The following is a 57671-nucleotide window of genomic DNA, read 5'->3' as shown; positions in this document are numbered from 1 at the left end:
GAAGTGAAGAAGATGAACCTTCTAGTTGCGGATATGCTGGAATTGGCAAAATATGAATCCGGTACGTATAGAATGCAGATGGATTCGTTCCGAATTGATGTGGTACTGGAGCAAATCTGCGTAAAGTTGGCACCGGACCTCTCCGGCAAGCAGTTGCAGTTGCACAACCGTTTCGCCCCAGTCGAAGTCATCGCCAATCAGCATCGAATCGAGCAGGTGATCGTGAATTTCCTGACAAACGCCATACGCTACACGCCGGAGCAAGAGGACATTGTCATTTCGACAGTTGAAGGGGAGGATACCGTCAAGATTTGCATCGAAAATAAAGGCGTCCATATTCCGGTCGAGCAATTGGAGAAGATATGGGATCGTTTCTACCGCGGCGAGCACTCCCGTAACCGTGCGACCGGAGGAACCGGATTGGGCCTGGCGATCTCCAAGCAGATATTAGAACTGCATGGGTCGTTCTATGGGGCAATGAATACGGAGGAAGGAGTCTTGTTCTATTTTGAATTAAAGAAAAAGAAAGTGTAGAACCTTGGTTCTGCACTTTTTTTATTGCATTTCTACCCAATCTGCACACGATCTGCATCTGATCTTGATCTCCGACGATTACTCTTTACCTTGTTCAAGAAGAAAGGGGAAAGATGAAAGTGCAAAAGAAAATGATGGGTATTACACTGATCGCAATGGTCGCCTTATCGGTTGCGGCATGCGGCACCAATGGACAACCACCTGCTTCCGAGATGACTAGGCAGGCCGTAGACATCTCCACTCCGGAGCAAACCTCATATGCATCACAGTATCAAACAAGCGTTTTTCTCGGAGATTCGATTACGGAGGGATTGTCTTACCATGATGTGCTGAAAGACAAGAACGTGCTGGCAGGTGCAGGGAAAACGGCTGAATTCGCGCTGCAAGATGTGGACGAATTGGTCAAGCGCAAGCCCGAGCATATTTTTATCCAGCTAGGTTCGGATGACATTTTATGGCCGACCGACAATCCCAAGGAATATTCGTTGTCGTATTACGGCCAATTGATCGATCGCATCAAAGTAAAGCTTCCAGAGGCGTCCATCACGATATTATCCGTTACCCCGGTTACGGCAGAGGCAGAAAAAGCGGAGCCCCGTTATCGAAATATCGGCGACTACAATAAGGGACTGAAGGAGCTGGCAAGCAAGGTACAAGTCGGATTCATCGATGTGTCGTCAATCGTGTCCGCTCATCCTGACATGTACGATGCGGACGGCATTCATTTCCAAGCCGAGTTTTACCCGATCCTGCTCGATTACGTAAAAGATGAGCTGGGTCGTCAGAAGAACGCAAAATAGCGGCGCGGGAGGAAGCGAACGTTGGTATTCAGCAGTCTGATATTCCTATTTCAATTTCTTCCCGCCGTGCTGCTCGTTTATTATGTGTCGCCCAAGAAGCTGAGAAATGCTGTTCTGTTCGCAGCGAGCCTCATCTTTTATGCATGGGGCGAACCAGTTTATATCATCATCATGATTTTTACAACCGTATTTGATTATATCAACGGGCTTGTGATCGACAAGTACAGTCACCGTAAGCCGATCGCCAGAGCAGTGTTGTTCGGCTCTATCTGCGGCAGTCTGGCGATTCTCAGTTTCTTCAAATATGCCGGGTTTGTCGTTTCGAATGTGAATGATCTATTCGGTCTGCATATACAAGTGGCTGATCTGCCACTGCCCGTCGGTATTTCCTTCTATACGTTCCAAACGATGTCCTATGTAGTGGATGTATACCACGGTAAAGTGCCGGCACAACGAAATATCATCGCTTTCGGCACTTACGTCACGATGTTTCCCCAACTGGTCGCAGGTCCGATCGTCAAATATGGGGATATCGCGGAGCAACTGGTCTTTCGTAAAGTGACGCTGGAGCAGTTCGGAGAAGGGGCGGAATGGTTTATCCGGGGATTGGCCAAAAAAGTGCTGCTAGCCAACAATATCGGACTGCTATGGACCAACGTGAAGTCGACGCCGATGGAGGACTTGACTGTCCTCTCCGCGTGGCTCGGCATCCTGGCGTTTACGTTTCAAATCTATTTCGATTTCAGCGGGTATTCAGATATGGCGCGCGGGCTCGGCAAAATGTTCGGTTTCGACCTCCCAGAAAACTTCAAGCATCCGTATATTTCAAGAAGCGTTTCGGAATTTTGGCGCAGATGGCATATTTCCCTCGGTTCTTGGTTCCGGGAGTATGTCTATATTCCGCTCGGCGGCAACCGGGTGGGCTTGGGAAAGCAGTTCCGTAACCTCTTGATCGTATGGTTCTTAACCGGTCTGTGGCATGGGGCGAGCTGGAACTTTATCGTATGGGGCTTGTATTTCGGCTGTTTTGTTGCGTTTGAGAAGCTGTTTTTGCTGAAGTGGCTGAATCGTTGGCCGAACTGGGCAGGACATCTCTACACGCTGACGATTGTCGTTGTCGGGTGGGTCCTTTTTGAATTTGAACATTTGCCTTCCGCGTGGATGTTCATCCGTGCGATGTTTGGTTTCGGGGGTCACGAATGGGTGGATCATCAGGCGCTCTACGACCTGACGACGTATGGCGGATTGCTCGTTCTGTTGGCCTTGTGCGCGACACCGTTGCCCCGGAAAGGATTGGAGCAGATGAAAGCCCGATGGAATTCGGTAGGCATGATCGCTGCTTTGGCACTTTCTATCATCAGTTTGGTTTTGTCGTCCGCTTATTTGGTCTTTGAGGATTTCAATCCATTCTTATATTTTCGGTTTTGAGGGGAGGGAGCAGTTTGACCAGATATGACAAACGCACGCGAGCCGTGACGGGCTTGTTGTTCTTGCTGTTTATCCTCATGGTGGCTGTTTTGAACATACTGACCCCTGATCAGGCATTTTCGGAATCGGAAAACAGGATGCTCGAGAGCAGGCCGCCTTTTTCACTGCGATCACTACTGGCGGGGAAGTTCACATCAGATTACGAGACCTATATCACCGATCAATTTGCTTTCCGAGACGTTTGGATCGGACTAAAAACGGATGCGGATCGTGTTATGGGCAAAAAGGACAGCAACGGTGTTTATCTGGGTAAGGATGGGTACCTGATTCAACATTTCTCATCGCCGCAAGACGCCGAGGTGAATGACAGAATTCAGGCCATCCATTCGATTCACCAGAAAACGCCCGACCTCCGCAAGTACATCATGCTGGTACCGACCGCCACCGCGTTGCTTCGGGATGAACTGCCCGCCTACGCACCAATTGGTGACGAACATGCCGCTCTGAATCGAGTACGGCAATCGCTTCAACCTGATATTCGCTTCGTTGATGTCTATACCGCGCTGTATGCCGGACGCGAAGAAGCCATTTTTTATAAAACGGATCATCATTGGACGAGCAAAGGCGCTTATTATGCTTATCGGGTGTTGTGCAAGCAGATGGGGATTGTTCCAAAAGACGAAGCTGCGTTCAACATCCGACAGGTGACGGATGCATTCTACGGATCGCTCTATTCGAAGAGCGGATTCCGCCATTTACAGCCTGATCGTATCAATCTTTATTTGCCGAAAGAGGAAAGCAAAAAGAAAGTGGAGTACGTGGACGAAGGCCGTACCGCGGATTCCTTGTACCAAATGGACAATCTGTCCAAAAAGGATAAGTATGCGCTATTCCTCAACGGCAACCATGCACTGGTCCGAATCACAACGGAGCATCCGGACGGGAAGAAGCTGCTGATCGTGAAAGATTCGTACGCCAATAGTCTGATTCCCTTTTTGGCCGAACACTTCACAGAGATCGATGTCGTTGACCTTCGCTATTATGAGGAATCCGTAACAAAGCTCATACAAGATCGGCAGTTTCATGACATGCTATTCCTTTACAACGTCAAAACGTTTTTTGAAGACACCTCTATTCTGAACATTATGGAGTGAATGGAATGAAGCGATTTTTGTCTGTACTGCTTATGTTTGCTATCGGAATGGGCATATTGGCCGGATGCTCCAGTGGCGGCGGGACTTCCGAAGAACTTTCGGCCGCAGAAGTGGGAGAAAGAATTCAACAAACAGTAAGTTTTCAGGATATGAAGCAAGGGGATCTGGAGAAACTGCAAAAGTTGTATCAGATCGAGGCAGGAAAAGTAGAGGATTTCATCCTGTACACGGCTTCATCCAATGTGAAAGCGGATGAACTGGCTGTGATCAAAGTCAACGATGCGAGCGACACCGAGTATATAAAAGAGAAAATACAACAACGGATCGAGGCACAAACAATTAAATTGAAAGACTATCGCCCAGAGGAGTATTTTCTCATCGAAAAACATGTTTTGAAGACGAAAGGGACGTTTGTTTTATTCGCGGTGTCGAAAGAGGTTGATCAAATAGAATCTGTGTTTGACGAAGCTCTGAGGTAAAGTCACGATGACAAATCCTTTTGCATGGGATGTAAATGAGTGTAGCTACACAGAGACTCTTAACGATAAAGGGACCTATCCTGATTCTGACAGGGTGGGTCCTTTTCCTGACAAACCGCCCTCATGCGTAGTATTTTGTAACAAAAGAAAACGGTAACCCTATTAGCTACCGTTTTCATACGGACCCATTTATCTTACTCGGATAAACACCAAAACATTATCTCTTGATAACACACGTTGGAACCCGTTATTCAAAAGACAACGTGCAGCAGGACCCACACGTCTACCAATCATTAAAAATCGGTTACATGGTGCGGCACTTCCAATGATGCTAACGTCTCGAATAATTCGCCTCCGTACGCCATTCACTCTGATACGTCTAAATAGTATTACTACCACGTCAGTCATAGTAATCACCTCGCTTCTCTCTGCATGGTATAGAGCATGCAAATGGGGGAAGTTTGGCAACTGATACGAGCCTTTAGTATATGAAAATGTGCGAATTGATACGGCAATTTACAAGAAAGTGTTAGTCAACTATTCTTCTTCTCCATTCTTATGTTTTAATGAGAAAAGAAATGGCAGTCGAGTAGCTATGGAAGAGGGATAACATGAAGCGTCTAACGATCGGCTTGTTTGCCCATGTGGATGCGGGCAAGACTACTTTCGCCGAACAGTTGCTATATCATACGAACAGCATCCGGTCACGGGGCCGGGTGGATCATCAAGATGCCTTTTTGGACAGCCACGATATCGAGAGGAAAAGAGGCATTACCGTGTTCGCCGATCAGGCGGTTATGCACCATAAGGGCGACGTTTATTATTTGATCGACACGCCTGGACACGTCGATTTTTCTTCCGAGATGGAGCGGGCGATTGGGGTAATGGATTACGCTATCGTGATTGTCAGTGCGGTAGAAGGTGTCCAGGGTCATACCGAGACAGTCTGGCAGTTGTTGCGCAAACATCGGATACCGACATTTTTCTTCATCAATAAAACAGATCGCATAGGCGCGGATGCCAGCAGGACGGAAGAGGAGATACGCAGTCAGTTGACAAGGGATGTCTGTTCCGTCAAGGACAACTTCGCCAACGGTTTCGTCGGTGAGGGGCTACGGGAGATGATGACGGAGCGGAACGAGTCATTGCTAGAAGCGTTCATAGAGGAAAGGGACGATCAAGCTTTTTGGCTGGGTGCCTTGCAGGAGATGATACGAGATGGGAGTCTTTTCCCCTGCACCTGCGGCTCGGCACTGCAGGATGATGGCGTTGTTGAGTTCCTGAATCAACTGTCCTTGTTGACGACTGCGACTTATGACGAGACGGCTCCGTTCGGGGGGCGCATTTATAAAATTCAACACGCTGCAAACGGGTTGAAGCTAACGTTTGTCAAAGCGCTGAGCGGCAAGCTGAAGGTACGGGAGCTGCTTAGCTATGAGAGCGGTGGACTGCGATACGAAGAGAAGATCACACAAATCTTCATGTTTAATGGTAGGAAATCACACTCAGTTGAACAAGTAGCTGCAGGCGATTTGTTTGCGGTCGTCGGCTTGTCCAAGGCCGAAGCTGGACAAGGGGTGGGGCTCTACTCAGACAAGTTTGCTTATGAGACTGAGCCGACACTACAGTCGAAAGTACAGTTTGGCGGTTCGCTTCACGTGCAGCAAGTGCTCGGTGCGTTTCGCATTCTGAATGCGGAGGACCCGTCGCTGAATGTGGTTTGGGAAGAGAGTTTGCAAGAGATTCACATTCGCGTCATGGGTTTGATCCAATTAGAAGTGCTGGAGCAGGTTGTGAAGGAACGCTTCGGTTTCGTGGTCTCTTTCGGACAACCAGAAATCTTGTATAAAGAAACGATACAGTCTGCTGTGACGGGATATGGACACTTCGAGCCGCTCAGGCATTACGCGGAGGTGCACATCCTGCTTGAACCGGGAGAGCGAGGCAGCGGAATCCACGTCAATAGTGTATGTCATCCTGATGAACTGAGTTTTAACTACCAGAATCTGGTTCGGTCTCATCTCTACGAACGGGAGCATCATGGGCTATTGACAGGCATGCCAGTCACCGACATGAAAATTACGCTCCTAAGAGGCCGTGCGCATAACGAACATACGCATGGGGGCGATTTTCGTGAGGCCACCTTCCGCGCGCTGCGGCAGGGGTTGGAGAAAGCGGAGAATATGCTGTTAGAACCCTATTATGACTTCAAAATAAAGGTGGGAATGAACGAGATGGGGAGGGTACTTTCGGATATTCAGCGTGCCTCAGGTTCGTTCGAGCCACCGCAGATGTCGGATACGCATGCGGTGATTACGGGAAGGGTGCCCGTAGCAACATTCATGAATTACAGTACCGAATTCGCTTCTTTCACCCATGGACGCGGCAGCATCCGCTGTGTATTTGGCGGATACGATCGCTGCCATAACGCGGAGGAAGTGATGGAAAGGAAAAGCTATGAAAAGGATGCAGATCCGGTTTATACATCCTCCTCGATCTTTTGTGCCAAGGGGGCAGGCTACTCGGTACCGTGGGACGAGGCAGAAGCCAAGATGCATCTGCTCTAAGCAGAACTGAACAGGGCTGTATCAAGATTTTCAACGGTTATTTTCAATGCGGAGGGGCGAGCCTGATTAGGCTTCGCCCTATTTACATTGGATGCGAGAATAAATCCCACGCAGTCCCTCTACATCCACAACTCGAATGGCACTCCGCTCAGATAGCTCAATCAAGCCTTGCTGTCGCCATTTCTGCAAAGTCTTGTTCACCGTAATGCGAGACGTATCAATATAGCGTGCAAAAGACGTCTGATCGATAGGGATATGATTAGTTCCGTGCACAGCTATCAGTTTGAGCAGATAATTAGCCATCTGTAGCTCAATTGGACTGTCAGTGAATGCGATGATTTCAGCTAGGAGACGGAGCTTATAGATTTGTGAATTGGTGAAGATCACTGCCGACTGTGGGTAGTCTTGGCATATGCGCGATAAGACCTCGTCGGAGAAAAAGTAAATGACGGAAGGAGAAGTGGTTATGGCTGATGTCAGGTATGAGCCGTTATAGGCGCCGTGCTCCCCGAACAACCCACCTGTGGGAATGTAATCGATAGTCCGCTCATGCCCGTTCTCAGATAAGAGAGTGATCTTTACGCTCCCTTTGTCTAGATAATAAAATCCAGTTCCCACATCGCCTTGATGGTAGATCGTTGTATGTTTTCCCATTTCGATCTTCTTGCCATACATGAGGTACGGGGTCCACTGATAGCGGAGACAGGCCATTGTGACCACCTTTCACACTTAATGGATGTTACGGCGCTTCTCGATAGAAGGGAAGGGAGTTGCTGTGAGTTGTGGAGGCTTCAGCATATCTGGGCGTTTGACGACAAAGGATCGGTTATTGATTTCAATGATGCCTTGTTCCTTCCATGCCTTCAGGATCTTGTAGACAGTGATACGGGTGAGGCCAGCACATTCAGCTAGCTCTTGTTGAGTGAGGGGAACCTCGTGGTTTTTAAAGTCTTCGCAAATGTTGAGCAGGAGACGAGCGATTTGCTCTTCTGAAGTCAGTGCCTTCATGTTGATGGCAGTTAGAAGAATCCGCATTTTTTGATTGATGGTTTGGGTGAAAAGAGACAAGAGTTCAGGGCGTACCTTCAGCATTTCGAGGAATTGCGAACAGGAGAAATGGTAGACGACTGCATTCTTTACAGCAATAGCCGTGGTGAAATGAGGTTGTTGATCCATGGTTTGAAGTCCCATGATTTGACCAGGGACTACGATGTTCACCAGGCGATCTTTCCCCTTGAAGGTAGAGGTCACAATCTTGACTAATCCCTTATGTAGATAATAAAAACCTTCTCCCATCGTCTCTTGCTTATAGATAGCTGTTTTTCCTTTCACAAATTGACGGGTGCCGTATGCTAAAAGGGTTTCCCATTTCAAATCCGTTTCAAAAGGAGATACCATCATCACCGCTCCTTTCCTCATCAATGATCTTGCCTCTTCCAATCATCCACTCAATGTTAAGTCTTAATTTTCTGAACTTATCACTTTTGATTATATGAAAATAAAAAGCTCTTTACCAATTATTTCAACGTGAAAATGACGAGCAGTCGAAAGAAAAACAGAATGGATGTTAATTCGTTTACATATCCTCCGTTGCCCACGAATCAGGTGAGCGGCCTTTTATATTTTTCAGCCGTGATGTTAAGCGGGTTACATTTTTCAGAAAAGCCAGACACTATAATGCGGTTTAAGAACAAAATCGACTCAACCAACCAAAACCAACAGGGAGGAATTGTGGTGGGGATCCGCACAGGTGACCAATACATTCGGGGCTTGAAATCACGGCAACCGGAGATTTGGCTGCAAGGAAGAAAGGTGACAAAGGTATGTGAGGAAGCTGTTTTTCGACAGCCGATTCATGAAATAGCGAAACTGTATGACATGCAGCATGACGAGAAGTATCAAGAGAAGATTACCCATATTTGTCAGGAGACTGGTGAGCGTGTGAACAACGCCTTTCTCGTTGCAAAGACCCCTGAGGAATTGCAGGCGAAACGAGCCATATACGAAGCTTATGCGGAAGCCACTTTTGGTTTGATGGGAAGAACACCGGATTTTCTCAATATCGTCTTGACGTCGCTATACAGCAATGCGTCTTTCTTGGAAAAGTACAATCCGCAGTGGGCGGAAAACGTGAAGAATTATTACAAGTATGTTCGCGACCAAGACCTATTTTTAACGCATGCGATTATCAATCCGCAAAATGACCGCAGCAAGTCCTCGCACGAACAAAACGATGTGTACACCCATTTGGGGGCAGTAGAGGAGACGCCGGAAGGACTGATTGTCAGAGGAGCGAAAATGCTCGCGACACTGGCACCGATCACGGACGAAGTCATCATTTATTCGTTCCCTGGGTTCAAGCCTGGCGATGAGCGTTATGCCCTGGCATTTGCCATTCCAATTGACACGCCTGGCTTGCGCATCATTTGCAGGGAGCCCATGCAAGATGGAAATCGTTCGGTCTATGACCATCCTTTGGCATCGCGCTTCGAGGAAATGGATGCTGTTCTCGTCTTCAATGATGTACTCGTGCCTTGGGAGCGATTATTCCTGTACAACAATGTAGAAGCAGCCAACCTGCTCTATCCAAAGACAGGCATCGGACAGCAGCCGGCGCATCAGACAGGGGTGAGAGGACTGTTGAAGCTCCAATTTGCTACGGAAGTTGCCATGCGGCTGGCAGACTCCATCGGGGTAGACGTCTATCCGAATGTCCAAAACATTCTCGGGGAGCTAGCGCAATCGCTGGAATCCGTCAGAGCCCTCCTGAGGACAGCTGAACTGGAATACGAGACCTTGCCGTCGGGCGAGCTCATGCCGGGTTACGTACAGCTCGAAACCATTCGCGGACTGCTTCCGAAGCTGTACCCACGGGCGATTGAAGTCATCCAAATTATTGGAGCAGGCGGTTTGCTCATGTCCCCGACAGACAGTGACATGGAGCATTCCGAGCTTGCGGCGGACATGGAAAAGTATTATGCGGGACGTGACGGTATTTCCGGTACAGATCGGGTTCGCCTGTTTAAGCTCGCTTGGGACCTGTGCGGGGAAGCCTTCGGACAGCGTTTGCTGCAATACGAGCGATACTATACCGGTGATCCGGTGCGCAAATTAGCGATTTTTTACAACAATTATAAGAAGTCTCATGCATGTACGATGGTCGATGACGCGCTCAGTGTTTTTGCTGCCAAATCGGCATCGCAGAGGGAACAAGTTCTTTAAACAAGTCCAGACGAAAGGGAAGGGAAAACCATGAAACTACTGGGCATAGCAGGCACAGTAATTGGGGCGAAAACAAGCATCGTCGTGCAAAGCGTACTGGATGAAGTGAAAAAAACGGCACCGGAAATCGAAGTGGAGCTACTCGACCTGCGCGAGCACCGGATGTCTCTGTGTGATGGACGAGATCCGGCGACATACACGGATGATACAAAAAAGGTGATCGACAAGGTATCATCCGCTGACTTTTATCTGATTGGTACACCTATTTTCCAAGGCTCGATGACAGGGGCGCTGAAAAATTTGTTTGATCATATTCAGCCTCAGGTTCTTCGACATAAAGTAATGGGCTTCGTGGCAAATGGTGGGACGTATCAGCATTACCTCGTGATCGAAAACCAGCTGAAACCAATTGCGGGCTTCTTTCGCGCTTACGTAGCACCAGGATCGGTGTATGTACACGCCGATCATTTCAACTCACAAAACGAAATTTCAGACGAAGATGTTTTGCGCAGAATCAACGAATTGGCACGAGAGCTGGTTCATATGCAAAAGGCATTGAAACCAGCAGGAGAAACGATCTCACATAATCGTTAGGAGTTAAAAAAACAAAGGAGGGAATAGAACATGCATACATTGGCACCTATCCATTTGTGGAAGTTTATCGAGGATCACATCGATCAGCTCAAGCCACCGGTGAATAACAAGGTGATTTGGAAAGATGCAGAACTAATGGTCATGGTAGTGGGAGGGCCGAATAAACGGCGGGATTTTCACATTGATCCATCCGAGGAAGTCTTTTACCAGCTCAAGGGTGATTGCTTTGTTGAGATCATGAACCAGGATGGGAAGCGTGAGATCATTACGGTCAGAGAAGGCGAAATGTTCCTTCTTCCTGCGAATGTTCCTCATTCCCCACACCGGATCGCGGATACGATCGGACTCGTGATTGAGCGCAACAGATCTGAGGGAGAACTGGAGGACTTTGCTTGGTTCTGCGAAAACTGCGACCACGAAATGCATCGCGTACGGATTCAACTGACCAACATAGAGGTGCAGGTAAAAGAGGCGATCGAAGGATTCAACAGCAATCTGGAGCTGCGGACATGCCAAAAATGCGGGCACGTCATGTCTCCGGAAGCGAGTGAGTGGAAATGCGAGTAGACTTCCATACCCACATTATTCCAGAGGATGTTCCCAACCTGGCTGAGCGATTTCATGGTGAGCGCTGGCCAGTTCTGCACCGCACTTGCACATGCGGGGCAAATATCATGGTCGGGGGAAAAGTATTTCGCGAAGTAACGAATCAGGTGTGGGATCCCCAAAAACGGATTCATGACATGCAGCGAGAAGGCGTGGATATGCAGGTGCTGTCACCCATTCCGGTTACGTTTTCCTACTGGGCCCCGGCAGCCGAAGCGGAAGTGATGGCGCGGATTCAAAATGATTTTATCGCAGAGACGGTTAACCAGCATCCGAATCATTTCATCGGATTGGGTACTGTTCCCTTGCAAGACACCGAGGTAGCCATCCGGGAAATGGATCGCTGCATGCACGAGCTTGGCCTGAGAGGAATCGAAATCGGTACTAACGTAAATGGCAACAATCTGGACGATCCGGGACTGATTCCTTTTTTTGAAATGTGTCAGACATGGGATGTGCCACTCTTCGTACATCCATGGGAGACGCTGGGCAGAGAACGGATGCCGCGGCACAACCTGATGTACACCGTCGGGATGCCAAGCGAGACAGCGCTTGCCGCAGCAAGTCTTATCTTGGGAGGCGTGATCGAGAAGTTTCCGCGCCTGAAAATCTGCTTTGCCCATGGCGGCGGCTCTTTTCCTTATATCCTTCCCAGACTGGACCAAGGCTGGAAGGTATGGCCGCATTTGCGTCTGACCGATCAACCACCTAGTGTGTACGCGAAACAATTCTACTTTGATTCCTTGACGTACGACCCATTGAACATCTCATACATGATGAAGCGCTTAGGCGAAGATAGAATCATGATGGGCTCGGATTATCCCTTCCTGCTTCGTGAAATACCTCCCGGGGATGTCATCGATCATACTTTGGAGCTAACGGACGGGCAGAAGCGGGCGTTACTGGGTGAAAACGCGCTACGCTTCCTGAACATAAAGGAGATGAACGGACTGTGAAGCATCAGACTGAAACGCCGGAACAACGTCTACAGGCAATGGGCCTTGACCTGCCAGTACCGAGACAGCCGGCCGGTAATTATGTCGGTTGTGTCCAAGCGGGCAATCTCCTCTTTCTGGCAGGCCAAGGGACAAACGAATATCGCGGGAAGCTGGGACAGGATGTCACGATAGAGGAAGGCTACCTAGCTGCCAGGCAGTGCATGCTCAATCTGCTAGCTGTTGCCAAACATGAGCTAGGGGAACTGGGGAGAGTCAAACGAGTAGTCAAAATACTCGGATTCGTTAACAGCGATCCAGCTTTCATAGATCAGCCTAAAGTCATGAATGGGGCATCCGATTTGTTGGTGGAACTATTCGGCGAGAAAGGCAGGCATGGGCGGTCCGCTGTAGGGATGGCCCAGCTCCCGCTAAATAACGCCGTAGAAGTAGAGATGATCTTGGAAATCGCGAATTAGGAGGATTCCCATGAGTCAGACTGCCAAGGAAAACCGGGTACGAAAAGACGCCAAGCTATTCATAGACGGAGATTACGTGGACGCTGTTTCCGGTGAAACCTTTGATACGATCAACCCAGCGACAAATCTCAAGCTGGCTTCTGTAGCTAATGCAAGTGAGCAGGATGTAAAAAAGGCGATCGACGTGGCGCAGCGTACGTTTGAGTCAGGCGTTTGGAGTGAGATGTCTGTAGATGAGCGCGCCAAGATTCTCTGCAAAATGGCTGACCTGGTGATGGAACGCGTGGACGAACTGGCTTTGGTGGAGACGCTCGATGTCGGCAAGCCGATCAAAGAAAGCCGGGGCTTTGATATTCCGAGAGCGGCGGCCAATTTGCGATTCTTTGCCGAAATGGCCAAGTACATGGTTCATGAGCATTATGAAATGCGTCATTTTATGTCCTACGTCAAATATGCTCCGGCAGGTGTGACAAGTCTGATCATTCCATGGAATCTGCCCTTCATGCAGATGACCTGGAAAGCATCGGCGGCTTTAGCGGCAGGAAATACCGTCGTTGTAAAGCCAGCCTCGTACACGCCTCTCTCTGCGGTGATGCTCGGAGAGATTGCCAATGAAGCAGGTCTTCCTCCTGGCGTGCTCAACATCATCACTGGTCCAGGCGGGACTGTCGGGGCTGCGATGACGACGCATCCCCATGTGCGCCGGATATCTTTTGTGGGAGAATCTAACACCGGCAAGACCGTCATGCAAAATGCCGCTTCGCAATTGATTCCGGTATCGCTCGAATTGGGAGGCAAATCAGCCAATATCGTATTTGAAGATGCCGATCTTGATGAAGCGGTAATAGGGTCGATCGAGGCAATATTCCGCAACCAGGGTGAGATTTGTCTGGCGGGATCGCGTTTATTGGTACAAGAAAGCGTATATGATCAGTTTCTGGACAAATTTGTGGCGGCTGTTCAAAGGATCAAGGTGGGAAATCCTCTGGAACCAGACACGGATATGGGAGCATTGGTGTCCCGCAGTCACATGGAGTCGGTGGAGCACTACATTCAGCTCGGACTGGAAGAAGGAGCCAAGCTCGGTTACGGCGGAAAACGGATCAGCGGGCTGGGTGACGGCAATTTCCTAGAGCCAACCGTTCTCTATGATGTAGACAACAAAATGAGGGTGGCCCAGGAAGAAATTTTCGGTCCTGTCATCGTGATCATTCCATTCCGTACAGAAGAGGACGCTATTCGGATCGCCAATGATTCGGCTTACGGCTTGGCAGGAGTGGTTTGGACCAACGACCTGCGGCGCGCGCATCGCGTGGCTGATCGAGTGAAGTCAGGTCTTTTATGGATCAATTGCTGGTATGTCCGTGACTTGCGAACTCCGTTTGGCGGTGCCAAGGACAGCGGGATTGGCCGCGAAGGCGGGCGTCACAGCTTCGAATTCTACTCCGAGGTCAAGACAGTCACCATGAAATTATAGCGAGAAGGACAAGGACAGCAAATCAGGGAGGGACCCGTGTGGACAAAGAAAAGATCACGCGATTCGCCGATCATTTAGCGGCGGCGAGTCGTGAAGGGGTGGGAGTAGCGCCACTCACTTTACTGGATCCGCAATTCAGCGAGATAGAGGCATATCACGTTCAGTTGAAGACGATTGAGCGAAAAGTGAAAGATGGCGCGAGGATTACAGGGAAGAAAATCGGCCTGACCTCTCGTGCCATGCAGACACTACTTGGCGTGGATCAGCCAGACTATGGACATCTATTGGACGACATGGTCGTGGAAAACAACGGAGAACTACCTTTCGAGTATGTCCTTTCGCCAAAGGTAGAAGCAGAAATTGCCTTCCTGCTGAAGCGCGATCTGGAAGGGCCTGTAACCATCTATGACGTCATGATGGCAACGGAATATGTAGTGCCTGCTTTAGAAATCGTGGACAGCCGGATAGCCAACTGGCAAATCAAACTAGAAGATACAGTTGCGGACAATGCCTCTTCGGGCTTCTATGTGCTGGGTGGGCATCCCGTGAAACCGCAAGATCTGGATCTTCCCCTAGTAGGAATGGCGTTTTATAAAAATCAGGAGCTGGTCAATACCGGTGTGGGTGCCGCCGCATTGGGCAATCCCGCATCCTGTGTGGCGTGGTTGGCGAACAAGCTGTATGAATTAGGGATTACACTCAAAGCAGGAGAAATCATCTTGTCTGGTGCGTTATCAGCAGCGGTTGAAGCTAAGCCTGGCGATGTATTTCACACACGGATTGCTGGACTTGGTTCAGTAGGAGTCAGGTTTGGCAGATAAAAAATAGGAAAGGAGTGCATGCATGAAGAAAGTAAAAGTAGCAATACTGGGCTCGGGGAACATCGGGACAGACCTGATGATCAAGCTAGGAAGGTCGCCAGTTCTTGAACTGACGTCCATGATTGGAATCGATCCTGATTCGGATGGTCTGCGTAGAGCAAAAGCAGCTGGATACTACGTATTTAACGACGGATTGAAACCGTTTTTGGAAAGCGATGCGGATCTTGCGGATATCGTCTTTGACGCTACTTCTGCCAAAGCACATATTGGTCATGCCAAGGCGCTCAAGGAGGCAGGAAAGCTCGCCATCGATCTGACGCCTGCTGCTGTAGGCCCCTATGTAGTACCATCTGTGAATCTCGGTGCGCATTTGAATGAAAAGAACATTAACCTGATCACATGCGGCGGCCAGGCTACTATTCCGATCGTTCATGCAATAGGGAGTGTGAGTCCGGTCAGCTACGCAGAGATCGTGGCCACTATTTCCAGCAAAAGCGCGGGTCCTGGCACACGTTCCAACATCGACGAATTTACGGAGACGACCGCACGTGGTATCGAAGCGATCGGCGGAGCGAAGAAAGGCAAGGCGATCATCATCCTGAATCCGGCGGAGCCGCCGATCCTGATGAGAGATACGGTCTATGCAATAGTGGAGGAAGAGGCGGACCGACAGGAGATCGTGAAGGCTATTCACCAGACCGTTGCCTATATTCAATCTTTCGTTCCTGGTTACCATCTGCGCTCAGAACCGATCTTTGATGAAAACAAAATCACCGTTTTTTTGGAAGTGGAAGGCGCGGGTGACTACCTCCCTACGTATTCAGGCAATCTGGATATCATGACGGCGTCAGCGGTGAAAGTAGCAGAGGAATATGCCAAGCATGCTGTCGGCACCGGCACGGGTATATAGCCACGGATGAAAGGAGGAACCGCATATGAGTCGTGATATTGTGCTCACCGAGGTAGCGCTTCGAGATGGGAGCCATGCGATCAATCACCAGTTTACTGTGGAGCAAGTAGTCGAGGTAGCGCGAGGATTAGATGAAGCGAACGTACCGCATATCGAAGTCTCCCATGGAGATGGATTGGCCGGATCGTCCCTGCAATATGGGCTGTCCAGGACCCATGAACTGGAGCTGATCGAGGCTGCCGTTTCCGTTTGTAAACAAGCGAAAGTGGGCGTGCTCTTGCTGCCGGGAATCGGCACGATCAAAGATTTGAATACGGCAGCAGGGCTAGGCGTAGGCATGGCACGAATCGCCACACATGCGACCGAAGCGGACGTCTCCGCTCAGCATATTTATCGGGCGAAAGAGCTTGGCTTGACAACAGTTGGCTTTTTGATGATGTCGCATATGGCTGCTCCGGAAAAACTGGCAGAGCAAGCTGGACTCATGCAAAGCTATGGAGCCGATGTCGTGTACATCGTCGATTCTGCTGGCGCTCTGCTGCCTGATCAAGCAGGGGAACGAGTCCGGGCATTGAAGCAATGTCTGAATATTCCCATCGGCTTCCATGCACACAACAATTTGTCTTTAGCCATGGCCAATACACTCGTCGCCATTCAAGAGGGTGCCACCTGGATTGACAGCAGTGTTCGGTGCTTGGGTGCAGGTGCGGGCAATACACAAACCGAGGTTCTCCTTGCTGTACTGGATCGAATGGGCATTCAGACGGGCGTCGATCTGTACAAAATGATGGACCTGGCAGAGGAAATCGTATCGCCGATTCTTCAAGTACCACAAGAAATTACCAGAGACGCTCTCGTTCTCGGATACGCGGGTGTCTATTCCAGCTTCCGGCTTCATGCCGAGCGTGCAGCCAGGAAGTTCGGCATCGACTCCCGGGACATTTTGATCGAGCTGGGAAGACGAAAGGCCGTGGGGGGACAAGAAGACATGATCGTGGATGTCGCAGCGGAAATTGCCCAATTGAATAGCTCTACCAAAATCAGATAGGGGGTGATCAGCGTGCAATCGGAGCTATTGTACAAAAGGTTGGCTCAGAAACTGGTGGATGCGGAGTTGAATAGGGAAGAGGTCGTGAAACTGACAGCTGAATACCCTGAGCTGAAAGTGGAAGATGGATATCGTATTCAAAATGAACTGGTCTCCCTCAAGCTTGAGCAGGGACATCGAATCTTTGCCTCTAAAATGGGTTTGACCAGTCAGGCAAAAATGAAGCAGATGAATGTGCATGAACCGATTCGGGGCTACATTTTTGACTATATGAATATCGAGGACGGCATTCTGCTGATCAATGAATTGATTCATCCCAAGGTGGAAGCGGAAATCGCCTTTGTTTTGAGTGAGGATTTGGAAGGTCCCGGCATCACTGAGGCTCATGTCCTGACATCCACTGACTATGTAGTTCCCGCACTGGAGATTATCGACAGCAGGTATGCGCAGTTCCAGTTTACCTTGCCTGATGTCATTGCCGACAATGCTTCGTCTTCCCGTGTGTTTATCGGATCGACGTGGAGAAAGCCTGATGAACTTGAACTCGATTTGGTAGGTGTTACTCTTTCGATCAATGGCGAGCTCAAAGACTTGGGGGCTGGTGCGGCAGTTCTCGGTCATCCAGCGCACTCGGTCGCGATGCTGGCGAACATGCTGGCTCGCGAAGGACGCAAGCTGCACAAGGGAGATTTGATTTTGTCCGGGGGCATTACCGGTTCCCACCAGCTACGGGAAGGGGATGTCGTAAGCGCTAAATGGGGTGGCCTCGGAAGCATTGAGTTTGTGGTGAAAACGGATAGGCAGTAAGGCGAAAAGCCGAGAAGAATGCAGGGAGTTATTCCGTATTCTCTCGGCTTCTTTTTATGTTGGGAAGCGAATAAAACAACCACACATAGGGGATAGGCAAATCCCCTAATGAATCATCTTGACAATCAGCGAAAGCAGGCGATATTATCTAACTAACGTTAGGTAGAAAATGGTGATGAAATGAATAAAAGCGAAGCAACACGACAAAAAATTCTTGAAACGACCACATGGTTGATCGGACAGTATGGAATTGAAAAAGCTTCACTTTCCATGATTGCTCATTCTGTAGGCATACAGAAGCCATCCATCTATTATTATTACTCTTCGAAAGAACAACTAGTAGACGCTGTATTCGCTTGGATTTTAGAAGGATATAGTTTTGAAAAATATTTTCAGATTAATGAGTATACGAAAAATAATTTTGTAGAGAAGATGATTAGTGACGGCTTGCAATTGTTGGGTGAAGAGACTACAGATACACAAATGCTTGTTGTACAGGTATTAAATGAGTTTCTTTTATATGGAAACCGAGAATCTTCCCATAATAAAGAGTACAGATTAAAAATTAAGGGCGTACAAGAAGGCTTTATTGACGGTTTTTTAAGACTACTACAAAAAGGTGAAGAATTTGGTCACACTGATTCAAAAGGCTTACGTGAAAAAGCATGTGTATTAGCGTTAACACTTGATAACTTATCAAATTATCCGATGATTGGCATTGAACTTGATGTTTCAGCTGTATGGAGAGAAACCATTACAAGTGTATTATCTAAAAAAGGAGACTTTAAATGAGTGAGAATCATACATTATTAAATTTTTCAAAAACGGACAAGGTTATCTTGTGGCTTGGTTTCCCTCTTATCGGCTTAGTGTTCGGCTGGTTTCTTCCGAGTATTGCTAAATGGGGCAGTTCTTTGCCTTGGATACCTTTCCAGGGGCCCTTAAAGCTCATTGCATCCTATAGTGGAGCATGGGTAGGCATTGTTACAATGATCCTTGGCTTGATTGCGGGCATTGCCTTGACTCTACTCTCTTTTCATGAAAGCTTAGAAACGTCTGTATACGATGATAAAGTTACCTGTAAACTTAGAGATGATGAAATTCTTTTCAAAAAGAAAGATATCTCCCTTGTATTTATGGATAAAAAGCAATTGGTGTTTTTAGGTAATGATGAAAAAGAACTATTTCGTTCTAAGCAAGAGCTTACTAAAAGCACAGTAGGTGCTGCATTTAGAAAACATGATTATGTTTGGAGCGATACCGATCCATTTCAACATGATTTTAAGTTATGGGTTGTGGATTCTCCTGACCTATCTCCTGCTGCGAATGCTCTATTAAAAGCAAGGGGAATAGCCATTGAAAAAGGAAATGATAAAGAAGCTTTTCAATTGGCTCAAGAACTTTGGAAACTAAGAGTATCAGTAAAAGAAAAGGACAAAAGGCAATATTATCGATAAAAATCAACAAGTATTAACGAGTAACATGATCAAGGTTATTCTAACAAGGAGTTCAGCTTAGTATGACGAATTCAGCTTGGAAAAAGTACTTGGGAGGTAAAGTTGTTTTGAATGACTATATAGGAACAATGAGAAAATACATTGGTCATGAAACTCTATTAACCGTTGGCTGTGGGGCAATAATTGAAGACGACTCTGGACGAATTCTACTACAACAAAAAAGAGATATTTGGGGTCTTCCTGGTGGCCTTCTGGAAATTGGGGAAACATTCGAAGAGACTGTTAGAAGGGAAGTTTTAGAGGAAACGAATCTTCAAATTAGTCAAATAAAGTTGTTTGGAATATACTCCGGAAAGAATGGCTTTGCTCAATATGCAAATGGAGACAAAGTTTTTAGTGTACAGATCATTTTTCACGTGACGAAATACGAAGGTACAGTTCAAGGAAATGAGGAAAGTACACGACTTCAATTCATACATAAAAAGGATATGCCAAGTAACCTAAACCCTCATCAAGCCCCATTTATTTTAGACTGGTTACATGGAATACAGCCACCAATAATTAAGTGAGTTTTTACTTTTATCTGAGGCAGCTTTAAAGGCTGCCTTTTTCAGACGCTAAATAAGCAAAGTGTTCATATTATTAATAATATTTCTGACGAAATGCTATCCAAAACTTTGTAACATAGGAAATAATCAATGTAAAAATTACGAAAGAAGGAAAATGCATTGAGAACTAAAGTATACGTTATATCTGCTTTCACTAAAAACGGAGAAGGGGGAAACCCTGCGGGAGTAGTTCTAGATACAAAAGATCTCACAGAGAAAGATATGCAAGTTATCGCAAGTACATTAGGTTTTTCAGAGACTGCTTTTATATTCCCTTCTATAAATTCCGATTATAAAATTAGGTATTTTACACCGAATGAAGAAGTAGATGTATGTGGGCATGCCACGGTTGCAACTTTTTCCTTACTAGCTCAAAGCAGAATCGTACATCCAGGAATTTATACCACGGAAACAAAAGCGGGGGTACTACATGTACAAATTTATGACAATCAGATGATTTTCTTACAGCAAAACCTCCCGAGTTTTTTAGAAATACTTCCTTCTAAAGAGATAATAGGATCATTACGTATAAATGAGGACCAATTAATGCCTAATATGCCTATCCAAATTGTTTCTACAGGCTTACGCGACATCATTGTACCTGTAAAAAGTCTTAAAGACTTATTAGAAATAGACCCTGATATGGAAGACATCACTAAAATAAGTAAAAAATATAATGTAACGGGGTATCATTTATTTACACTAGAAACCCTACATGATTCCACAGCTCATTGTAGGAACTTTGCACCTTTATACGATATTCCTGAAGAAAGTGCTACTGGTACATCAAATGCTGCTTTAGCTTGTTACTTAGTAAAATATAATGACAAGAAAAAAAGCAGAGAAAGAACCTTTGATTTTGAACAAGGGTATACAATGAACAGCTCCTCAGAAATTACTGTAAATGTATCTGTTCACTTAGGTGATGTTATATCTGTTCAGGTGGGAGGTTCTGCTTCTACATTCCAAGAAAAATGGATTGATATTTAAGTAAATATCTGAAGGCTATAGTGGGAATGACGGGATCGCGAAGATTCCGTCCCTACAGCCCTCTTTGATTGATCATCTCGGCAAAAGCGGCAAAGGCCTTGCTGGAGAAGCGGTCCTTACGGCGTACGAGTCTTTTGGTCGCCATGCCGTACTCCTCTGAAATGGGATGAGCCGCCAGGGTTTGATATTCTCCCGAAAGTATGGTCGCCGGAAGCAGCGTCGCCGCCAGCCCGGATTTGACACAGCTCAGGAGCGTTTCTAGCGAGCTGATTTCAATAATGTTTTCAAAAGGAATCTCTCTACTCGTGAGCCATGCTTCCAACGCTTTGCGGTATGGACATCCCTTTGGATGAACCGCCCATTTCACCTTATTCATATCGAAAGGATCGGTCCCCGCTTCTTTGCTCAGCAAGACCAGTTCATCCTGTATGACGTACTCAGTTGTCAACATAGGTGACTCTACATCACCTGTTATGAAGGCCCCGTCCAGTTGATGATTCAGCACCATGGACGCAAGCTCCTGCGATACGCCGGTTACAATGGAGAGAGACACATCCGGATAGCGGTTTTGAAACTCGGACAGTGTGTTCATAAAATTTCCGCAGGTGACTGTCTCTATCATCCCGATCGCGAGGTGGCCGCTCGGGTAGGACTTTTCTTGCACCACTTTCACCGATTCATCGGCTAAATTTACGATGGAGAGCGCGTAATCCCGGAAGACGGTTCCTTTATCGGTCAACTTCACCCCTTTGGGATGACGGTGAAACAGCGGAACGCCAAGCTCCGCTTCCAACTTGCGAATCCGGGTCGTCACATTCGATTGGACGTATTCCAGTTTTGTTGCTGCCCCGGATACGCTGCCTTCCGCCGCAACGGCCAAAAACACTTTAAGATCCGTTAATTCCATCTGCATTTCCATCCCTTCGCACAAGGTATCAAAAAAAATGATGTATACATCGATATCAATCATTATACGTTATGCGATGGCTGATTTACACTGTTGGTAAGAAATCGACAACAACAGGGGGAAGAAAGGCTTGCAAAAAGAGTGGATGTTTCTGCTGCTAGCTGGAATTTTCGAGGTGGTATGGGTATATGGGTTGAAGCATGCAACCACGTGGTGCGAATGGATTATTACCATCGCGGCGATTTTGTACAGCTTCAAGGTTCTGATCGACGCGGCGAAAAAACTACCCGTCGGCACGGTTTACGCGGTTTTTACAGGACTGGGTACAGGGGGAACCGTGATGACGGAAATCCTCCTCCTCAATGAGCCGGTCCATCCGCTTAAGCTCGTGTTCATTGCGACGCTTTTGGCAGGTGTGATCGGGCTCAAGCTGGTGACCCAGAGTGAGGAAAGCAATAAGAGGGGGAATAAAAATGGAGTGGATGGCGCTGTTGACCGCCGGTCTGTGTGAAGTGCTTGGGGTTCTTGCGATCAAACATGTTGCGAAGCGCAGCGGTTGGGGATCTTGGTTGCTTTTGGTCGTAGCGTTCACAGCCAGCTTTTCGTTGTTGATGTTCGCAATGACGCGGATTTCCATGGGCACAGCCTACGCCGTATGGACAGGTATTGGGACAGTGGGGAGTACGATTCTGGGGATGTTCGCTTTCGGAGAACCGAAGGAGTGGATACGCATCTTATTCATCAGCCTAGTTCTTGTGTCCGCGATCGGCCTGAAATGGATATCATAAACTCAGGGACCGTCGGTGGACCAAAAAAGGAGCTGCGGATGCGGCTCCTCTTTCTGTTACACCAGTTAGGTTCATCAAATAATGTCATCCTGATTTTTTACGGACACTTCACCATTCGGATAACGATGCTTCAGATAGTCTCCGCCCCAATTACATAGGACTTTTAAAACTTCTTTTAATGATTCACCATATTCAGTCAGGGCATATTCAACTCTTGGCGGCACTTGATCGTATGTTCTTCTGGTGATCAAGCCGTCTCTTTCAAGCTCTTTTAATTGTACCGTGAGCATTTTTTGTGAAATCCCCGTTACTAATCGTTTTAATTCTCCTGTTCGAATAGGTCCCCTTGTTAAGTGATATAAAATATGAGCCTTCCACTTTCCACCAATTACCTCTAAAACGACTTCCAGTCTGTTGTTGTACTGTTTCATTTCCTTTAACTCCTTTATAAATATATAGGTACGTCGACGTACCTATAGCACGTTTGCGTTCCTATAGTACGTAAAAGTGCGTACTTTGCAATATTTCCTTTTCCTTGCATAATAGGGTCGTCACCAAGTTATGAGGGATAGGGACTATAACCATTATACCCATAGAAGTATCATGCAAAAAATATGTAGGAGGTACTGTTATGATGAAAACAGCAAATCGCACAGCAAATTTTTATGACGTAATTCGTGATCGTCGTTCTGTTCGGACTTTTGATCCTTCTTATACAATCTCAGAGGAAGAAATCAAAGAACTCATTGGAGAGGCAATGCTCGCTCCGAGTGGTACAAATCTGAATCCTTGGCGTTTTATGGTTTTTACAGAAAAGGCGCTCAAGGAAAAGTTGCTTCCTATGGCATTGGGACAACGTCAAGTAGTTGATGCATCCGCAGTCATTGTGGTGCTAGGAGATATGAACGCTTATACCGTGGAAAATGCAGACAAAATCAATCAAAGAGCAGTAGAAGCCGGTCTTATGCCAGAGGAAGTGAAAAACAGAATTAATGAAAGTGTGGAAGGGTACTACGGTACAGTGAGTGAACAAGTATGGAGAGAGTGGCAGCACCTTGATGGAGGTCTTGTTGCGATGCAATTGATGCTCGCGGCAAAGGCAAGAGGATACGACACTGTACCGATGCTTGGTTACAACACGGAAGAGTTCCGAAAAGCATTTGACGTTCCAGATAACTGGGTGAACATTCTTATGATTCCTGTAGGCAAAGCAACACAACCAGGGTTCCCGACTGTAAGGTTGGGTGTTGACGAAGTGACGTACTGGAATGGCAAGTAACGATCACAGATAAATTGGAAGTACCGCCACATCTCATCACATGCATGGTCATGTGGCGGTTTCCCTGAAAGGAGTAGCTTGGTTTGCCTATCGGGCCTTTTCGATAAATACATGATTTGTCGTCATTTTATAAAACAAAATTACGGATATTAAATGTCCTCATTAACTACGAAAGAAGGTCTTACTATGAAATTGAGTGTCTTGGATCAAACACCTACAGCGAACGGACAAACTTCTGCCCAAACGTTTCAAAATACGATTGAGCTGGCGAGGCTCGTGGATGATTTGGGCTACAACAGAATTTGGTACTCGGAGCATCATGGGGCTGTAAACTTGGCAAGCGCCTCACCTGAGATCATGATTGCACACATTGCTTCCGTGACAAACAACATTCGCGTTGGTTCGGGTGGAATTATGCTCATGCACTACTCTCCATTAAAAATGGCTGAAGTTTTTAAAACGTTAGCAACGCTTTATCCCAACCGTATTGATTTCGGTGTGGGTCGTGCTCCAGGGGGAGACCGGTTCTCCACGCTTGCCCTGCACGAAGGAAGACAATCCAATTTGCTTAACCAGTACGATAAGCTGATGGAAACGATGATGTTTATGACGGACACGATGCCTGAAGACCATGTGTATAGTCGCACATTGGCTGCACCAGTCGATGCACCAGTTCCAGAGGTGTGGCTGTTGGGATCGAGTGGAAGCAGTGCTGCACAGGCAGGAAGATTCGGGATTGGTTACTCTTTTGCCCAGTTTATCAGTGGACAATTAGAGTCTCCCATGCTTGAAGCGTATCGCACGAACTTCACGCCCTCAGCGTTTATGGAGACACCCAAAATCAATGTTGGCTATTTTGTGATGGCGGCAGAAACAACAGAGGAAGCTGAATATCACGCAGTGAGCCTGGATCTGAACTTGCTGTTTCTGGATAAAGGCATGCCGTTTCAAATCTTCTCACCGGAAGAAGCATTGAATTATTCCTATACCGAAATGGACAAAATGCAGATTGAGCACAACCGCAAGCGATTCCTGGTAGGAAGTGCAAAAGATGTTGCCAATACGCTGCGTGAACACGATGAAAAATACGGGGTTACAGAAGCGGTGCTTGGGACAATCAGTCATAGTCACGAGGCGAGATTGCAGTCGTACCGGTTGCTTGCAAAGGAACTTCTATAAATTGAAAGGTGGAAAAAGTGATGATCCCGATTTTAAAACGAATAAATAGCCTAGCGAAAAAACAACGCGAAGATGGTTTAACCCAAAAAGAAAAAGAAGAACAACAACAACTCCGTCAAGAATATCTGAAAATCATCCGAGGCCAAGTCTTGCACACATTTTCTGGGCTAACTATATTAGACCCGTTGGGTAATGATGTGACACCAGAAAAATTGAAAATCGCTCAACAAAAACAGATGTTCAACACAAATGATGAATCATGAATATGAAGTCTGGCGTCGAACAGGCCGTATATGCTCTTCTAGTGCTAACTCGACTACCTAGACAGGCGATGTTATCTGGTGAAGCCCTAAGTCAACAGCTCCACGTCTCTCCAACTTATTTGCAAAAGTTAATGAGAAGACTTGTACAGGCCGGGATTGTTTTATCCGTCCCTGGAGCAAAAGGCGGCTTTCGACTGCAAGCTTCACCAGAAGACATCACCATTTATGATGTGTTCATGGCAATAGAAGGCGTGAAATCTCTCTATCGTTCGACAGGAATTTTAGAAGGGATGTTGCAGTTAAATGAAAACAGCACCTGCTTGCTATCCGATGTGATGGACGAAGCGGAGGATGCTTGGCAGACTGTATTAAAACGTCAAACGATCGCTTCTTTACACAGAGAATTAAACGCAAACTGTTCCACTGATGATTTGATGAAGTTGGATTCGTGGTTAAAAGGTGCAATTCGTTAAAAGCGAATGATTTTAGAACAAGGAGGAAAGAAGATGTATGTTCGAGTGGTAACGATCAGCAGCAAAACGGGAATGGAGGAAAAACTGCGCCAAATAGGACGAAATGTTCTTGTTCCTATCAACAAAGTTTCAACGAACAAAAAGAGGTAAACAAAAGAGGAAACCACGTAACGATCACTTGGTTTCCTCTTTTGTTTATTTACTGTAGAAGTGAGGTTGGCTGATTGGCTGGTGCAGAAAGTTGATTTGGATCTGCCATACCGAGTTTTACTCTCATGTCTGCATTGAGCTTATCCATCTCTTGGATGAAGTTTTTACTAGAATTGATAATTCTCCGATTTGAATCTTCGGTAATTTGGATTGCACTATACACATCATTAAATGCCTGCTGTAGTTTATTGATTGCGATACTTGGTTGCTCCAGCATCGAGGTGATTTCTTGTGTATTCTGTTTTAAGCTTTGAGCATTGGCTACCAGCATATCCTCAATGGCTTGATTGGTACCTTGTACAGCTTCGATTACCTTCTTCTGATTATTCAAGGCCAACTGAATTGCAGCGGAAACCGTGACAACGTTTTGCGTCATCGTAATCGCGTTAAAGACAGCTTCATCCAACTTTTCGTTATTGTCCGCAATAACATCAACAGAAGCGATGGATTGTTGTAAAATGTTGATCATTTGACTCATATTTTTTACTCTTGTTACGACTTTGACCATCGCTTTTTCAAATTCGGGTTTGCGAAGTTGATTTTCAGGCTTATTGCTTTCGACTTCAAGCATCTCAAGCAACTTGTTGCCGAAGTAAATCCGTTTTTCTAATTCATAAATATTTTCACCGGATTTTTTCTTAATGTATTTCAAGTTAATGACATCTTCTTTTAACTTGTCACTGCCATTAAGCAAGGAGGCAATGATGTTATCAATTTGTGTTCTAACGGATTCATATTTTCGAATATAGGTGGAAATTGGGTTTTTCCCTAAGATTCTGTTGAAAAGATTGCTGATCCCACCGCTTTGAAAGATTTTATTAGGATTCAATTCTTCTGTGCAAGTACGAAGCTTTAAGAGTGTATTGGGAATATCATTGTTTTTCCCATCCATCAGATCTTTCACAGGTCGTTTTAGAATTTCAAGAGATTCAGCGGCATTTCGTTGGGTGCTTTCACCCAAATTACCCAGCTGCTCAAAAATTGAATCCATCTGGCTTTGATTATCAGTTTGCAGCTGGCGTACCACATTTTCTGCTTCAGATTGGATCTTGATGATGTCTTCTTGTTTAACTAATTGGATAGCCTGTGTCGTCATTGCTATAACACGCTCCTTAACAGTAATTAATAAATTTCTTTGGCATTATATTTTTCGGTAATAAGATTAAGCTTTCTCTCCAACTCATAGATGTCGTGTTGTTCAATGGATGTAGAGATCACTTTCAGCTTTAGGTTAATGTCACGGAGACCGTCTAATAATTTACGCCTATTATTCAACTTGTTTTCAACACTCAGCCTCAAGAAGGGGTTGATGACACTATTCAAGTCTTTCATAACGAGCATTTTAATATCATGCTTCGTTTGCGCACTACCGAGCGTTTCTATGTAGGGGAGGAGAGTATCGATCTTAGAACAAAGGTTTGTTGTCTTTTCGGAAATTTCATCATCGAGGTTGCGCTTGTCATTTTCGTTAACAACAATTTCCTTAATAATTTGAAGATACTCTCGAATTTCTGAGGAGTAGGTAGATTCCGGTTCCCTTTTCGTTTGTTCACTCTCCGCTTCAGTAGAAGTAATTCTCTGGTCCGGTTCTGGTACCGTGAATCTACTTAATTGCTGCTCTTTCTTTTCAGCAAAGACAAACCCTATGGCTGTTGTTAGCAAAGGTATGGCTAACATAATAAAAGTCGGAAGTATCGTGGATGCAAGTAAAGCTATGAAATATCCCGCTACAGCACCAAGGAATGCATATCTTTTTTGGTATCTAACTCTTTTTTTCATCTTTTATCCTCTCTTTCTTACTTGTTTATCGGAAACCTTGTAAACCATAATCAATTGGGGAGGAACAATGAGTTGGGTATGCGATTTGACCCATCCTAGTTGGGTTCCCTATATATTCTTGATTTTAGCATTTTATGTCACATTTTGTTTAATAGATTCTACATATTTCTATGGACCAACTAAAAGTGTGTATTGCATGTAGAACAAAAAAAACAAGAAAACGCTAGTGTGATAATGATTTTGCGATATATGGCACGCTTTGTATGGTCGAATCACAGCTTTCTATCGAGCAGCTTGCGCTTGGTGTGAAGTTTGATGATAATCGCTCGATTGACATCTTTCTGTTTGGCAAAAATGATTACGAAGGAGGAGAACTCTCTGAAAGGGATTTCTTCAACTTCGTCAATAATCACATTGTCAGGAAATATCAACTTGAGGGGATGAGCTGCATGGGACACTAAGTTGGAATGGATGCGGCCACACAGGCATAGTTGCCTTGTTGAAAAGGTTACTGACCGCACCATCTAAAGGGTGGAGGATCATGACTGAATAACTAGTTCAATTAAGTAGTCATGGAGAGGAGGATTGGTGAGAAAAGGAAACAGAGGTTGAATGAAAAAATCAATTTTTTCATCACAAATTGAAAATTGAATCACAGTAAAATTTATTTATTTCGTTATAATGACTTTCAGTTCATAAAATCGATATTTCATGAACTGAAATGAAAACGGATCATTCACTAGTAGAGGAACAAGTACATAGAGAGTCTATTCTCGAATAATTACCTTATAAATAATATAAAGAATGCTAAGTACTTTAATGTGCCTTGAATGAGTATGGATATTAATGAAGCTCAATTGGTTTAATCGGGCTATCAATGGGTATCAACGAGTAGAATTTTCAGTTGAAAGTAAGCAGTATAATCAGTTGGATCGCTTAAGACATGCTGTTAACTATTACCGTGAAAGGGAAGACAATGGCGAGGATACATACGTTTCTACAGACATTCCTTCGATATCTAGGGTCTTTATCATCACTGGAATTGAACATGCCATGCTTCAGGGGTTCTTACCATTTGCCAAAGCATTTTTCCATCATTTGCAAAAACACATGCAACAGCTTTCACCTTATGCTCAATCTTTCAAGAAAACTTACGCTTATCTGCATGTATCTGAACAAAAGGCGATATACGATTTGTATGCTATGACCCAAGAGTACGTGGAAGATGAACACTTGAAACACATGCAACAAAATTATGTGTTCTCTGAAGCAGAGCTCATCCGCTTTTTCATTATGTATGGAAGCAATGAGTTGAATAACAAAGCTGTAAAGGAAGCCTCGCGCTTATTGTCGGTACACTCCATTTAGCAAGTAACGGGACATCGGACATCGGACACTGTCCATGAGATCAGGTTGAAAAGGGGGCGGTTTTGATGGTAAAAAGAGTGGGGGAGAGGGCACAAAGGAAGGATAAGAAGAAGCAGTTACGACCTTGGTTACCAGGTACACATTCTGCTGAAATTCGCTCTCTAACGAAATTCAGATACAGTTCATGTATGTATTTTGTTTATTACTATCTACGGAAATACCGCGAGATAGCCCCTTTCCAAGAGGCTATCTCGTTTTTGATTTAAGGAGTTGCGTTGTATTTTATGCACTGAGGAAAAATTGTACTTACAAAATAAGAGGTCATGATATCACTGATAACGCCTTAGAATGCATCAGTTGAGAATCGTATTTGGTGAGTCAATCTGTAAAGGTTATGGTATAATCTACCTGCTACTTTATCGGGAGGGCAGAAAACATGTCAATTAAATTGAAACGAAGTTTACTTTTGGGGTCAGTTATTGTTATTTGCTTATCCATATGGGCGATTGTTTTCCAGAGCATGACTGGGAGTAAGTCGTTATCATCAAATTCAAATTCGAATGCTCAGAACCAAAATACCGCAGCGGATAAAGCGCCTAATCTGAAAAAGGAAATCAATCCAAACCCTGACGTTCCAACTCAAGACGGAACGCCAAGCTTAAGTAAAGCTAAAGATGAAGTATCTAATCAAGTGGCCAAGTCCGGAAATGATAAATCTAATCAACCTGAAGTATCGATGAATCTCGATTATGATCAAGTAATTAGACTTACAAAGGGTGATAAGATAGTTGCCATTGCAGATGATCAACTGGCTTCAGAAGAAGCAAGGCAGGCAAGACAAGAAATAGATGATTCTTGGAGTCGGTTTGACGCCTTAACTTTTAATGCTTCATCTCTGGATAATAAGATAGACAAGGTGAAGTTATATTTGAAAGCTGGAATGGACCCAAATGCATACATAGAAGGGGAGGTAGGAAGGAAGAGTCGTCCCATTCATGCCGCAGCTAGTAATGGCCATTTGGAAATGGCTAAACTCCTCCTTGAACATGGAGCAAATCCAAATCACCTGGAAGGAAAATACTCAGTGATCACTTTGGCAATTGACAACTATGACATGTTGGCCGAGTTACTAAAGTATGGTGCGGAGCCTGATTTAAATTATCAGAACCATCGATCACCACTAATGAGAGTAGTACAGGATGATAGAGTAGACATAGCAAAGTTGTTATTGGATCACGGAGCAAATCCGAATCTTTCGACTCCTTACGGCCCAGATTATCCATCCACCTTTATGACTCCGTTGGAGGAAGCAAGAAGGAGGGGAAATCAAGAAATGATTGCTTTGCTTGAGGCATATGTCCGCAACTAGAACTTGCGATAAATTTAAAGCCGAATTACCCTACGGTAATCCGGCTTTTTTGCTTATTTAACTTTAGAGTTGAAAAATTACATTTCTCATAGGATACCCCACTTAATTAGGTTTACGTCTGTCCTTCCACTCGTCAACGTCTCGTGGATCGATGTTGAGGACTTCGCAAATGTGAAGCGCAATCGTAACCGTTGGTATCGTGATGCCATATTCGATGTTTTGGTAGTGTTTAAGTGATACATTTATGATCCGACTTACTTTCTCCTGTGATAGTCCTTTTTGTTTCCTTGCGTCAGATAGATTCAAGTTGAGAAGCTCCTTAGTCCATTTACTCTTATGTTAGTCCGTTCGTGAATTTTTAATCATCCATTATACTTGGTGAATTATAATTTACGTATTATAATTATCAAGATTCCAGTAATTTACAAATGGTGGTATTCTTCGTTTTGCAAATAAAAGTAAACTAAAAGAGAGTATGATTAACTGTTTTAATGGCGCAAATTACTGGACAATAATGAACCTTTTTAGGGAATAGAGGAGTGTTTGTATATGAGGCTGCAAGAGACATTGCAACGGTCGTTGCGGTCGGAGATTGATAGGCTTCAGAAGCAAAACGGTTATACGCTAAGCAAGCTCGGAGAACTGTCTGGTATTAATCATGGACACCTTAGTGATATTGTACGGAGCAAACGATCTATTACGATAGGACAACTAGACGCACTGGCTAAGGTTTTTGGTCAGCCTTCTGGATGGCTATATGATTTGTATACAAGCGAGTGCTTCACAAAAGAAAAGGTATCAAGACCACGATTGATACCATACCTTATTCGATGTGCGGAAATTGGCCTACATGATAGCATTCAGCAGGTAGTCTCTAAGTTACTGGATGACCGTAAGAATGTGGGTATCCTCTTTTCAGTGGCAGAGCAGCTCTTTGCGAATGGAAAGCTAATTCAGTCTGTCCCGTTCTATCAACACGTAGTTGATAATGAGAAGGACAGTCACTCGGACCGCTTTGTTATCAGTCAGTATCGATTATTTCGAGCAACAGTCCAGGGAACGAATGCTGAAGAAAATTGGGAGGCGGTAATCAGATTTAAACCTTACCGAAACCGCTTACCTGAGAATTACCAATTAGATGGGCTGCTTCAGTTATCGACTGTGTGCTTCGAGTTGCAAAGATGGGGTGATATGGAAATCTACGCTGACGAATTACGCTCTTTATCTTTTAAAGTCTATGATAATGAGTTGCGTAAAAGGAAAAACAACAAGGTATGCGAACCGTTAAAAACGGACCGTCATTTAGTTGTGTATTATGGACAAGGTTATCTCTTAAAAGGTGTCGCATTACAAATGCAAGGATTGTACAGTGAAGCGAGTGAGTTTGTTCAAGGCTATGCAGATCTTGCATGGTTTGAACTCGTGGATGAAGTGGGGTTAAAAGAAATTGAGAAGTTCAGAATCTGGGCAAGAGCTAATTTATACACGTATAGTTTGCTGATGGGGGAAACCGCTATTTTACCTGATTATCTGGAGTTTCTATCAAAATATCCAGTTGAAATCCAAGCGGGACTTTTAACTATTATGGAGGCAGCTAGTAAATACGACATTGATATTGATGATAAACTGGATCGGTATTCTGAAGAAATAAAGCGTTTCTCTGATTACAAAGGTTCGGTTAATATTGGCAGACATTACAATTTCAGGTATTATAAAGTCGAATATAAATTGAAGAAAGGGCGCATTAATAAAGCGCTCGATGAGATTCTATGTTGCTTAGACTTAGCTGACCAGTTGAATAATCAACAAGCATTTAAGCGCAATACAGCACTGTTTTGGGCGTACCGTCAGCACGCGTCAGAGCAACACGAACGTAATTATCAAGAAATAATAGGGAGGTTCACAGTATGAAGCTGAAGACGTACTCGTTATCGCTTTTGCTAGTTTTTGGCCTGTGCATCGGTATCGCAAATACTGAAACATCATCTAATACCAAAAGCACAGTACAGATGTACACACATGGAGTAGGCGGTTAAATAGAGTAGACAAAGGTCAGTACCTACAAAAGGTACTGGCTTTTTTTATGTTTCCTTATTTTTGCAATACCGAGTTTTTAGGAGAGTCTAGTATAGTGAAAATGTCCTTAACATACATAAAAAGGAAGGAATGGTAGTCTGTAGCTGTGAAAAAATTGGATTCTTTGGAATGTATCGTCGTCTCTCCTATAGACCAATTAGATGTAGAACCCCTTTCCCCTAAACCCAGATGTATGACACTGCTGGAAAAGAATCAGGAGGATTTAGAGAAAGAAATGGAAGATTTACGAGGACAGCTAATAGATCTTGCGAATGTAAAAGGTTTTTCCAATATAGAAGTTGTGGAGTTGAGCCAGCTCCTGGACGAATATATTGTGCAGATCCAAAGTATGGTGCAAAAAAGAACTAAATGATTGTGAACAGACACATGTCACAGGAAAATAGTATTTTTACTCGATCTTACTTAGTGAACAACCATTTAGTACATACGGAATGCTAACGAGATAGGCGCCTGTTATATAAAGTGTCTATCTCGTTATAATTGACCATAACATAAATAAAGGAGAGGTTTAGGAGAAGCTGTTTAAATCCGATCTATCTTAACTTGATTTGTTTAATGTAGCCCTTTTCATGTAAAGCTGATGGGAGCGGCTGCTTTTTTGCATAGTTTGTACATATACTTAACAACCGTCTATAGTCTCCTGACTATAGTACACTCTTCCTAACCAGGAGGTAAAACGCGATCGAGAAGGCTAAACTCGGTAAAAATACGGGAGAATTTTCGCTAATTCCCTGCTTTAATCAATACGCTGCGTATCTGGCCTGCTGCATTGTCCGTGGCTCCCGGTAGTTCATCTGCCGCTTTCATAGTAGCAGGCAATACACTTTGGTACAATGAAATTTCTTGCAGTAAAGCCAATTGTTCTCTGTAAAACTCTTGAAGATCCTACTTATTTTCCTCAATTAATTACATAATGCAAGTCATTTCTACTCAAATCACTTATCTCAAATGCTGGGACCAATTGTTCATATTACACGCTCAAAGACTATTTGCAATTAGGTTATGAAGAATATTGTTTTTAATTAAGTGATAGACTAAATCCCCGATTGTGCAACATGGAAAATATGACATTATACTCATTTTGTATATTAGCAAGTAATGATATCATTTTTACTCGTAATAAAATATGGAAAGTGAGGTAGTAATTGTGAACAGAATCGTATTTGATTAACAACAATAGTGATCTCTGTGTTTCTAGTCATTAGTCAGTGCTGCTCAAGTCGGGTAGACAGTAGATTCAATTGTATCAAAAGGCCTAATGAGTTGATTTGGTAAGAGGGTACATTACAGCGAAATTACATATTCGAGTAGGTGAATTTGATTATTGATCGTGGAGCTATCATTTTTCAGTTTGGGTTTATTAAATTTCGAAGTATTTTACTGAGATAGTGACTCTTTCTACTGAATGTATATTGAACAAAACTCCATTTTCTTAAGCGCTGTTCTCGAATGTCAAACTAGTAGAAACCTAACCAATGAGGAGAGCAAAGTGAACATTAACATGAAAAGATATTTGTCCGTGCTTCTAGTGCTGAGTGTGCTATTGAATATGGTAGTACCTCTTTCATATGCATCTACGAATCCAGATATTCAAATGAACACAGCGGAATCAAATGAAAATACATCTTCAGAAGGTGTAACGAGTACAACAGAAATAGAAGGCGAAGGGTCTATAGATAGTAAGTTACCCTTAGGCGAGAGAAAGCAAGAAAACGAGGAAGAATTAGAAGCAGAAAACGAAATAGTAGCGTTATCGATCCTTCCAGACGAAATTCAAATGGGAGTAGATGACTCTGTTGTTTTACTTGTTAAGGCATTGTGGGCAGATAAGGTTGTTGAAGATGTAACCCAATCTGTCACGTGGGAAATCGAGCACAAAGAATTGATTCGTATCGAAGAAGGCAAGGTCATTGCTCAAGCTCCGGGCAAAACCACGCTCACTGCTACTTACAAAGACAAAGTGACGAATGTAAATGTTGAAGTGGTAGATGCTTCTTCAGAAGAGCCTGCTGTAGATGAATTAACCGATGAATCACAAACTGACGAAATAGAAGAGGAAATCCCCAAGCTGATGAGCCGAGTTGCGGGGGAAACATTCGAGCTAACCATTTCCGAAGGTGAGACTTATGTTTTTGAAAATAGTAATCCTAAATCAAGTTCTTCGTTGAAGGCCGATACTTCGAGAAGTGATGGTAGGACGTATGACTATGCTGCGTACAATGCAGAGGGAGAGGGCGTCGCTCATGACCTAGACTCCATTGCTACTTCAAGGTCGATCCCGCTAGATGGAAGGCTTGTTGTTACGGTTACTGGATTTCCTGTAACGTTTACGGGAGATGTAGAAAAGACAACCTATTATTCTGCATCAGAACCCGCTTTATTTAAAAAAACGTTGAGTAAAGATGAAACGTTTATTGCAGTAAATACAAGCTCACAAAGTGAGTCCATTCAATACACTGGTGGTACGAAAAAGAAATTCAGTTACCATATATTCAACAATGATGGTTCGATCTATAAACAGGCTGTCGATACGTCAACAGTTTCCTATTCCGTTCCAGCAGGTGGAAAGTTTGTAGCCACTTCGACATCTGATGATCCTGTAACATTTGGTGGTTATTATGACATCTTCAAAGAAGAGGACACCTCCGATGGAACTGTCATCAGTCACAAACTGAATCAAGGCGAGTCCTATCGTTTTGTCAATAATAGTGAAAAGACATTAAGGTTAGATACCGATGCTGCGTATTCGACAGATACGAGATTTGATTTTGCTATTTACAAAAGCGATGGCACAGTACATTCCCAGGCTGCTAATTCATATGCAAGATCGAATGCTGTCTCCGCGGGTGGAGAGATAGTCGTAACGGTTAAGTCTAGTACGCCGATCACGTTCCAAGTATATGATCCTATCTTTGTCGGAACCCCAAGTGTTGATCCTGCTCTTTGGGAAAGAACGGTTACCAAAAATGAAACAGTCAGTGTGAGAAATACAAGCTCATTCGACCTTAAAGCGCTAACAGATGCTGGCCCAAATAAAGTATTTACTTACCAAGTTACAAGTCGTGATGGGTCTATCGTGAGCCAACAGGACAATTCCTCCTTAAGAAGCATACCTGTTCCAGCTGGTGCGACGTTGACTGCAACAGTAACCAAAGATAATCCGGTAACATTCCACGGATATTTTGATCATTTTAAAGAAGAACAGGTAGAAGATCTTCTATTCAAACAAGAAGTCAAACAAGGCGAATCTTATATCTTTACGAATGTTAGTGGAAAGATTCAAGAGATTGAAACAAATGCTTCTTCTTCAAAAGGAAATCGATTTGAATACACCGTCTATAATAGCGACGGCACTGGCAATTCGTATGCCCTGGATACAACTTTGAGATCGAAGTATATTCCAGTCGGTGGAAAAATGGTCGTCACGGTCACGTCTTCCATACCTGTGACCTTCCAAGGATTTGAGAAAGGTGTAAAAAGAAGCCCCAGCGCAAATCCCGCACTTTTTAAGCACCAAGTGTTTAATAGTGAGACGGTAAGCTTTTTAAACACAAGCACGAAAGAATTGAAGATTGAAACGAATGCGTCAAGTAGGAATAAATACAGTTATCAGATTGCCTCTAATACTGGTTCTGTTGTCAAACAACAAAACGATGCAACTGCGACAAGCTTGGAGATACCAGCAGGTGGAAAGCTGACGGTTACCATTTCCTCCGATCAGAGCGTTACCTTTTATGGATATTATGACCTCTTTAAAGAGGATGGTTCTAGTTCGATACGCTTTAAACTTCAACTGAATCAAGGCGAGTCTTATGTATTCACAAACACGAGTACGAGCAAATACCAGAATCTAGATACAGATGCTTATTCCTCCCAGGATAAGAAATACGATTATACCTTGTACTATCAAGGAGCGCCAACACGTCAGTCTGCAAGTGATAATGGAAGACAAATTTCAATGCCTCCGGGCAGTAGAGTAGTGGTCACCGTCATATCTTTAAAACCTGTGACATTCCAAGGTTTTAAAGATGGATTGGAAGCAAGAGTGAGTCCTACCCCTGCTCTTTTCAAACGAACAGCGGTTAAAAACGAAACAATTGGGATTCGGAATACAAGTCAAGATACCGTACAAGTTCTAACAGATGCGGCCTACAACAAAAATCAATTTACTTATCAAGTGATGAAGAGTGACGGTTCTATTGCTATGGAGGCCAACGACACTTCCCAACTCCAAGTATCCGTACCTCCAGGGGGGAAGCTGACAGCAACAGTGACCACTGAACTGCCGGTTACGTTCGCAGGTTACTATGACATCTTAAAAGAAGAGTCAGCGGTTTCTTTAACATTTAACCAACAAGTACAACAAGGTCAATCTTATGTTTTTGTAAACAAAAGTGCTGTAACACGAGAAATAAAGACGAATGTTACATATGAGTCTGGGAATAAATTTGATTATGCCATGTACGAAGTAGATGGAACCAGTCATAGTCTAGAACGTGATTTCTCTAAAGATTTACTTGAAATTCCCGCAGGTGGAAAGGTAGTTGTAACTGTTACTTCGGCTTCTCCAGTGACGTTCAGCGGATTTGAAAGCACTATAGCAAGAAGTGAAAGTTTGCAACCCGCCTTGTTAAAACGAACTCTTTTAAAGAATGAAAGTGTAAGCATTCTAAATCAGAGTAAAAAAAGTTCGAAAATCAAAACAACTGCTACACGTTACGATACCTATCGTTTTGAAGTCAAGAGTCCAGACGGTAAGATCACAGATATTGATAAAAAAAGCACCTCAAAGAGTGAAGCAATTAGGGCTGGCCATACCTTTACCGCCACAGTCATCAATGATAATCCCATTACTTTTTATGGGGCCTATGAGCATTTTGTCGTAACTTCAGATCCAGTCCCGATCATTGAGAATGTAGCGGTTAACACTTTCGTCGATGTGACGAAGAATACAAAAGAGGTCATCTATCAGTTCACCACAGAAAAAGAGGGATTGCATCGCTTGTTTACATCTCCGTATCAAGAGAACGGTGGAGAGGTAGACACGGTTCTTACCTTGTACAGCGATTCTGCCATGCAGAATGTGATTGTGCAAAATGATGATCATGATGGCCCTTTCGGTTCGCTATTCTCCATGGTGGAAGCTAAGCTTGCGCCGAATACGACGTATTATGTAAAGCTTACCGCAAAGGCAAATGCAAATTTATTGACCAGAATGACAGTAGAGTCAGATTTCGACAGTTCTCGTGAAACAGTTACCGTAGCGGAATGGGACGGGATTTATTCCGACCGTTTGTCTTCACCATACGATGTTGATTATTTCAAGCTTACGCTGGATGAGATTGCCGATATGAATTTATATGTCGACAACAACATTCTAACGTTGGAAGATAAAGACGGAAATGAGCTCCAGACGTTTTATGCGAATCAGGAAGACGTGTTATTTATTCCAGGCGACATAGGCGTATTTTATGCGAAAGTATGGAAGCAAAATCCAAGGAAAGAGAAAAGAGCGGCTCTACGCTCGTTACAGACTGCTCCAACTCCCATCTACCATACAAAGTTTCATAAAGTAGTACGGGATACGGGGTATATGGCTATAGATCCAGCCTTAAACATTGTCGGAACGATTTCATGGAAATACTACGAAGATCATCAGGAAACGGTCATTACCGTAGTACCTAAAGATAATCCAACTCATGTAGTTTACCTAGAAACGAGAAGGTTTTTGGCGAAGAATGTGAAGCATACCTTTACGTGGGATGGTTCCATCAATATGCCGACTACCCAGCCAACTTTAAAAAATGGAACTTACATTGTAAAAATTCGAGCAAAAGACGTTGCAGAAAGGTATACAATTGATTCATGGTTTAGACTGGTCAGTGCAAAAGATACAGAAACTCTTAATATTGATGAGCTAGTTAAGACATACAATCAGGAAGTATCTACCGAAGACATTAAAACGATGCAAAGAACGCTTAAAAACATGAAAATGTATCATGGCAAACAAACAGGCTCTTACGATAAAGATTTACTGATGTCCGTAATTATGTATGAGGTAGTTACCAACAGATGGAGCGGACTAGTTGCCCAACAAGAAATAGATGCAAAAAATAAAGGAACATACTATGAACCTATTACTGAAAGAGGAAAAATAACGAAGAGATTGGTTAGCAATTCTATTAAAGACGAACACCGAGACTTCTCGGGGGGAAGAATTGAGTTTATGCTGCAAGGCGATGCAATCATCTTTTCGCTTGCAGGGGGGGCGGCCACACGTGTCATGCGTGTCGGGTCTACTATCACTGTCAAAGTAAGTAAAACAATTAAGGAATTAATTGACGAAATTAATGATGTCTATGATTGTAATTGTTTTACTGCTGGAACAAAGGTTCTTACAGACGAAGGGGAGAAACCTATTGAGGAAATCGAGGTAGGGGATAAGGTTCTTTCAAAAGATGAAGAGACTGGTGAGGTAGCTTATAAAGAAGTTGTAGGGCTGTTCCAAAAACAAGCTGATGAAATTTATAAAATTTATATCGGCGACGAGATCATTGAAGCTACTGCTGAACATCCAATTTGGTTGAATGGTAAAGGATGGACGCTTGTAAAAGATCTTAAAGTTAATGATTTGCTTGTTTCAAGCGACGGTAATACACTCGCAATAGATAAGATTGAGAATGAGAAGCGCGAAGCTACAGTTTATAATTTTGAAGTAGCGAATTTTCATTCTTACTTTGTATCTAATCTTGGTATATGGGTGCATAATTGTGCTATTAATAGAGTTACTAGACTTTTAGAAAAAATGCCCGAATTTACTGGTTCTACTAGAGAAAAATTGTTATCTGCTGTTGAAAATATAGAATTAAGAAATATAGTAAATGAACTTTATAGACCAGGTGCAACAGAAGGGGATGGCGGAACTGCTTATATACTAACAAAGGAGTTTTACGAAGGTTCTTCAAAGCATCTACAAAAAGCAAAGGACCGGGTAAAGCAGTTAAATGAACTAGGGAAATCCGGGAAACTTGGTCTTAATGACTTAGATATACTTGATGCTTTAACGGATGATTTAGAGGATGCAATAAGACTGTTTAAATAGAGGAGTTGGTGGTTATGAATAAAAAATCGGAAGAATTCTTGAAAGTAATGTTAGATTTCTTACCGTCAGCTGATGACGCGTATAGAAAATCAATCGCGGATTACGGTGAGGTGCTAGAAACTGTCATAATTGAGGACATCTTCATGCCTGAAATAATTAAACTATTAAGTGAAGAAAGGAACATCAATTTGTTAGAAAGTATTTTTAAATATTTTGAAGAAGTATCTAATGACGAAGATGCTCACTTAAAGAACATTTTTTCAATAACGGTGTTGGAAATACTCGGAAATGACAGAACGATTCTAGGGACTGCACAGAAATACATGGGAACTAAAACGATACAACTTCAAATAGAAGCTGATAGAGCATTAGGTAGAATCTAGTCAGTACAAACTCATAAGATATTGACGGTTATCCATAATGGATAACCGTTTTGCTTTATTCCGAGGCAGAGGGGACCAGGCTGATCTATCTCTTCATTTGTATGATGAAAATAGACAATATGACGGATTAAGATTTGCTTTTGTAGCAGGCGAAAGTAAAGTCCAAACAAGATAAAGTATTCAAATCTCAATACAAGTTTGTGCCGATTATTCGGTACAAGCAAGCTAGTAAATCAATACTCAGCGTAGAAAAATGGAAACATTGTAAGGTGAAGTTGCAGTAGATATCGTAGAACATGAAAATCGTAGAATGATAACCATAGCATCTGTCATAACTGGCACTGTTGATTAAGTACAGTCTGGTACCTAGATAATTGCAGTAACTAAGAGTTCAATGCATTTTTACTACTATTTATTGATCCAGCGCTTGATCTTGGCAGGCGAGATTTTACTGCATTGTTTTCGGTTGATTGTAGAACAACTTTATTATCTGAAATTTCACCAATTGTCCTTACAGCTTGTTCGGTAAAACAAAACAATTATACTAGCGTGGGGGTAAATAGATTGCAAGGTATATTATTTGCAATAGTGTACAAACTGATAATAGATACGGAATTGCAGATGTGTTTCCTATAACCCACGGCTGGTTAAGCCATACACAATTAGTTAGGCCATTTGATTTCGTTCGTGACCCGTAAATCTTATTGAATTATGGGTTTTTTTCATGTTCAAATTTGTAGCTGGTTTCCCCAAGTTGCTCAAATTGGTTTGTAAAGAATGCTAGTTTTCCAAAATAGCAGCTATACAATTTGGAACAGCAAGGACTATGTCGTGTACGTAACAAAAGCACCTTTAAAGCGTAATCCGTTATTAAAGAAATATACTCTCGACGTTGTCACTGGTAAAAGAGTGACATTTTTATTTGAGAGAGAAGGTGGTGGTGATGTAATGGCTAGAGCTCGTAGGCCCAACAGAGACAGAGCAGAAACATTGTATTTGGAAAGTGGTGGAAACTTGATGCTTAAAGATATTGCAGAGCAGTTCGGGGTAATCGACTCACTTATATGCAAATTGAAAAATCAAGACAAATGGGATGAGAAACTAAATGGTAACGTTACTATTCGCAAAGGTAATGTTATCGTAAAAGATCCCAAGCCAAAGATAGCCAAAGCGGTGTCTGTCCCAGTTAAAACTGAGTCAACAGAATTATGCGAAAAACAGCGTCTCTTTGTTTTGGTGTACCTTCGTGACTTCAATGGTAACCGAGCAGCTATCGCCGTCGGCTACAACAAGATGGCAGCTTATGCTTTTGGTTGGAAAAAACTTGTGGGAAAACTCAAATTCAAGCCGGGAAAAGGAAGCAATGGCTGATGACATGGGACTTAGGGTTCAGCGCATCATCGCGAAATACATGAAGATTGCATTCGGGGACATTACAGACCTGCTAGAATTTGGTCAAATGGATACACCATTGTTTGATGGAGAAGGGAGACCAGCCACCGATCCTGTAACCACCGATCCTGTAACCGGCGATCAGGTGACATACAAACGTAACTTTATCTCTTTCAAGAACAGTGATGAGATAGACGACACCGTTGTGGGAGAGGTAAAACAGGGTAAGGACCGCGTAAGCATCGAACTGCATGACAAACTGAAGATGTTGAATGTTTATGAGCAGATAATGGGGCGTAGATCATTCATTCTAAAAAGTAAGTTTATCTAAAAGTTAAGTAAGTAAGTAATACCGGATGGATGATCCAATAACGTTAAAGAACAAAAAATCAATTTTTTGATGTTATGTAAACTTTAAATAATTTAATCGTTTTCAGTTCATAAAAGAGCCATTTCATGAACTGAAATGAAAAGTGTAAAATCCTTCATCTTCAACCAAATTGGGAGTTTGCATCGTGTATTCCTCAAAGGGTACGTTATCATGAAAAGCAGCACTTCACCATAAGGTAATAATTTTGTGTCTAAAACTGCACTTTAAGATGGTATTTTTGTGTCGCAAATCGCACATTAAGGTAATACTTTTGTGTCGCTTATAGGATTAGTATTGTGTCGCTGTACAAGAAATCCCAGTACATTTACACCTAACCGATTTCTACTCTTTTTATCAGTTTACATAATATATATTATCGGACTCAAAATGAAATGCATAATTTCTGAAAGGGGTTCTCACCTGTTCTTATAAGTTAGGTGTCACAAACTCCTTCTTACATGGATCTAATTGAAAGATAACGCAAAATAAATAGCTTTTCCCATCTATCAGTGCCATAAGACATACACGCATTACCGAAACTTCCTCTCATAAAAACCTAATTAGTAATAAGGAGCTTGTCCAGTATGTTTATCAGCTTCACAACACACTAAGACATTCATCATCCATCTACATAAACGGCATAATTCCACTTAAATTTCATTATAATAAAAAAATTCATTTTAAATAAAAAATACCATTTACATTTATTGTAAATTCATTTATATTATAATTAAGATCACTATAACTAAAAACGCCCGGAGGTCCCCAAATGACCAAAGTAATCCCAAAATCCAAAACGATCACCTCTACACCGAAAAAAAGATCGTACGAAAATACCTTGAATAACCTGGCGCAGTACCTTGAACGAAATAAGAAAAAATAACCAATAAAAAGAGTGCCACTGGAGGCACTCTACTTTGGCGTTTATATGCTTTTCTTCTCTCTTTCTTCCCCGTTTACCCCAACTTCTATTCTTCAGCCGTTCCCATCCAATTTAACAAGTAAAAATCTGTTACCAATCGTGCGATTTGTCCCTCGGCATCGTAACCGATATAGCTCGCGTAGCTGCCGTCTCCCCATCCTGTTGAAAACATAGCGACATTACAGCCTTCCCCTATATTGATCAGACCCCAACTACGCGTGTGTTTATACGTTTGGTCCATTTTCTTCGTTAACGTCTCATAAAACATCTCGTCCTTCTCCATTTCTCGTTCCAAAAGGGCGCAAGCTTCTGCATCCATGAACGAGCCTGTACCCGCATCCACACCGTAACCAAAAAACTCTCCTTCGCCAAGCTGTGACACATCTGACTCTGCCCAAACAGCCATTTTCCAAGACACGACAGGTTTGTCTGAGAAGGCAATCCGTGCCAATGCTACCCGTTCATCTGGCTCGAGAGAATCATCCGTTTGCTCTTCCTTTGACAGGGATTGAACTTGCGCGATAGCGAGCTGTACGGAGAAGCTCCCCTTTGGGAAAACCTCCTCAAACGGTTCCGTCTCAAACATGACAAACGGATCATTCGCCACGATTTTTCCTGTTTTCACCTGAAGCTTGCCCATATCTTGGCGGAATAACCGATATAAATAGCCATCCTGCTCTATCGTATACCCTTCGTCAAATGCCGTTTCAAAAAAGGCAGGGTAATTATGTTTCATGATTCCATCCCCTTTTTCTATCCTCTACATAAAATCCCACTGACGATAGTTTGCCAGTGGGATGTCGTCTGCATGCTAATTTACTTGATCAGAGCTGCGTCCAGCGCCACTTCAATCATTTCATTGAAGGTTGTTTGGCGCTCGTCAGCGGATGTTTCTTCACCCGTCAGGATGTGATCACTTACGGTGAGAATAGACAATGCGTTGCGCTTGTATTTTGCAGCCAAAGTGTACAGCGCGGAAGATTCCATTTCAACAGCAAGCACTTGATAGGATGCCAATTTTTTGTACAAATCTAGGTTCTCGCGATAGAAGCTGTCGCTCGTAAAGATATTGCCCACTTTCACAGACAGATTGCGCTCTGTCGCTGCTTGATACGCTTTGTACAGCAAATCAAAGTTAGCAGTCGGAGCAAAATCAACCTGATTGAGCAGGAGACGATTCGTTTGAGAATCGGAGGATGCAGCCATACCAATAATCACATCACGTACTTTGATGTCTTCCTGTATCGCGCCGCATGTGCCTACGCGGATCAAGTTTTGAACACCATAAGATTGCATGAGTTCATTGACGTAGATCGAGATAGAAGGAACTCCCATGCCCGTTCCTTGTACAGAAACGCGCTTACCTTTGTATGTACCTGTGAAGCCGAGCATGCCACGCACGTTGTTGTAGCACTCTGCTCCTTCGAGGAAAGTTTCAGCAATGTATTGGGCCCGTAGCGGATCGCCCGGCAGTAGGATGGTTTCAGCAATTTGACCTTGCTGTGCTCCAATATGGATACTCATAATCTGTTTGCTCCTTTATCAAGAAAAAATGACCTACTTGCCTATCGTACTACAAAAACCGAACAATGCAAAGTCAAGAGATCAAATGATTCCAGTGACTTAAGATTGCATGTTTGCACGAGACTTTTGAAAATAACGAATAAGCGATACCGACAGATGGCATCGCCTCGACAACGGTTTCATTCATTTAAGGGACATCACGTAATCCATTGCTTCCAAGTGATCTCCCAGGATCGTCTGGTTAACGCTCGGTTTATTCTTTTTTTGTGTCGCTCTTTTTCTCGTAAGCTTTGCTGATGCAATGTAAGGAGATGGCTCGACTCGCAATTGATTGTGCAGAGCAATGGCGTGCGCAACGGCAGGTACGACCAAATGTTGAACGCCGATGATAGAGGCAGCTTGTCGCGTCATGGCAAAAGGTAAATCGTACATCGAGGAAGTTCCTAATTCATGTCGTGAAACTAAGGTATTGAGAAATGTCTTCGCTAGCAAAACGGTATCCGGTTCTATTGATGGTTGTCGAAGTGGTGTTATGGGCTTTCTCAAAGCGATGTCTGCTCCCCGGTAACACGTTCTGACAAAGGACTGCATGTCATTTGCAGCTACAACGTGATCCGCATCGAGAAACAGCCACACATCTCCTGTGGCCTCCTTGGCACCAATTGCTCTCCATACATCATCCCCTAATGGAAATGGGTACACAAACGCTGTGAGTGGACAAGAAGAATACGTGAGTATCTTTTTCACCGATTGATCCAGGCAGCCATCCACAACAAGTACGATTTCCATGGGCCGGAGCTTCTCAATTTGGTTGAGTACTTTTTTAATCGTCCGCTCGTGGTGAACAGAGAGAATGACACTTAACCGATGTAAATTCTGGCATTTTTCTTTGCCATTAATGTGCTCTTCTCTGCGTTTTTTTGTGGGATCTCGCATATTTCGCTTTGCGTTTGCCACCCCATCCACCGCCCTCCTTTACGCGCGATTCCAGATGAAAGACCGAGCGCAAATGCAGAACGTCTGTTGAATGCACCAAGTCGCGGTGTCGTTGTCCATCCTGATCTGCATGTCGGAGCTTCGTTCCACCCGTTAATAACTGGATTGCCTGCGCATGCTCCCGGTAAATCGTACGGATGTCTTTTCGTACGATATCACGAGTGCCGGTTGGTTGTTTTTCCGGAGAAAACGGGGCGATTGTCGTCATTTTGAGCCCCAAGGCTGATGCTTGAACCAAAGCAACTGCCGGATTGCATAAACTCTCGGAACCAATCGCCTCTAGAGCATTCCGGCTCAAGGCAAATGGAATGTTTTCAAAGGAAGCGGAGCCCATTCTTTTTTGACCAAGAAGATGGTTCAACAAGCAATAGGCACTTCTTGGTGAACGCTTTCCTCTTCTTGATAACGAGCGGTCCGAGCATGTCGTGATAATGACATCTGAACCCTTTTTGACTAGCATGACATATTTCTTCAAGTATAAAAGAGGCATGGCGAGGCGTTCGTCGATAAAGAGGACAACATCTCCCCTCGCGTGAGCAGACCCAATCGCTCTTGCCTCATGGCTGTCTACTTCCAAACCGGTTGAAATGACTTGTGCTCCCCATGCATTGGATAGGGTAGTTTCATGGGAGCTCACTCCGTTGCATACGACGATTACTTCCGTGTGTGGATCTATCCTTTTGACAGCAGAAAGCAGCTTTTTCGTATCCCTGGCGCTGTCACTTATTGGGATGATGACGGACACGGCAGGGTGATCATAGATTCGGTTGTCCATCTCACTCCCCCTCACCGGATGAAAAGTTATTACTCTAATGTACGCTCGGTTTCCACGATTGGACACGGCATCTATCCCTCACAACTCAACAAGAGATGACCTACATCACCGTCATTTCGCAAAAAAACAGGACGTGCATATTGCTACGTCCTGTTTTGATTCTCATTTTCGCATTAATAGAATCGCCGTTGAAGACTGCGCTCGCGGATTCGTTTATTCCTCTGTGCACGGGAAAACGTAAACACGATTAAGAAAAGGTTCATTCCTAACCAGACGATCAATACGCTATAGCGGGCCAGTGGATGTGTGTCGCTACTTTCTATATCCCCAAACACAGTAGTAGGAGCTGGAGCAGGCGGATCATGACGAAGCAACGGATAAGAGACGGCTAGCTTGCCAGCCTTAACAGACAGGTTCCCATCTGCTTTTAGCTCTACCAATGGCTCCACACCTTTGGGAACCGTCGCATACAAGTCCTCCTTGGCTGTAAAAGTCACGACCGAGTTGTTGCCAGGAACAGCTACTTCTGAAAAAGAATCCCCTTTTTTGGCAATTGGTTTGGTCTCAAATCCTTGAAAACCAAAGTCCAGTAGTTTTTTCACATCTTTGTATGCATTTGCACTTGTAGAGGCCTTCATCGTGACAGCGATGAGCTCCATTTCTCCACGCTTGGCGGAGCCTACCAGGGTATGCATCGCTTGATCAGTAAAACCGTTCTTGATACCCGTTGCACCTTCATAATCGCGCAGGAGCTTGTTGTGATTCACCAATACCGTTTCCCACGTTTGTCCATGCCAAGGCAACCGCTTCGTACCGACAATTTCCCTGAAAACGGGGTTTTTCATCGCGTACTGCGAAATTTTGGCCATGTCAGCAACAGTCGTGTAATGATTCGGATCATGCAGTCCGTGTGGATTGGTAAAATTCGTTTCGGTGACACCCACTTTTTCTTTCAAATAGGCGTTCAAATCCACTGCAAAACGCTCTGTCGTCTGGCTCATATGCTCAGCAATCGCTGTACCAGCGTCGTTACCTGAATTCATGAGCAGTCCGTACAATAAATTGCGTAGGGAAATCTGTTCTCCCTCTTCCAAATAGACACGTGTACCTTCTTCACGGCGTGCTTTTTTTGAGACAGTGACAGTGTCATCCAGTTTCCCTTTTTCTATCGCGTAAATACCTGTTGCGATTTTTGTAATACTAGCAGGGTACAGCTTCTCATGAGGGTTCTTTTCAAACAAGACTTGTCCCGTTGTAGCATCAATCAGAATGGCTGATTGTCCAGTGAGAGTGTTAGGCTCCAGGCTTGATGACTCCTCGGCAAAAGCGGAAGACATGCCAAGGTTGAACAAAACCATCACCACAACGAGTAGGTTCGTTAGCAAAAAGCGCATGTTAGTCTATATCCTTTCCTACTTTGTCGCGTTTTTTCAGGTTACATTTGGTTTGTAGACAACAAAAGACGTTATTTCAACCGGATCCCCAACAAATCGTGAATCATTTTAAACTTAGGATTGTCCGCAAAAGCCTCTTCGAAGCCACTGACATGTTCTCTGTACAAAGCGGCGGCAGAATCCAAATCCTGCTTGACATACAAGGAAAATATTTCTTCCAATTTTTCTTCCAATGTCGTATCAACTTCTGCCGGTGTGAGAATTTCTTGACGCAAATTGTTCATCAACACGTCGAGCTGATGTGTGATCACAGACGCTTCATGAAGCTGCTCCAAGACATCTGTCGGAATGTTGCCCGCATACTTGTAGCGCAGTTCGTGTTCATTCGTCGCCCAGAAGTTCATGCCCAATGTACGGATTTGGATCTCACAAAAGAGTGTTTTCTTTTCGCTGCCGTGGTAGACCGTATAAGAAACAATCATGTGAATACTTCTGTAGCCGGAATCCTTTGGAGCTGCGATGTAGTCTTTGACATCGTGAATGACGATATCCTCCCGCTCCTGCAACAACTGGAGCACCTCGCGCACGTCGTCTACATAGCGACATACGACTCGAAGGCCCGCGATATCCTGGACTTCCTTGGCGACGTCACTTTGCCAATGATCTCCCAAAAAGTCGATTCCTTTTTCGTTCGCCTTCTTTACTAAACTGTCGACTTTTTTTACTCGTCCGACAACAAATTCAATAGGAGAATAACGGCCGCTTTTTAGAAAGCCGTATTTTATTCCTTTTAGTTTTAACTTTAGCTCTTCAACTGCCTGTTCATACGGCGCCAAGAAATGAACCATGTTGTTGAGCACCTTGCTTGGCACATTTGTGACTCTCATGAAGACACCTCCAATTACTTCCAGAGGAAAGGTGATGCATCAAAAAACGGCTGCGGATTTACATACGTATTACCCACTAACATGCCGTAATGAAGGTGAGGACCTGTAGAAAAACCGGTGCTACCCATTTGTCCAATCACCTGTCCCTGTTTCACTTCTTGCCCTGTCTTGACATCTAGCTTGGACAAGTGAGCATATATGGAAAAAATATTTAACCCGTGATCGATGATGATGGTATTACCTGTTAAGTATAAAGAGTCGGCCAGAACCACTTTCCCATGGTTGCTCGCCCAAATTGGCGTTCCTGTTTTGTTCGCGATGTCGATCGCCGAGTGCCGATTGGCTGGTACACCATTTACTACGCGTTGGTAGCCGAATGGAGTCGTTAATTTTCCGACTGCTGGCTGTTTAAACGGCTCCGAGAAATACGGAATCGCTCTCGAGTTTGATCTGGCTGCATTGATCTTTTTTTGATCAGCATTGATTAGATTCGTATCCTGTCGCATTTTGTTGAGCTGTTTACTTACCGTAAGCTTGTCTACTTCAAATTTTTTCGGTGCGATTGTCACTGATACGGAAAGCTTTTTGTCAGCAGATGTAACTTTATAGGTGCCCGCTTTCGTGTTAAAAGGAATCGGGATAAACCGGGCATACTCATCCTGTGTCTTTTGCAAACGATAGTTCTGAGAGAATACCGTTACGGTTTGTGGCTCTTTACTGCGTACAAAAATAACGTCCCCAGGATATGTCTTGGCTGGTGTTACGCTGATCGCTGGTTGTTGTTTCGTTGTATGGGCGTAAACCCCTTCTGCTGTCTGGCTGAATATGCTTGTCCCAGAGACGAGCGTCAATGCTGTGACCAACATGAGACTAACCATTGATTTGAACATAGACATGCTCCCTCCCATTTTCTAGTATAACAAAACACACCCCGAAATGAAAAAGAAAAAGAAGGCTAATGAGCTAGCCTTCTCCAATCATACCAAATGTAATCTTATTGTTTCTTCGAATAATCCGACATCATTTCCATGATGGATTGCACGCCTGTCAGCATTTCGCTTGCACGTTTGGTTTTTTGCGAGATGCCTTCAAAATCAAGCATCCCTTTTTTTCGATCGTTCCATCTTTTAAACAATTCTTCCGCCATATCGGGGTTGGTTTTGACCGCTCTAATCCGCATGGAATCTTCGAGAACCCACGCTTCAAATTCGGGATGCTTTTTTAAAAGCTGCTTTACTTCTTTTTTCTTCATAGCCGGACGTCGCTCCTTTCCACTGGACAAACGAGGATAGTTAACTGTTCGTTACACCATATGACTAGTCCGCGATTGTGCTTGTGTGTTTGCACCACCCAGGAAAGAAAAGGGCTTTTCATGGTAAACATAGAAAGGCCCCTAAAAAGGGACCTCTCTTCATCCAGCTATTTACTTGTCAGTACGTTAAACTTGGCGACCTGCCATTTGTTGCTCAGCGAAGCTCACCAGACGCTTGGTAATTTCGCCACCAACAGAACCGTTTTGACGAGAAGTAGTGTCTGGTCCGAGATTTACACCGAATTCAGATGCAATCTCATACTTCAGTTGATCCAAAGCTTGGTTCGCTTGAGGAACTACCAGATTGTTGGTTCCACCTTGGTTGTTAGCCATGATTGATTCCTCCCGACGCGTTTTTTCTCCCGGGACGGAGTTGAACCGTCAGCGTTTTGCTTCTCGCCTTGAGACCGGAAGTTGATTTCAAGAGGTGGTGTTGACCTCTTGTGGTACTATCATCCCACCGTAATAAAAGTACATGCACGTTTTCTCACGATATTTCAGTTGTAAAATCTGACAAGGTTGTCCCGCTCCTTTATGCTATAATGGTGCGTATAGTTTGGTAGTGAGAGGGGCAAGGTTTTGTGAGTGATTCAGGAAAAGTACTGCTCATCGATGGCATGAGCTTTTTATTTCGCGCCTTTTATGGTTCTGCTTGGGGTGGAGCCTATCGCCAGACTTCAACAGGTGTGTACACAAATGCGGTTTATGGATTTACAAAAATGATGCTCGATTACGCAGAGTTGACGCGCCCTACTCATCTTGTAGTGGGCTGGGATGTCGCTTCGCGCGAGTCATTGGTTCGCAGTCAATGGTATGACGGCTATAAATCAAATCGCCAAGCGGCACCGGATGAGCTCATTCCTCAATTCGATTTGGTGAAAGAAGTAACGGATGCGTTCTCGGTTCCAAACTTAGGTTGCCCAGGCTATGAAGGCGATGATGTATTGGGTACGCTCTCCACACGTCTTTCCGAAGAAGGACACGAGGTCATCATTGCGACGGGTGATTACGATAGCTTGCAGCTCATATCTGAGCGAGTTAGTGTAAAAATCCTGAAAAATGGTGGCAAACACGAGCATTATAATCCAGCGAGCCTCTTGGCATTGCGTGGCATTTCACCTGAACAGGTCGTTGATGTCAAAGCTTTAATGGGAGATGCATCTGACTGTATTCCAGGCTGCCCAGGTATCGGCGAGAAAACAGCGACAAAGTTGATTACCGAGCATGGTGATCTGGACAACTTATATGTAAATCTGGCAAATTGTACGCCGAAAATGCGCAGCAAGCTGGAAGAGAATCGCGATCAGGTGTACTTGAGCAGAAAGCTGGCTACGATTATCCGGGATGTTCCGGTGGAGTATGCGCTGGAGGATGCCGTGTGGGAATACGATCGTCAAGTCGTTCAGAGCAAATTCGACGAGCTTGAATTCGGACGTACGATGGCAGCGAGAGTCGGCTAATTGGGGTCATGATCATCGGCTGAGAAGAAGCGGTCTATCCACTTTTTTCAGCCGATTCCTTTATGCACTGCATAATCGCTCCGTCAGTGAAACCCACACGATTCGGCGATCCGTTTGGTCTCGGAATCTTCGTACCAAATTTTCCTCCTCCAGCCTACTAATTAAGCCTGAAGTTGTGCTGTTTGACAAATCAACAGCCTTGCTAATGTCCCCCATCGTTTTTGGCCCATTTCCAAGAATTTCGAGAATCAATACTTGTTGCCAATTGATTTCATTTGTCTCTAGCTCTTTTTGTGCAATATTTGAAAACAAGACATTGGCTCCCCGTATAAGCTTGGCCAGCTTGATCAGTTCCTTCATAGTGCCCTCCTTTTCCCCTTTCCTATTGTTAGCTACGCTCAGCATAGGCGAAATTATTAAAGAAAAAAGGAGGTAAGAGATAAAATTTTTCTTAAGCTTCCCTAAAAAAATCCCGTCCCATGAGAGGAGACGAGATTTGGAAGTGACGTCGAATCACTTATTTGGCTGTTTGAAATACATCTAGGAGTAGTCCCGTGTTCTCTTCCCCATCCGCTTCCCAGCTCGTCGCAAATTTGACACGGTGAGAAACGCCCAGCAAATCATACGCTTGTACGAGATGCTGCCTTGCAGAACCCACAATCAAGCTGTGCAAGCGAACTTGTTTCTGCTGGCCTAAAGAGATGAGCTTTTCTTGGACATAAGGAGAAATGCCTCCAATTCCATCTGTTACCATGACAAAATCTGCTCCACGCCACGCCTGTTCCTTTTCAACCAGCTCGATGGCTCGCTTCATCGGGGCGTCAAAGTGAGTTCCACCGCCAAACGCCATTTGCGCCAAGCCGTAGAAGGCAGGCCAATCAGGTTTTTTGTGATAAAGCGGTTGCTCTTTGATCTCGCCTTTTGCCCCGAACAAGAGGAGGATAAAATCACGCTTTTCCAGCATCGAAAGGGCGGCAAACGTCATGAGGAAGATTTGCGCAAGCCGCAGCTTACTTCCTCGCATCGAATGGGATGTGTCTAGCATACAGATTACCGGACCTTTTGGCGGTTCTTCCACCCATCCCGAGGTATCGTAGGTCATGAGCTTTTGCTCCAGCCATTTGAGCATGAAGTAATTCTCGAAGTCCGGATCAGCAAGAAGCACGGCTTCACCAGGCAGCATGTGTGCAATATCGCCAGATTGCCGCAAATCATAGTATTCCTCAGGAAAATGTCTGGCGCGAATTTCTTTGCGCTTCACACGAAAGCGATGAACTTGCCTTCCTACCTCGTTCAGAAAAGCAACCAGGTCAGGATGTCTCTTCAATTTCTCAATCCATTTCAAATACTGCTCAAAGCTTTGCCTGCGCAGCTTGCCTAGCTCATGACCCCAGCTTCGGTTGGCAAAACGCTGACTGGCCGTAAATACCTCTTCAACAAAAAGCGTATCGAGTTCTTCAGCGGATAGCGTCGCCTTTAACGATTGCTCCAGCCATTGTCCCAGCTCTTTTTCAAAAGCGGCAATCGCTTCCTTCTCTTGCTTTTGGAGTCGTTCCAGCTGCTTTTCCCTCTGAGCGAGGTCACTCTCCAGTTTTTTCACCTTTTGCAGAAGCTTGGTCCGTTTCGTGAACTGGACTTTCATTTCTTCTTGCAGCTCAGTAATGCGATTTTGCAACGACAATACCTCTGCCCGCACTAACGGCTTGGTGTCCATGGCCTCTTGCTTGTCTTCCACGACCCGCTTCCCCTGTTGAAGCGTATAACCAACTAACTCGAGCTTGGTCTTTTGTTTTTCTGTCAGTAGCTCGGAAAGCTGTGCTTGTTGACTTCCTTCCTGACCTTGCTGGTCTTTTAAGCCAGTCAAGAGCGGAGAGGACCGCTGATCCTTCTCCCGCTGCTTCACTTCCTCGGAAAACGTCTCTGTCAGCCACAACAAGGCCTTGATTGCGGTTTTGAACGACGCACTTTCCTGCCCGGCTGTACGAGGATGAATCATGCGTGTAAAATACTGCTTCATGAGCGTACGAGTCATCCAATGATGAAAAGGAGTGGATTCTTGCGTCAGATCGATCTCCGGCTTTTCCAAATAAAAGACGAGGAAAAAATCGGCCAAGAGCTCCAAATCAAACCATGCTGCTCGTGTTCGCGCCTCATGAACCCATTCCTGAGCAGTGCGCGAAGAGGCGAGGTATGTTTCAAATACATAGCGATCAACACCACTAGTGCGAATGATCATACGAACTACCCCCTACAACGTAAAATCATAATCCGCCCCAGGGATTTCCTTGTCAAAAATCGTCCGATACGTGCGCTGTAGCTGCTGCAAAATCCGTTCGCCTTCAATTCGCAGGTACGAATATTTGACCGCGTATTTTTCTACATGCGGAATCAAGCGGTTTTTTTCCAGAACATAGGCATGCAAATCGTGTTCCCGCTTCTCCCACTGAATGAGACGATTACGCAAATCTCGCGACGTCTCTTCCACCTCATCGCGACTCTCCTCCAACAAACGGACATTGCGCTCCATCGCTTCCTTGCCCAGCTTTGCGCCCACTTCCTTTTTAAACTGGAACGCATGCAGCTCCGATTCTTTTTCCTTCCATTTATCTGCAATTTGTCCGAAGCGTTGGAGTGGCAATTCGTTCTCCATATCATTCTTCAGCATTTCCGTAAATTGTTGTTCAAACGCTTCTTGCATGACCGTCAAGTCCTCAGGAACATTCCACAGCATATGCGGAGTGAAAACGGTGTCCCAGATTGTCACCTGCTCGCGTCCATGCAAAGCGGCAGAAGTACGCCATACATGCGCGATTTTGCTCCAGCGACGGTCGGAGAGCACATACTCTTTTGCTTCCAGGTCTTGTTTTAGACGGTACAAGAAATAAATGATGGTTTCTGGAATGACCACTTGCTTCGCTGTCGCTTGAATATCCTTCACGTCATACAGAGAGAACACAACCGGAAGAGGCGTCGTTGGCAATGAAAACATGCGCTCATAGCTTGCAGCATGCTTCAAATAGTGAACCTCATAGCGGAACAGGAAGCGGTCATACAGAGCGGTCAATTGATCATCGTCATCGGGAAGTTCATTCGAGGCAGCGATTAAGAACTGCAACGGAACCTCCTCTTTTTCTCTGCCGTTGAAATAAATTCGTTCGTTCAATATAGAAAGCAGCGCATTCAAAATCGCGCTGTTCGCTTTGAAAATTTCGTCCAAAAACGCAAACTGAGCGTTAGGCAAATAGCCTGCTGTTTTTCGTACGTATTGATCCAGTTTCAATTGTTGAAGAGAGACTGGACCGAATATCTCATCGGGCGTCGTAAAACGGGTAAGTAAATACTCAAACCAATGTTCCGATCCAAAAAGCTGAGAGACAGACCGTGCTAGTTGAGACTTCGCAGTTCCCGGCGGACCGATTAACAAAGCATTTTCCCCGCTCATGATGCCGAGCATTAAAAGGCGAATCAATTCACTTCTTTCCAGGAAACGGCGCTCCAAAAGCTCAATTGCCTGGTCCATTTTACGTTGGATGGGTGTAGTCGAATTCATCGTAGATGGCTGCACGACGAACTGGTTAAGGACGTCGATGTGCCGATCCCCCTCTCTTGCTTGGAACCCAAATATTCGTCATTCATTAATAGTGGCATATCATGGACAAAAATGCCAGTTTCTCCGTTGATACACTTGTCCGCTCTAGGATGTGCGTTCACCCATGGCCTATTTTTCGCATATGTTGTGACATCAAGGTACTTTCATCGGAGTAACGAAAAAGGAGGGTGCGACATGGGAATCGAGCTTTTGTGGATACATGGTGTGTACGTCTTGTTTGTGATCGGCATTATTCTCGTCATGGTTTTGCGAAAAGATACGAGTCTGATTAGTATCGTGGGCATAGCGATCCTCGGTTTCGTCGCGACAGGGTCTGTGACAACAGCCGTCGGTGGAATATTCGGCAGCTTCATCTATGCGATTACCGAGCTATTGCCGACGATTTTAGTTATCTGTATCATCGTTGCCATGAGTCACGTTTTGACCGATACGGGCGTAAATGAAACGATGATTCGACCGATGACCCATTTGGTTCGAAATCCTACATTGGCTTATTGGGTGATCGGGATCGTCATGATGGTCATTTCCTGGTTTTTCTGGCCTTCTCCAGCTGTCGCACTGATCGGTGCTGTCATGTTGCCCGTGGCATTGCGAGCTGGCTTGCCTGCGATGGGTGTCGCCGTTTCGATGAACTTGTTTGGACACGGGATTGCACTATCCGGCGATTTTATTATTCAAGGGGCTCCTACTTTAACGTCCAAAGCCGCAGGAATTCCAGTCTCGGACGTGATTACGGCCAGTGTGCCTCTCGTTTTCATTATGGGTGTTGTGACAACTGCAATCGCATTCTGGTATTTGAAAAAGGACATGAAGCTCGGCGTGCTTGCGTCTCCCAAAGAGACAGTCGTATCCGATGATGTTTTTACTTCCGTACGAGTCCCTTTGTCAGATGGCGTGCGTCGTACGTTGGCTGGACTTGTGCCGATATTATTTATCCTTGATGTCGTGGCCATGTTTGCTTTTGATTTACGCGGAGGCGATGCAACGGCGCTTATAGGCGGAACCGCCTTGCTCATTCTCATCATCGCAACGATGCTCGCACACAAGCAAAGTGGTCTCGAGCAGGTAACCACACATCTCATTCAAGGCTTTCAGTTCGGCTTTAAAGTATTTGGTCCGGTCATCCCGATTGCTGCCTTCTTTTATATGGGCGACAGTGGGTTTATCAAGGTGTTTGGGGAGGTCCTGCCGCAGGGTTCACATGGAATCGTGAATGACCTCGGCGTGGCGCTTGCACATACGATTCCGATTAACAAGGAAGTAGCTGCTCTTACTGTATCCGCAGTAGGTGTCATTACAGGGCTGGATGGCTCAGGCTTCTCCGGGATTACACTAGCTGGCTCTTTGGCTCAGCTGTTCGCAACTGCTTTGGGTGCCGGTGCGGCTACGTTAACAGCGCTAGGACAAATTGCCGCCATCTGGGTCGGCGGTGGAACGATCATTCCTTGGGCATTGATTCCGGCTGCGGCGATTTGTGGCGTAGACCCTTTTGAGCTGGCGAGACGAAATCTGTATCCCGTGGCGATCGGACTTTTGGTGACGACAATCGTGGCCATGTTTCTTCTGTAAAATGTCAGTTTCTAAACGAAAAAGCGAATGGTCACGTGCCATTCGCTTTTTTCCTTGGTTGGGTGTGAGATAGACAAGTTTTCTCATTCTGTTTTTCTCCGAAACTCATACACTTGTACTAGCATCTATTTGGATGGGAAAGGAAAAAACCAGTATGAAGTTGTGGGGAAAAAGTATCCAGGTCGCAGCAACGTACATTGGAACCGTCGTAGGCGCCGGGTTTGCGAGCGGTCAAGAAATTCTCGCGTTTTTCACCGCCTACGGCCATGCCGGAACAATCGGCATCCTGCTCGCCACATCTCTTTTTGTTTGGCTGGGCTACAAGATGATGCTAATCGCTCATCAATTGCGCACACCCTCCTATGAATCCTTTAATCAAAAACTGTTTGGACCGATGATCGGTCGTGCGATGAATATTTTGGTCTTTCTCACCCTTTTTGGCGTAACGACTGTCATGTTGGCAGGAGCGGGATCGGTCTTAGAGGAGCAGTTTGACATTCCGTATTTGATCGGGACCACAGCCACCGTTTTGTTCGCTCTGTTGCTTCTGCGAAAAGGGTTGGAGCAACTACTCGTCGTGAATGCGATTGTTGTTCCGTCCATGTTATTATTCGCTCTTCTCATTTTGCTGGATGGCACCGCAGAATCTCCCATGCCTCTTTCAACCCCATCCGATTACTCCTTCTTATGGAAAACAGTCTTATACGTGTCCTTTAATTTGGCCATGGCCCAATCCGTTCTCATCCCGATCGGCTATGCGATCCGCGACAGGGTCGTTTTGTTTCGGGCAGCCGTCATTGGCGGGGTCGTGCTTGGATTCATGCTCCTCGTCGTCCATACGGCTATGTTGGCCAACTGGGACGATGTCCGTCTCATGAATATCCCCATTCTTTTTGTAACGGACCAATGGAACGAGTGGCTCCAGCTGTTCTTTGTTTTCGTACTCTATTCCGAGATTTTTACCACACTGATTTCGAACGTGTTCGGGATTGGTCAGCAGTTGCGTGAATTATTGGACGTTCCGGAATCACGGCTTTACTTGTATTTATTCTCTGCTTCTTTCGTATTGTGCCTAATTGGGTACAGTCAGTTGCTCATGTTTTTGTATCCGCTGTTTGGGTATTTGGGGTTGTCTACGCTTTGTCGGATTTCGGTTCCAGGGAATGTACTCAGAAAGCGGTTTTGATTGGAAAACGATGAACATTCCCGATACCGGATTCATTTCCATATCGTTCGGATTTAAGGTGATCGAAAGGTCTGCACAAAAGTATTACCCCCGTAATTTTTTTAACAAACAACAAAGAACCTCATTAAAAACCGAACAAATATTGAAATAGTCAATATAAA

57 protein-coding genes (1 of these 57 only partly in view) are annotated in these 57671 nt (G+C 44.5%); 38 read left to right on the top strand and 19 right to left on the bottom strand.

Going from position 1 to position 57671, the window contains the following annotated elements; genetic code table 11:
- The 6 genes from HPY28_RS00575 to HPY28_RS00550 all read left to right on the top strand — a co-directional run.
- Positions 1–534: the 3' portion of a HAMP domain-containing sensor histidine kinase gene (locus tag HPY28_RS00575; RefSeq protein ID WP_174229860.1), read on the top strand. It extends 1287 nt beyond the left edge of the window; 534 of the gene's 1821 nt are visible here — the last part of the coding sequence; the start codon falls outside the window, past its left edge; the stop codon is at positions 532–534.
- A gap of 113 nt (positions 535–647) precedes the next feature.
- Positions 648–1334 (top strand): GDSL-type esterase/lipase family protein, encoded by a 687-nt coding sequence (locus tag HPY28_RS00570; RefSeq protein ID WP_017248568.1) that lies wholly within the window; start codon positions 648–650, stop codon positions 1332–1334.
- 21 nt (positions 1335–1355) lie between these two features.
- A complete protein-coding gene (locus HPY28_RS00565) occupies positions 1356–2762 on the top strand; it encodes an MBOAT family O-acyltransferase (protein WP_174229859.1) in 1407 nt (468 codons plus the stop codon).
- A 14-nt stretch (positions 2763–2776) separates the two neighbouring features.
- Positions 2777–3916, top strand: coding sequence for a DHHW family protein (locus tag HPY28_RS00560; RefSeq protein WP_174229858.1), 1140 nt, complete (start codon positions 2777–2779; stop codon positions 3914–3916).
- Positions 3917–3921: 5 nt separating this feature from the next.
- Positions 3922–4395 carry a DUF4358 domain-containing protein gene (locus HPY28_RS00555; RefSeq protein ID WP_173621871.1) on the top strand — a complete coding sequence of 158 codons (474 nt, stop codon included), beginning with the start codon at positions 3922–3924 and terminating at the stop codon, positions 4393–4395.
- Positions 4396–5006: 611 nt separating this feature from the next.
- Positions 5007–6962 carry a GTP-binding protein gene (locus HPY28_RS00550; protein WP_174229857.1) on the top strand — a complete coding sequence of 652 codons (1956 nt, stop codon included), beginning with the start codon at positions 5007–5009 and terminating at the stop codon, positions 6960–6962.
- Positions 6963–7040: 78 nt separating this feature from the next.
- On the opposite strand, the gene HPY28_RS00545 is transcribed toward HPY28_RS00550, so the two are convergent.
- Both HPY28_RS00545 and HPY28_RS00540 read right to left on the bottom strand, forming a co-directional pair.
- A complete protein-coding gene (locus HPY28_RS00545) occupies positions 7041–7673 on the bottom strand; it encodes a Crp/Fnr family transcriptional regulator (RefSeq protein ID WP_017248573.1) in 633 nt (210 codons plus the stop codon).
- Between the two features lie 18 nt (positions 7674–7691).
- Positions 7692–8360 (bottom strand): Crp/Fnr family transcriptional regulator, encoded by a 669-nt coding sequence (locus HPY28_RS00540; protein WP_174230157.1) that lies wholly within the window; start codon positions 8358–8360, stop codon positions 7692–7694.
- Positions 8361–8696: 336 nt separating this feature from the next.
- On the opposite strand from HPY28_RS00540, the gene HPY28_RS00535 reads away from it, so the two are divergent.
- The 14 genes from HPY28_RS00535 (at position 8697) to HPY28_RS00470 (ending at position 20916) form a co-directional block, all read left to right on the top strand.
- Positions 8697–10184 carry a 4-hydroxyphenylacetate 3-hydroxylase family protein gene (locus HPY28_RS00535; RefSeq protein WP_174229856.1) on the top strand — a complete coding sequence of 496 codons (1488 nt, stop codon included), beginning with the start codon at positions 8697–8699 and terminating at the stop codon, positions 10182–10184.
- A gap of 30 nt (positions 10185–10214) precedes the next feature.
- Positions 10215–10778 (top strand): NADPH-dependent FMN reductase, encoded by a 564-nt coding sequence (locus HPY28_RS00530; RefSeq protein WP_069844956.1) that lies wholly within the window; start codon positions 10215–10217, stop codon positions 10776–10778.
- Positions 10779–10808: 30 nt separating this feature from the next.
- Positions 10809–11345 (top strand): 3-hydroxyanthranilate 3,4-dioxygenase, encoded by a 537-nt coding sequence (locus HPY28_RS00525; protein ID WP_174224511.1) that lies wholly within the window; start codon positions 10809–10811, stop codon positions 11343–11345.
- Positions 11336–12340 (top strand): amidohydrolase family protein, encoded by a 1005-nt coding sequence (locus tag HPY28_RS00520; RefSeq protein ID WP_174230156.1) that lies wholly within the window; start codon positions 11336–11338, stop codon positions 12338–12340. Before HPY28_RS00525 ends, HPY28_RS00520 begins: the two co-directional genes overlap by 10 nt.
- The gene (locus HPY28_RS00515) at positions 12337–12798 is read left to right on the top strand and encodes a RidA family protein (RefSeq protein WP_174229855.1); all 462 of its coding nucleotides are present in this window, start codon (positions 12337–12339) and stop codon (positions 12796–12798) included. The genes HPY28_RS00520 and HPY28_RS00515 overlap by 4 nt, the downstream gene beginning before the upstream one ends.
- 10 nt (positions 12799–12808) lie before the next feature.
- A complete protein-coding gene (locus HPY28_RS00510) occupies positions 12809–14275 on the top strand; it encodes an aldehyde dehydrogenase (protein ID WP_174229854.1) in 1467 nt (488 codons plus the stop codon).
- A 38-nt stretch (positions 14276–14313) separates the two neighbouring features.
- A complete protein-coding gene (locus HPY28_RS00505) occupies positions 14314–15096 on the top strand; it encodes a 2-keto-4-pentenoate hydratase (RefSeq protein WP_174229853.1) in 783 nt (260 codons plus the stop codon).
- 22 nt (positions 15097–15118) lie between these two features.
- Positions 15119–16006, top strand: a complete 888-nt coding sequence (locus HPY28_RS00500; RefSeq protein WP_174229852.1) for an acetaldehyde dehydrogenase (acetylating) — start codon at positions 15119–15121, stop codon at positions 16004–16006.
- Between the two features lie 25 nt (positions 16007–16031).
- Positions 16032–17054, top strand: a complete 1023-nt coding sequence (dmpG, locus tag HPY28_RS00495; RefSeq protein ID WP_174229851.1) for a 4-hydroxy-2-oxovalerate aldolase — start codon at positions 16032–16034, stop codon at positions 17052–17054.
- A 12-nt stretch (positions 17055–17066) separates the two neighbouring features.
- Positions 17067–17861: a 2-keto-4-pentenoate hydratase gene (locus tag HPY28_RS00490; protein ID WP_174229850.1), complete on the top strand. Its 795-nt coding sequence runs from the start codon at positions 17067–17069 to the stop codon at positions 17859–17861.
- A gap of 180 nt (positions 17862–18041) precedes the next feature.
- The gene (locus HPY28_RS00485) at positions 18042–18653 is read left to right on the top strand and encodes a TetR/AcrR family transcriptional regulator (RefSeq protein ID WP_174229849.1); all 612 of its coding nucleotides are present in this window, start codon (positions 18042–18044) and stop codon (positions 18651–18653) included.
- Positions 18650–19318 (top strand): YqeB family protein, encoded by a 669-nt coding sequence (locus tag HPY28_RS00480; protein WP_174229848.1) that lies wholly within the window; start codon positions 18650–18652, stop codon positions 19316–19318. The genes HPY28_RS00485 and HPY28_RS00480 overlap by 4 nt, the downstream gene beginning before the upstream one ends.
- A 62-nt stretch (positions 19319–19380) precedes the next feature.
- The gene (locus HPY28_RS00475) at positions 19381–19887 is read left to right on the top strand and encodes an NUDIX hydrolase (protein ID WP_017248587.1); all 507 of its coding nucleotides are present in this window, start codon (positions 19381–19383) and stop codon (positions 19885–19887) included.
- 159 nt (positions 19888–20046) lie between these two features.
- A complete protein-coding gene (locus HPY28_RS00470; RefSeq protein ID WP_174229847.1) occupies positions 20047–20916 on the top strand; it encodes a PhzF family phenazine biosynthesis protein in 870 nt (289 codons plus the stop codon).
- 52 nt (positions 20917–20968) lie between these two features.
- Here the strand turns inward: HPY28_RS00470 and HPY28_RS00465 are convergent, their stop codons facing one another.
- On the bottom strand, positions 20969–21823 hold the full coding sequence (locus HPY28_RS00465; RefSeq protein ID WP_174224502.1) for a LysR family transcriptional regulator: 855 nt from the start codon (positions 21821–21823) through the stop codon (positions 20969–20971).
- A 130-nt stretch (positions 21824–21953) separates the two neighbouring features.
- On the opposite strand from HPY28_RS00465, the gene HPY28_RS00460 reads away from it, so the two are divergent.
- Both HPY28_RS00460 and HPY28_RS00455 read left to right on the top strand, forming a co-directional pair.
- The gene (locus tag HPY28_RS00460) at positions 21954–22334 is read left to right on the top strand and encodes a DMT family transporter (protein WP_305819837.1); all 381 of its coding nucleotides are present in this window, start codon (positions 21954–21956) and stop codon (positions 22332–22334) included.
- Entirely contained in the window at positions 22297–22611 is a 315-nt protein-coding gene (locus HPY28_RS00455; RefSeq protein ID WP_174229846.1) for a DMT family transporter, read from the top strand. Before HPY28_RS00460 ends, HPY28_RS00455 begins: the two co-directional genes overlap by 38 nt.
- 74 nt (positions 22612–22685) lie before the next feature.
- On the opposite strand, the gene HPY28_RS00450 is transcribed toward HPY28_RS00455, so the two are convergent.
- The gene (locus HPY28_RS00450) at positions 22686–23042 is read right to left on the bottom strand and encodes a winged helix-turn-helix transcriptional regulator (protein ID WP_173621884.1); all 357 of its coding nucleotides are present in this window, start codon (positions 23040–23042) and stop codon (positions 22686–22688) included.
- A gap of 200 nt (positions 23043–23242) precedes the next feature.
- Between HPY28_RS00450 and HPY28_RS00445 the strand changes: the two genes are divergently transcribed.
- The 4 genes from HPY28_RS00445 to HPY28_RS00430 all read left to right on the top strand — a co-directional run bounded on the left by HPY28_RS00445 (position 23243) and on the right by HPY28_RS00430 (position 25805).
- Positions 23243–23890, top strand: a complete 648-nt coding sequence (locus HPY28_RS00445; protein ID WP_174229845.1) for a nitroreductase family protein — start codon at positions 23243–23245, stop codon at positions 23888–23890.
- Positions 23891–24076: 186 nt separating this feature from the next.
- A complete protein-coding gene (locus HPY28_RS00440; protein ID WP_174229844.1) occupies positions 24077–25069 on the top strand; it encodes an LLM class flavin-dependent oxidoreductase in 993 nt (330 codons plus the stop codon).
- 20 nt (positions 25070–25089) lie between these two features.
- Positions 25090–25332, top strand: coding sequence for a DUF896 domain-containing protein (locus HPY28_RS00435; RefSeq protein ID WP_017248595.1), 243 nt, complete (start codon positions 25090–25092; stop codon positions 25330–25332).
- Complete coding sequence (locus HPY28_RS00430; RefSeq protein WP_173621885.1) at positions 25329–25805, top strand: Rrf2 family transcriptional regulator; 477 nt, start codon at positions 25329–25331, stop codon at positions 25803–25805. Before HPY28_RS00435 ends, HPY28_RS00430 begins: the two co-directional genes overlap by 4 nt.
- A 199-nt stretch (positions 25806–26004) precedes the next feature.
- On the opposite strand, the gene HPY28_RS00425 is transcribed toward HPY28_RS00430, so the two are convergent.
- Entirely contained in the window at positions 26005–27111 is a 1107-nt protein-coding gene (locus tag HPY28_RS00425) for a toxic anion resistance protein (RefSeq protein WP_017248598.1), read from the bottom strand.
- Between the two features lie 26 nt (positions 27112–27137).
- Positions 27138–27794, bottom strand: a complete 657-nt coding sequence (locus tag HPY28_RS00420) for a hypothetical protein (RefSeq protein WP_017248599.1) — start codon at positions 27792–27794, stop codon at positions 27138–27140.
- Positions 27795–28640: 846 nt separating this feature from the next.
- Here HPY28_RS00420 and HPY28_RS00415 point away from each other — a divergent pair.
- Positions 28641–29162, top strand: a complete 522-nt coding sequence (locus HPY28_RS00415) for a hypothetical protein (protein WP_173621887.1) — start codon at positions 28641–28643, stop codon at positions 29160–29162.
- A 436-nt stretch (positions 29163–29598) separates the two neighbouring features.
- The gene (locus tag HPY28_RS00410) at positions 29599–30531 is read left to right on the top strand and encodes an ankyrin repeat domain-containing protein (RefSeq protein WP_174229843.1); all 933 of its coding nucleotides are present in this window, start codon (positions 29599–29601) and stop codon (positions 30529–30531) included.
- A 102-nt stretch (positions 30532–30633) separates the two neighbouring features.
- Here the strand turns inward: HPY28_RS00410 and HPY28_RS00405 are convergent, their stop codons facing one another.
- Positions 30634–30837 carry a helix-turn-helix transcriptional regulator gene (locus HPY28_RS00405; protein WP_173621889.1) on the bottom strand — a complete coding sequence of 68 codons (204 nt, stop codon included), beginning with the start codon at positions 30835–30837 and terminating at the stop codon, positions 30634–30636.
- 243 nt (positions 30838–31080) lie between these two features.
- Between HPY28_RS00405 and HPY28_RS00400 the strand changes: the two genes are divergently transcribed.
- The 7 genes from HPY28_RS00400 (at position 31081) to HPY28_RS00375 (ending at position 41836) form a co-directional block, all read left to right on the top strand.
- Positions 31081–32442 carry a helix-turn-helix domain-containing protein gene (locus tag HPY28_RS00400; RefSeq protein WP_174229842.1) on the top strand — a complete coding sequence of 454 codons (1362 nt, stop codon included), beginning with the start codon at positions 31081–31083 and terminating at the stop codon, positions 32440–32442.
- A complete protein-coding gene (locus tag HPY28_RS30660) occupies positions 32439–32567 on the top strand; it encodes a hypothetical protein (protein ID WP_256436288.1) in 129 nt (42 codons plus the stop codon). The genes HPY28_RS00400 and HPY28_RS30660 overlap by 4 nt, the downstream gene beginning before the upstream one ends.
- Before the next feature lie 146 nt (positions 32568–32713).
- Entirely contained in the window at positions 32714–32980 is a 267-nt protein-coding gene (locus HPY28_RS00395; RefSeq protein ID WP_254613038.1) for a Spo0E family sporulation regulatory protein-aspartic acid phosphatase, read from the top strand.
- Positions 32981–34117: 1137 nt separating this feature from the next.
- Complete coding sequence (locus HPY28_RS00390) at positions 34118–39730, top strand: polymorphic toxin-type HINT domain-containing protein (RefSeq protein ID WP_174229841.1); 5613 nt, start codon at positions 34118–34120, stop codon at positions 39728–39730.
- 14 nt (positions 39731–39744) lie between these two features.
- On the top strand, positions 39745–40113 hold the full coding sequence (locus HPY28_RS00385) for a DUF7674 family protein (protein WP_007726607.1): 369 nt from the start codon (positions 39745–39747) through the stop codon (positions 40111–40113).
- 831 nt (positions 40114–40944) lie between these two features.
- A complete protein-coding gene (locus HPY28_RS00380; protein ID WP_174229840.1) occupies positions 40945–41484 on the top strand; it encodes a phage terminase small subunit-related protein in 540 nt (179 codons plus the stop codon).
- Complete coding sequence (locus HPY28_RS00375; protein WP_174229839.1) at positions 41477–41836, top strand: terminase small subunit; 360 nt, start codon at positions 41477–41479, stop codon at positions 41834–41836. Before HPY28_RS00380 ends, HPY28_RS00375 begins: the two co-directional genes overlap by 8 nt.
- Positions 41837–42843: 1007 nt before the next feature.
- Here HPY28_RS00375 and HPY28_RS00370 read toward each other — a convergent pair.
- From HPY28_RS00370 to HPY28_RS00330, 9 genes are all read right to left on the bottom strand, one after another.
- Positions 42844–43533, bottom strand: a complete 690-nt coding sequence (locus HPY28_RS00370; RefSeq protein WP_017248602.1) for a DUF4241 domain-containing protein — start codon at positions 43531–43533, stop codon at positions 42844–42846.
- Positions 43534–43613: 80 nt separating this feature from the next.
- On the bottom strand, positions 43614–44321 hold the full coding sequence (gene deoD, locus HPY28_RS00365; protein WP_017248603.1) for a purine-nucleoside phosphorylase: 708 nt from the start codon (positions 44319–44321) through the stop codon (positions 43614–43616).
- Between the two features lie 183 nt (positions 44322–44504).
- The gene (locus HPY28_RS00360) at positions 44505–45257 is read right to left on the bottom strand and encodes a glycosyltransferase family A protein (RefSeq protein ID WP_017248604.1); all 753 of its coding nucleotides are present in this window, start codon (positions 45255–45257) and stop codon (positions 44505–44507) included.
- Positions 45217–46092: a glycosyltransferase gene (locus HPY28_RS00355; RefSeq protein ID WP_174224496.1), complete on the bottom strand. Its 876-nt coding sequence runs from the start codon at positions 46090–46092 to the stop codon at positions 45217–45219. Before HPY28_RS00355 ends, HPY28_RS00360 begins: the two co-directional genes overlap by 41 nt.
- 173 nt (positions 46093–46265) lie before the next feature.
- Positions 46266–47486: a D-alanyl-D-alanine carboxypeptidase family protein gene (locus HPY28_RS00350; protein ID WP_174224495.1), complete on the bottom strand. Its 1221-nt coding sequence runs from the start codon at positions 47484–47486 to the stop codon at positions 46266–46268.
- 71 nt (positions 47487–47557) lie between these two features.
- The gene (locus tag HPY28_RS00345; protein WP_017248607.1) at positions 47558–48373 is read right to left on the bottom strand and encodes a GTP pyrophosphokinase; all 816 of its coding nucleotides are present in this window, start codon (positions 48371–48373) and stop codon (positions 47558–47560) included.
- A 14-nt stretch (positions 48374–48387) separates the two neighbouring features.
- Complete coding sequence (locus tag HPY28_RS00340; protein WP_174229838.1) at positions 48388–49263, bottom strand: M23 family metallopeptidase; 876 nt, start codon at positions 49261–49263, stop codon at positions 48388–48390.
- A 104-nt stretch (positions 49264–49367) separates the two neighbouring features.
- Positions 49368–49625 (bottom strand): hypothetical protein, encoded by a 258-nt coding sequence (locus tag HPY28_RS00335; RefSeq protein WP_017248609.1) that lies wholly within the window; start codon positions 49623–49625, stop codon positions 49368–49370.
- A 186-nt stretch (positions 49626–49811) separates the two neighbouring features.
- A complete protein-coding gene (locus HPY28_RS00330; protein WP_007729231.1) occupies positions 49812–50018 on the bottom strand; it encodes an alpha/beta-type small acid-soluble spore protein in 207 nt (68 codons plus the stop codon).
- 248 nt (positions 50019–50266) lie between these two features.
- Between HPY28_RS00330 and HPY28_RS00325 the strand changes: the two genes are divergently transcribed.
- Positions 50267–51145 (top strand): 5'-3' exonuclease, encoded by an 879-nt coding sequence (locus HPY28_RS00325; RefSeq protein ID WP_017248610.1) that lies wholly within the window; start codon positions 50267–50269, stop codon positions 51143–51145.
- A gap of 60 nt (positions 51146–51205) precedes the next feature.
- Here HPY28_RS00325 and HPY28_RS00320 read toward each other — a convergent pair whose 3' ends face one another.
- From HPY28_RS00320 to HPY28_RS00310, 3 genes are all read right to left on the bottom strand, one after another.
- The gene (locus tag HPY28_RS00320) at positions 51206–51505 is read right to left on the bottom strand and encodes a MarR family transcriptional regulator (RefSeq protein WP_069844930.1); all 300 of its coding nucleotides are present in this window, start codon (positions 51503–51505) and stop codon (positions 51206–51208) included.
- A gap of 157 nt (positions 51506–51662) precedes the next feature.
- On the bottom strand, positions 51663–53381 hold the full coding sequence (locus HPY28_RS00315; RefSeq protein ID WP_174229837.1) for a hypothetical protein: 1719 nt from the start codon (positions 53379–53381) through the stop codon (positions 51663–51665).
- Between the two features lie 12 nt (positions 53382–53393).
- Positions 53394–54695: an AAA family ATPase gene (locus tag HPY28_RS00310; protein WP_026043104.1), complete on the bottom strand. Its 1302-nt coding sequence runs from the start codon at positions 54693–54695 to the stop codon at positions 53394–53396.
- 234 nt (positions 54696–54929) lie between these two features.
- On the opposite strand from HPY28_RS00310, the gene HPY28_RS00305 reads away from it, so the two are divergent.
- Both HPY28_RS00305 and HPY28_RS00300 read left to right on the top strand, forming a co-directional pair.
- Positions 54930–56324: a hypothetical protein gene (locus tag HPY28_RS00305; RefSeq protein WP_174229836.1), complete on the top strand. Its 1395-nt coding sequence runs from the start codon at positions 54930–54932 to the stop codon at positions 56322–56324.
- A 154-nt stretch (positions 56325–56478) separates the two neighbouring features.
- Positions 56479–57510 (top strand): YkvI family membrane protein, encoded by a 1032-nt coding sequence (locus HPY28_RS00300; RefSeq protein WP_174229835.1) that lies wholly within the window; start codon positions 56479–56481, stop codon positions 57508–57510.
- The last annotated feature ends 161 nt before the right edge of the window (positions 57511–57671 follow it).

This window comes from Brevibacillus sp. HB1.2, from assembly GCF_013332495.1.
Classification (GTDB): Bacteria; Bacillota; Bacilli; order Brevibacillales; family Brevibacillaceae; genus Brevibacillus; species Brevibacillus porteri.
This window is presented reverse-complemented; position numbering and strand designations above follow the sequence as displayed.

Bases quoted from the DNA above. Each gene is read 5' to 3' on its own strand.
- HPY28_RS00570 (WP_017248568.1), top strand. From the start codon at position 648: ATGAAAGTGCAAAAGAAAATGATGGGTATTACACTGATCGCAATGGTC.
- HPY28_RS00555 (WP_173621871.1), top strand. From the start codon at position 3,922: ATGAAGCGATTTTTGTCTGTACTGCTTATGTTTGCTATCGGAATGGGC.
- HPY28_RS00550 (WP_174229857.1), top strand. From the start codon at position 5,007: ATGAAGCGTCTAACGATCGGCTTGTTTGCCCATGTGGATGCGGGCAAG.
- HPY28_RS00545 (WP_017248573.1), bottom strand. From the start codon at position 7,673: ATGGCCTGTCTCCGCTATCAGTGGACCCCGTACCTCATGTATGGCAAG.
- HPY28_RS00540 (WP_174230157.1), bottom strand. From the start codon at position 8,360: ATGGTATCTCCTTTTGAAACGGATTTGAAATGGGAAACCCTTTTAGCA.
- HPY28_RS00530 (WP_069844956.1), top strand. From the start codon at position 10,215: ATGAAACTACTGGGCATAGCAGGCACAGTAATTGGGGCGAAAACAAGC.
- HPY28_RS00525 (WP_174224511.1), top strand. From the start codon at position 10,809: ATGCATACATTGGCACCTATCCATTTGTGGAAGTTTATCGAGGATCAC.
- HPY28_RS00520 (WP_174230156.1), top strand. From the start codon at position 11,336: ATGCGAGTAGACTTCCATACCCACATTATTCCAGAGGATGTTCCCAAC.
- HPY28_RS00510 (WP_174229854.1), top strand. From the start codon at position 12,809: ATGAGTCAGACTGCCAAGGAAAACCGGGTACGAAAAGACGCCAAGCTA.
- HPY28_RS00500 (WP_174229852.1), top strand. From the start codon at position 15,119: ATGAAGAAAGTAAAAGTAGCAATACTGGGCTCGGGGAACATCGGGACA.
- dmpG (WP_174229851.1), top strand. From the start codon at position 16,032: ATGAGTCGTGATATTGTGCTCACCGAGGTAGCGCTTCGAGATGGGAGC.
- HPY28_RS00485 (WP_174229849.1), top strand. From the start codon at position 18,042: ATGAATAAAAGCGAAGCAACACGACAAAAAATTCTTGAAACGACCACA.
- HPY28_RS00480 (WP_174229848.1), top strand. From the start codon at position 18,650: ATGAGTGAGAATCATACATTATTAAATTTTTCAAAAACGGACAAGGTT.
- HPY28_RS00475 (WP_017248587.1), top strand. From the start codon at position 19,381: ATGACGAATTCAGCTTGGAAAAAGTACTTGGGAGGTAAAGTTGTTTTG.
- HPY28_RS00465 (WP_174224502.1), bottom strand. From the start codon at position 21,823: ATGGAATTAACGGATCTTAAAGTGTTTTTGGCCGTTGCGGCGGAAGGC.
- HPY28_RS00455 (WP_174229846.1), top strand. From the start codon at position 22,297: ATGGAGTGGATGGCGCTGTTGACCGCCGGTCTGTGTGAAGTGCTTGGG.
- HPY28_RS00450 (WP_173621884.1), bottom strand. From the start codon at position 23,042: ATGAAACAGTACAACAACAGACTGGAAGTCGTTTTAGAGGTAATTGGT.
- HPY28_RS00445 (WP_174229845.1), top strand. From the start codon at position 23,243: ATGATGAAAACAGCAAATCGCACAGCAAATTTTTATGACGTAATTCGT.
- HPY28_RS00440 (WP_174229844.1), top strand. From the start codon at position 24,077: ATGAAATTGAGTGTCTTGGATCAAACACCTACAGCGAACGGACAAACT.
- HPY28_RS00435 (WP_017248595.1), top strand. From the start codon at position 25,090: ATGATCCCGATTTTAAAACGAATAAATAGCCTAGCGAAAAAACAACGC.
- HPY28_RS00430 (WP_173621885.1), top strand. From the start codon at position 25,329: ATGAATATGAAGTCTGGCGTCGAACAGGCCGTATATGCTCTTCTAGTG.
- HPY28_RS00425 (WP_017248598.1), bottom strand. From the start codon at position 27,111: ATGACGACACAGGCTATCCAATTAGTTAAACAAGAAGACATCATCAAG.
- HPY28_RS00420 (WP_017248599.1), bottom strand. From the start codon at position 27,794: ATGAAAAAAAGAGTTAGATACCAAAAAAGATATGCATTCCTTGGTGCT.
- HPY28_RS00415 (WP_173621887.1), top strand. From the start codon at position 28,641: ATGAAGCTCAATTGGTTTAATCGGGCTATCAATGGGTATCAACGAGTA.
- HPY28_RS00410 (WP_174229843.1), top strand. From the start codon at position 29,599: ATGTCAATTAAATTGAAACGAAGTTTACTTTTGGGGTCAGTTATTGTT.
- HPY28_RS00400 (WP_174229842.1), top strand. From the start codon at position 31,081: ATGAGGCTGCAAGAGACATTGCAACGGTCGTTGCGGTCGGAGATTGAT.
- HPY28_RS30660 (WP_256436288.1), top strand. From the start codon at position 32,439: ATGAAGCTGAAGACGTACTCGTTATCGCTTTTGCTAGTTTTTGGCCTG.
- HPY28_RS00385 (WP_007726607.1), top strand. From the start codon at position 39,745: ATGAATAAAAAATCGGAAGAATTCTTGAAAGTAATGTTAGATTTCTTA.
- HPY28_RS00375 (WP_174229839.1), top strand. From the start codon at position 41,477: ATGGCTGATGACATGGGACTTAGGGTTCAGCGCATCATCGCGAAATAC.
- HPY28_RS00370 (WP_017248602.1), bottom strand. From the start codon at position 43,533: ATGAAACATAATTACCCTGCCTTTTTTGAAACGGCATTTGACGAAGGG.
- deoD (WP_017248603.1), bottom strand. From the start codon at position 44,321: ATGAGTATCCATATTGGAGCACAGCAAGGTCAAATTGCTGAAACCATC.
- HPY28_RS00360 (WP_017248604.1), bottom strand. From the start codon at position 45,257: ATGCGAGATCCCACAAAAAAACGCAGAGAAGAGCACATTAATGGCAAA.
- HPY28_RS00355 (WP_174224496.1), bottom strand. From the start codon at position 46,092: ATGGACAACCGAATCTATGATCACCCTGCCGTGTCCGTCATCATCCCA.
- HPY28_RS00350 (WP_174224495.1), bottom strand. From the start codon at position 47,486: ATGCGCTTTTTGCTAACGAACCTACTCGTTGTGGTGATGGTTTTGTTC.
- HPY28_RS00345 (WP_017248607.1), bottom strand. From the start codon at position 48,373: ATGAGAGTCACAAATGTGCCAAGCAAGGTGCTCAACAACATGGTTCAT.
- HPY28_RS00340 (WP_174229838.1), bottom strand. From the start codon at position 49,263: ATGTTCAAATCAATGGTTAGTCTCATGTTGGTCACAGCATTGACGCTC.
- HPY28_RS00335 (WP_017248609.1), bottom strand. From the start codon at position 49,625: ATGAAGAAAAAAGAAGTAAAGCAGCTTTTAAAAAAGCATCCCGAATTT.
- HPY28_RS00330 (WP_007729231.1), bottom strand. From the start codon at position 50,018: ATGGCTAACAACCAAGGTGGAACCAACAATCTGGTAGTTCCTCAAGCG.
- HPY28_RS00320 (WP_069844930.1), bottom strand. From the start codon at position 51,505: ATGAAGGAACTGATCAAGCTGGCCAAGCTTATACGGGGAGCCAATGTC.
- HPY28_RS00315 (WP_174229837.1), bottom strand. From the start codon at position 53,381: ATGATCATTCGCACTAGTGGTGTTGATCGCTATGTATTTGAAACATAC.
- HPY28_RS00310 (WP_026043104.1), bottom strand. From the start codon at position 54,695: ATGAATTCGACTACACCCATCCAACGTAAAATGGACCAGGCAATTGAG.
- HPY28_RS00305 (WP_174229836.1), top strand. From the start codon at position 54,930: ATGGGAATCGAGCTTTTGTGGATACATGGTGTGTACGTCTTGTTTGTG.
- HPY28_RS00300 (WP_174229835.1), top strand. From the start codon at position 56,479: ATGAAGTTGTGGGGAAAAAGTATCCAGGTCGCAGCAACGTACATTGGA.